Below are 56,209 nucleotides of genomic sequence, written 5' to 3'. Positions count from 1 at the left end.
TGAAGTGCCTTTCATCCTCGAGGACGGCCAGATCGTCGGCCGCCTGATCTATGAACACATGCTGGAGCAGCCAAGCAGCCTCTACGGCTCCGGCCTCGGCTCGAACTATCAGGCACAGGGCCTGAAGCTGTCCAAGCACTTCCGGCTCTGAGGACCTATCGTCCGGCCTTGACAGAGGCCGCCAACTGTTGGACATCTCGGGATGTCAGGCGGGTGTAGCTCAATGGTAGAGCAGCAGCTTCCCAAGCTGAATACGAGGGTTCGATTCCCTTCACCCGCTCCAGCTTCCTTCCATCATCAGTGATCTCAGGATGTGCTCGACATGATTGATCACATAACCATCGAAGTGAGTGATCTGGAGAAGAGCAAGGCGTTCTATGAGCGCGCTTTCGAGCCGCTGGGTTACGGCTTGTCCTTTGGCAAGGAAGGTGTTTTCTGGGCGTTCGACGTTGGCGACGGCAGCCTGTTCGAGATCCAGCACACGGGCAGCAGACCGCCCTTGACGCATTTGCACGTTGCCTTTCGCGTCGACAGCAGGGCCGAGGTCGATGCGTTTTATCGCGCCGCTCTGGAAGCGGGAGCCGAGGACAATGGCGGTCCGGGTCCACGACCGGAATATACGGCGGATTATTATGCTTGCTTCATTCTGGACCCGGATGGCTACAACATTGAAGCGATGATCAACAAGCCGGGTGCTAGAGATAAAATCCAGCTCAGAAGCTGGCTCTGTCTTTCAAGGCCTCCGTCAGCGCTTCGCCGAAAATCGCGATCGGCCGGGCGAGGCGTCCGGCTGGTGGGCGATGTACCAGCCAGTTGACGACCCTCGGGCTGAAATCCGGCGCCTCGATGACCTCGATGGAATTGCGCCAGCGGCTACCCGATAGCGCCGCCGGCGTGAGGACGCCGATCCCGAGGCCGCGCGACACCAGCGACATGCGCAAATCGGCGCTCATGGCCTCGACGGCGACGTCGAACGGCAGCCGTTCTGCCTCGAAGCGATGATGAATGAAGGCGCGGAAGCCACAGCCGCTCTGGTTCATGATCCAGGGGAAGCGGGAGAGATCGTCAAGTTTCGGCGCCTTGGGAACTCCGAGCGAAGGCGATGCGACGAGAATGACGTTATGGATCCCCAGCATGTCGCCGACGACATTGTCCGGCGGCTCCGTGCCCTCCGCCAGACAGACGGTTGCCGCATCCAGCTGGCTATGCGCGACCTGTTCGATGAGCTGCGGCGACCAGCCGGAGACGATGCGCAGCGTCAGCTGTGGAAACTGGCTGCGGAGTTGATCGAGCGGGGCCGAGAGCGCCGCCTCCGAGAGATAGGGCATGACGCCAAGGCGGAATTCGCCGCTGATCGCGCCACCCGGGGAGACGCCGGCCTTGAGATCATCGAGCGAGCGCAGGACACGACGTCCATGCTCGTAAGCCTCTCGCCCTGCCGCGGTCGGCTTGAGCGGCTTGGACTGGCGGTCGAGCAGGGCGATGCCGAGGCTATCCTCGAGGCTCTGTATCCGCCGGGTGATGCCCGGCTGGGTCAGGTTGATGCGTGCGGAAGCGGCAACGATCGATCCGGTTTCCACCACGGCGACAAAGGCTTCGAGATCATGAATGTTCATGAGGAGCTCGCATAATCATTATTAGCTCATTTCAATTGCCGCATTATGCAACAAAGCGATAAAGATGGCTAACAATATTATTTAAGCTCATTGGAGAATCCATGTCTCAGGTCCCAGAATGCATTGCCAGCGAGCCGGAGGATGAGGCGTCCGAGGCGGTTTTGGCCCCTCCGACATTGTTGTTCGCCATTGCCACCGGCGTCATCATCACCAATCTTTTCGCGCCGCAGACGCTTGTCGGCATTATCGGCCCGTCGCTCGGCTTTTCCGAAAGCGGCGCGGGTCTCGTGGCGATGGCCTCCCTGCTTGGCTATGCCGCCGGCCTGTTTTTCCTGGTGCCTCTCGCCGACCTGATGGAAAATCGCCAGCTGGTGTTGCGCATGCTCGTCTCGGCCATGGTGATGGCTATCGCTGCTGCCTTTGCGCCGACAGGATGGAGCCTCCTCATCTTCCTGTTCCTCCTGGGCGCGGCCTGTTCCGCCATCCAGATTCTCGTGCCGATCGCCGCCGCTATGACGCCGCCGGAGCACCGCGGTCGGGTCATCGGCAACGTCATGAGCGGCGTCATGGTCGGCATATTGGTGTCGCGGCCACTGGCGAGCCTGGTTGCCGATTTCTGGGGCTGGAGGAGTTTCTATGCCATCAGTGCGGCAGCCCTTGCGCTTCTCGCCGCCGTGCTTGCCCTTCGCCTGCCCGAACGGCGTCCCCTGGCGAGCACCAGCTACGGCGCTCTGATTGGCTCGCTATTCCAGCTGCTGCGCGATGAGCCGGTGCTGCGGCTTCGCGCCTTTACCGCCGCCTTGATGATGGCGAGCTTCAGCCTGTTCTGGACCTCCGTCGCCCTGCGTCTGGCACAGCCGCCATTCTCGCTCGGCCAGTCCGGCATTGCGCTGTTTGCGCTGGTTGGAGCCGGCGGTGCCGCCGCGACATCTCCCTTCGGCCGCATGGGTGACAGGGGCTGGACACGGATGGCGACGTTGATCTCGCACCTGATCATGCTTGCGGCCATGGCGCTGGCCGCCTGGGTCGGCGGAGTGCGGTCAGGCGATCCGCTGGCTCTGTTGATCCTCCTCGGTGTCAGTGCTGTCATGCTCGATGTCGGCGTCACCGGCGACCAGACCTTGGGGCGCCGTGCCGTCAATCTCCTTAATCCGGAGGCCCGAGGGCGCATCAACGGGCTCTTCGTCGGCATATTCTTTCTCGGCGGTGCAGTGGGATCGGCTCTGGCCGGCACGGCGTGGGATTTTGGCGGCTGGACAGCCGTCTGTGCTGGAACTGCGGGCTTTGGGGTAATCGCGTTGATCACAGGCCTTGCTGCGCGGAGCTGACAATGCAATGAGGCCGCAACACTTGCGGCCTCGTTCGAGCATCGCCATCTAATAGCTCATTCAGGTGGGCGCCAGACAGGCATGACAAAACGAACGCCCCGTATCAGGAGCGTTTGAATGCGTGGCAATGCACTGCTTTACAGGTTGAGGGCGATTTTCAAGAGCGGCGCGCTCAAGATCGGCCGGAGTACGAAAGTTCCGTTCGGCACGAAGATCATCTGGAAGCGCGGTGACGTTCGCATCGGCGAAAGAGTGCATTTCCGCAAGGGCGTCGTCATCGATGCGCAGGAAGGCACTATCGAAGTCGGCAACCACGTCTCCTTCAACGAATACAGTATTCTGCTCGGCCGTGGCGGCATTTCCATAGGCAATGACGTTCGGATTGCCGCTCATGCCATGGTGGTGTCCTTCGATCACAATTTTGATGATCTCACGCAGCCCATTCGCCTGCAGGGCGTGACGAAGAAACCGATCGTCATTGAAGATGATGTGTGGATCGGGGCGGGCGCGAAGATCCTCGGCGGCGCGCACATCGCACGAGGATGCGTCATCGGCGCGAATGCCGTCGTCAAGGGAAAGACGGAGCCCTATGGCATCTACGTCGGCGCACCGGCAAGATTGCTGAAGCGGCGTGGAGAAAAGGGCGGTCTTGCAGACGAAAATATCGAGTTGCTGCCCGCTGCGAAAATATTGGCGAACCGATAGGCTACCTGCCTCATTGGCGCAGCCACGGCTTGCCGTGGCTCTTCGGCAGTGGCGCGATATTCCCCACTTGTCATGACTCTGCTAAACCGGGTCAGTGAATCAGGAATGTGCAGCCACGACCGGAGGCCCGATCAAGACCATGCGTGTTTGCCTTTCGTCGATGATCTCCGCAGTCCGGCTTTTGACGCACGCGGCATTGATTGCGGTGGCTAGCGCCCTGCCGCTCTCCGCCCAGGAGGCCAAGCCGCCCAATCTGCCGATCCTGTTCGACGCCCGGGAGCGACTGCCGAAACCCGATCTATCGTCGCTGGTCAGGCTGCGGTTCCTGACATCGGTCGATTTTCCGCCCTTCAACTTCCTGGATCAGAACGGCAAGCTTACCGGCTTTCACGTCGAACTTGCCCGCAAGATCTGCGACGAGCTTGCCATCGCGGACAAGTGCCAGATCCAGGCTTTGCCCTTCAACGAATTGCAGGGCGCGCTTTCGGCCTCGCAGGGCGATGCGGTGATATCAGGCATCGCGGTGACGCCCGAGCTACGCAAGGGCTTCGCCTTTTCCCGTCCCTTCCTGATGCTGCCGGCGCGCTTCGTGCGCAATCTCAAGGCGCCAGTCAATGGAACGACAGTTGCCTCGCTTGCCGGGCACCCGGTCGGCGTGGTCAAGGGCACCGTGCATGAGGCGATGATGGCCGCCTTCTTCCCGGCGATCAAGCCGGTGCCGTTCGACGACAAGGATGCGCTTCTGGCTGCCGTGAGGGATGGCAAGGTCGATGCCGCCTTTGCCGATGGGCTGCAGCTGTCGTTCTGGGTGTCGTCACCGGCGGCGGAAAAGTGCTGCGCCCTTTTCGACGGGCCGTACCTGTCTCAGCAGTTCCTCGGCGAAGGCATGACCATCATGCTGCGCCAGCAGGACGCCGATCTGACGGCCGCCATCAACCATGCGCTGGCGACCCTGTCACGCGATGGCAGGCTGCAGGAAATCTATCTGCGCTACTTCCCCTACGGGCTCTACTGACGGGAGCACTTTTCCGTCAGGAATACCCATCACAAGAAAACGCCTATGCCTTGCGGTAGCGGGCAATCGCGCTGCGCTCGATGGCGGCACAGGTCAGCTTGTCCAGGCCGAGACGGTCGCGCAGCAGGCTGAGGAGACGCAGTTCCTCGGCCTTGACGGAGAGATCGGCGGAGGCGACTTCCACCGCAAGCGCGTAGGCGGTGTCGTAGAGCCGGGCCGGCAGCGTATCGCGCACTGTTTCGAGCACGATATCGAGGCCTTCGCTGCCCGACAGCAGCTTGGCACAGTCGCGGGAGACGGCGATCAGCTTCTCGTCGTCAAAACCCTTGAAAACCGGCAGCGCGTGGATGAGCTCCCCAATGCGGCTGAGCTCGCGGTCGTTCATCGTGCGGTCGACGGCCGAAGCCAGCACCATGACGTAGATCAGGGCCTCGTGAGCAGAAAGCGGCTTGTTCATGACAGGCGAAGTCCTTTGAATTTGGCAGACTGAAAAGTCGCGCGTCTCATGGCAAAAGTTACTGCATAATTCCTTAAATCGGAATCGATTTAAGGGTAAAGTTAGGCAGCAGATTTAAAGTGCTGCAGCGACCTTTGCGCGTCATATATGACCTGCGGCGCTGTAGTGGCGGAAGCAAGGCATCAGATCGGATTGAGCGGATCTTCCTTGGGCAGGGCCGGCCCAAGTGTCGATTTTCCATTCTTGCGCGGATCGTCGCCATACATGCCGCGCTTTTTCTGCTTGGCCTCATCGACAAGCGCGACAAGCGGTGAGCCAGGTTCCGGATCGGCCCAGCCGAAGCGGACCAGCCAGGAGCTGAGATCGATGCGGACGTAGCGGCACGCACCGGTCACCGTGCCGGTCCAGGTCGCGCTCGGCAGATCGCAGTCTATGGATCGCCCGCGCAGATACATGCGGAATGCCGTGCGGGCGGCCTGACCGCAAGGCCAGTCCTTGCCGCTCGAGCTGGTGCACATGCGGTCGACATCGGTCGGGATGATGCCGACGAGCCGCACGCTCTTGCCCGCGATGGTAACTATGCCGGCCTGATCGGAAAAGGGGCGGTTGAGTTCGATGGAAGTCGTCTGCTCTTGTGGCTTTTGCGCCGGACCCAGCGAGGCCTGTTCCGATTGAGGTTGGGATTCCGGCTGGGACTGGGGCTGGGCTTGGGGCGGGAGGGTTCGATGAGCGGATGCCGCGAGCTCCCTGTCGATCTGATCGGCCGGGATACGGTTGTCCGGCGCTGCATCTGCCTTGGCTTGATCTGCGCCGGCAGTTTGCGGAGATGCCAGTGCCGGGCCGGAAGCCTCGGGCACGACGTCGGCGGGCTTCGGAATTTCGGCGGCAGCAGTTTCAGTGTTTTTTGCGGCATCCGGGGCTGCGGGTACCGGCTGAGCCTCGCTTGGCTTTGCCGATGCATCGTTCGACGGCGCAGGGTCGGCGGCGGCTTTGGTCTCGGGAGGTGCCGGCTGTGCGGCCGCTACCTTGTTGTCCTCGGTCTTGCCCGCATCGCTGCCAGTTGTTTTTGCGGCGTCATCGCTTGCCGGTGCCGGTGTTGCAGCCTCGGAGAGCTTGGTGCTTCCGTCGGGCGCGGCGGTCGAAGCAGGCGTCGGGGCGGGCGGCGTCACCCTGTCCGGCGCCGTCTCAGTTGCCGATGTTGCAGGCTGCGTCTTTGCCTGGTCTTCCGGTTGCGGTTTGCCGGCGGCCGCATCGTCCTGCTTGGCCGTTTCGGCGGGCTTCGGCGTCTCGATATTCTTGGGCGGCGTGAGATCGGCCTTGGCGGTCTGCGCAGGGGCGGGTGCAGGAGCCGGACCATTGTCCGCTACCGTGTTGCTACTGCGGCCAGGCAAGGAAAACCCATGTTCTCCGAGCTGCACGGCAATCAGGGTCAACCATGAACCGACCACCGCGCCTGCCACACCTGCAAGCAAAATATCACGACGCATACCGAGAAAACTTTCCTATTGGCTGGCCCATATGATCCGGGCAATCCATTCCACATCCGCCAGCTCGAAGCCGCGATTGGGATGTTCGGGGTTGAGCGACAGTAGCTCGATAGACCGTGCGCTCTGCCGCAGCAAGACCTTGGCCATGACTTCGCCTTCACGGGTCTTGACCACGACCCGATCGTTCTTCCTGATTTGAGCCCCCGGCTCGACGATCAGAATATCGCCATCGCGATAGAGTGGCAGCATACTTTCGCCCTGCACCTCCAGCGCATAGGCGCCGGCCCTGTGCCCGGCCGCAGCGGGAAATTCCACCATGTCCCAGCCCTGACCGGCCGGAAAGCCGCCATCGTCGAAGAAGCCGCCGGCACCCGCTTGGGCAAAGCCGATGAGCGGAATGGAGCTGCCGGGCGACGAATTTCCCTGCGCAGACACAGCGCCCGCCGTCTCACCGGGGCGGATGAAGCTCAGAAACTGCTCGAGGCTTGCCCCCGTAGCCTCCAGCACCTTGGCGATCGATTCCGTCGACGGCCAACGCAGGCGCCCATCCTGGCTCAATCGCTTCGACTTGTTGAAAGAGGTGGCATCGAGCCCGGCGCGGCGTGCCAGACCGGAGGGCGTCAAGGCGTGCCGCTCGGCAAGCCCGTCGATCGCACCCCATATCTGCTCATGTGACAGCATCGCCGCTCAGCATCTGTGCGCCGGCTTGGCCGGCTCAACTCGTTTAAAAAATGTTAACCGAGGCGTCTGGGCGAGTAAAGAGCGGCATAGGAATAGGATCCTTTATCCCCGTGCTTTGCCAGTGAGGTTTGCCGGTTTCAGGTCTTCTGCGGCAACGGCTTGACCTCCGGCTGCTCGCTCTGGAATTCCTTTGCCATGCCCATGAAGCCGCGGACGAATTTCTGCATGATGCCGAGCGTGCGGTCGACATCTGCGTCGCTTGGCAGGCTCGATCCCTTGTTCGAGGCAACGGTCTTTTCCAGCTTGGTCACGCGGTCGGAAAGACGGTCCAGCTCGTCGTCATAGGCGGCGCGCTCGTCAGCGGCCATGCGGCAGACGAGGTTGCCTGTCTGATCCTGGCAGATGGACATCGCACCGGTCTGCCGGTCGAGGCGGATGAAATGATCGCCGCTGCGCTCCAGCTGGAAGCGTGCCGTATCCTGTTCGGCTGATAGAGCCGGCGTTGAGAGAAGAAGAGCGGCTGGCATAAGCATGGCCGCAAGGCCGATTCCCAATTGCTTCATCATGTCATCCCCCGGATTTTCTGCGTTAAAATATCAAATCCACCACGGAAACCGTGGACATTGGCCGATGTTTTCGTGCAAAGCCCTATCACGACAGGTTTACATAGGGATGATGACCGCCATGCCAGTGGTTTACAAGATCGTGCCGGATGCCCTCTGGCAACAAGCCAGACAAACCGGTGTTTTTCATGGCGCGGCAATCGACCTGACCGACGGTTTCATTCATCTCTCCACGGCTAGGCAGGCGGTGAAAACCGCGGAGCTTTATTTCGCCAGCCAGACGGGCCTGCTGCTGGTGGCGGTCGATGGCGATGCGCTTGATGATAAGCTGGTGTTCGAACCCTCGCGCGGCGGCGATCTCTTTCCGCATCTTTATGCGCCTCTGCCGCTTTCTGCCGTGCTTTGGGAAAAGCCGCTGCCCATCGGCGCGGATGGCGCGCATGTCTTTCCGGAGATGGCGGAATGATCGACGCCTTTCGCGACCTTGGCCGACGCGGCCTCTTTCTTTTTGACCCGGAAACGGCGCACGGCATGTCGATTGCGGCGCTGAAGTCCGGCCTCATGCCGACCTGCCGCCTCAATGCTGATCCGCGGCTGCGCCAGACCGTGGCCGGGCTCGACTTTGCCAACCCCATCGGTATGGCCGCCGGCTTTGACAAGAATGCCGAGGTGCCGGAAGCGCTTTTGAGGCTCGGCTTCGGCTTTACCGAAATCGGTACAGTGACGCCGAAGGCGCAGGCCGGCAACCCGCGCCCGCGCATCTTCCGTCTGGTCGAGGACGAGGGCGTCATCAACCGTCTCGGCTTCAACAATGAAGGCCATGAGGCGGCGCTTCGCCGGCTGCAGGTGATCCGGGGCAGTGGTATCATCGGCGTCAATATCGGTGCCAACAAGGACAGCACCGACCGCATCGCCGACTATGTCGCCGGTATCCGCCGCTTCTATTCGGTGGCCCGCTATTTCACCGCAAACATCTCGTCGCCCAATACGCCGGGCCTGCGCGATCTGCAGGGACGCGAGAGCCTGTCGGCGCTGCTGTCGGCCTTGCTCGCCGCGCGAGACGAAGAGGCAGCGAAGGTCGGGAAACGCATTCCCGTCTTCCTCAAGATCGCGCCTGACCTGACAGAAGAGGGCATGGACGATATTGCGGCGGAAGCCCTGTCTCATGCGCTTGACGGCCTGATCGTTTCCAACACCACGCTTTCGCGCGACGGGTTGAAGGATCAGCGGCAGGCAAAAGAGGCGGGCGGCCTTTCCGGCAAACCGGTCTTCGAGAAGTCGACCATCGTCTTGGCGAAGATGCGCCGCCGGGTCGGCAGTGCGCTCCCGATCATTGGGGTTGGCGGCGTTTCTTCGGCCGAAACGGCGCTCGAGAAGATCAAGGCGGGCGCCGATCTGGTGCAGCTCTACTCCTGCATGGTCTATGAGGGGCCGGGTCTGGCAGGTCAGGTCGTCTCCGGCCTGTCGAAGCTCATCGACCGTGAGCGCGTCGGCTCCATCCGAGATCTCCGCGATACCAGGCTCGACTACTGGGCGAACCGGAACGTTTGATCGGCCCGCGTCTTCAGCCCCATGGCCAGGAAGATGCCGCGGAACAGCAGAAAGGCGTTCATGGCCATCCACAGGCCGTGATTGCCGAGCGTCGGCACCAGAACCGCCAGTGCCACGAGGTAGCCGCCGAACGACATCAGCATCTTGTTGCGCATCTCGCGCGACCATGTGGCGCCGATGAAGACACCGTCCATCAGGAAGGCAAGCGCGCCGGTGAGGCCGGTGACGGCCGCCCACGGCAGATAGGTTTCGGCAGCAAGGCGAACATCCTCCGAGGTCGTCAGCAGGCGGATCAATGCCGGGCCGAGGGTGAAGAAGAAGATGGCGGCGGCCAGCGCCAGTCCGAAGGACCAAAATCCCGTCAGCTTCAATCCGCGCTCGAAGGCTGGCCGATAATTGGCGCCGATCGAGCGGCCGGTGATTTGCTCAGCGGCGTTTGCCAGCCCATCGAGATAATAGCCTGATAGCAGGAAGAAGTTCATCAGCACCGCATTGGCCGCCAGGATGACTGCGCCAAAGCTGTTGCCGATGCGCGTCATCAGCGTGAAGGCGCCGATCAGCACGAAGGTCCGGATGAGAATATCGCGATTGAGCGCGAAGAGCTGCGTGAGCTTGGCGCGCGACAGCAGTTCGGCGCGTGCCGGCCGCTTCTCTCCGGCAAAGCTGCGCAGCACGATGGCAAGCCCCAGCAGTGTGCCGCTGGCCTCGCCGATCAGCGTGCCCCAGGCGACGCCGGCCACGCCCCAGCCAAGCCAAAGACCAAGCCAGATCGCCAGCACGATGTTCACGCCGTTGATGACTGTCTGCAACAGCAGCCCGATGCCGCCCTGGCCACGGCCGAGCACGAAGCCGAGCAGCGCGTAATTGGCAAGTGCTGCCGGACCCGAGAGCATGCGGATGGAAAAATAGGTGCGCGTCGCTTCGGCGATGGCGCCTTGCGGCCCCATCAAGGCGATGCCGAGCCAGAGCAGGATGGGTGACAGCAGCACGATCAGGGTGCCGGAGCCAAGTGCCGAGATCATGGCACGCCAGAAGACGGCTTGCTGCTCATGTCGGTCACGACGGCCATAGGCCTGGGCGGTGAGACCCGTGGTCGAGGCGCGCAGGAAGTTGAAGCTTGCGAAGATGAGATCGAACAGCACCGCGCCGATCGCAAGCCCCGCCAGCGCATCCGGCTGGCCGAGATGGCCGACCACGGCGGTGTCGACTAGGCCGAGCAGCGGCGTCGTCATGAATCCGAGGGTCATCGGGAGCGCGATCGACAGCACGAGCCGATGCGTTACGTCGAAGGGCAGGATCCTTCTTTCTCCCTCTTGAATATCCATGTCTGCTTTGTGCCTCCTCAATCCGAGGACAGCACCATGGACCAATAGGGCTTGCCACCGGAAGAGGGGGAAGAGGAGAGAGCGACACCAAGCCCGTCATATTTGCCGAGCATGTTGTGCAAATGCTTTGGCGAATTGATCCAGGCCGTTACCGCCGCGTTCACGTCGCGCTGGCCCTCGGCGATGTTCTCGGCGGCCGGCAGCTTGACGCCGCTTGCCTTGACCCGCTTGCCGAAATCGTCGCCGATGCCGATCAGATGCTCCATCTTGCCGGCATCCGCCATGCGCCGCGCCTGGTAGGCGGCGGCGTTGCTGGCGGCTGCATCGATCTTCAGCGGCGGCAGCCCGTTCTTGGCGCGCAGCGCATTGACGAGCGGCAGGGCTGACGCGGTCTGGTCACTGGCCGGCGTATTGGAAACGCGGGCAGGCGGCGTGGCGCAGCTGGCGATGGAGGCGGCGAGCGCAAGCGCGGCGAGGCGCAGCGCATAGCGGCGCGGGTAATTTAGTGTCTGGGAATTCATGTCAGCGGCGATGATTGAACAATCGGAGGATGATGAAGAGCGGGATGACGATGGTGGCCCCGAGCATCAGATAATCGCCGAATTCGCCCAGCGCCGCAAAGCCGCTGTGCCAGAGATCGACGACGAAGCGGCGGAAGCCATACAGGAAATCGAGCGGCCGCCAGCCGAAGAACTTCATGAGGAAGCCGACGACGAGCGACACGACGATGAGCTTCACCACCGTGCGTCCCGGCGAATCGCCGAGGAATCTGTTCACCTGATCGGACATGCTGACGTCTCCATAATGGCAGTCGGTTTTGAGATAGGGCTGCGGCCCGCAACGCGCAAGCGCTTTTGCCCGGCACTCATCTCAAACACGCGTCTGCCTGAAATAGGACTTGAGTTTTTTTGTGGCCGCGCGCAAAGCCGGACGTCAAACAGGATGAAAACCATGCTGCCGAGCCAGCTTTCCTCCGGCGATGTCATTGCCGACCGCCGTGCCGACTACGCCAGGATGCTTGCGGAAAGCGGTGAGCCCGCCAGCGCCGCCGAGTTGATGGAGCAGGCGCTGGAGCTGGTGCCGGGCTGGGCCGCCGGCTGGTTCACCCTTGCCACCTATCGCGAAAAGGCCGGCGACGCGCCGGGCGCGATCACGGCGCTGAATGAGGTGCTCGCACTCGATGCGGGCGATGTCTTCGGCGCCCGCCTCAAGCTTGCGGTTCTCGGTGGCGCCGATATGCCCGACCGGCCGCCGAGCCTCTATGTCGAGCGGCTGTTCGATGACTACGCCGATCGCTTCGAGACTTCATTGGTCGGGAAGCTTGGCTACAGCGTGCCCGGCAAGCTTGCGGCCCTGATTGCCGCGACGGCCGAAATCCCCAAGCATTTCCGCCTTGCTGTGGATCTCGGTTGCGGCACGGGGCTGCTTGGACCAGAGATACGCGGCCGCGTGGATCAGCTCGAAGGCTACGATCTGTCGAAGGGCATGCTCGTAAAGGCGGCCGAGAAGCACGTCTATGATCATCTCGGTCAGGCGGATCTGTCGCTGGAGCCTTCGCTGTCCGGCATCTTCGATGCTGGCCTGGCGCCGGCGCGTGCGGACCTCATCACCGCCGCCGATGTCCTGATGTATCTGGGCAATCTGCAAGGGGTGATGGCGATCGTGCGTGAGCTGGCGGCTGACGGGGCCGTCTTCGCCTTTTCGGTCGAGGATGCAGAGCAGCCGGCGGGCTATGTGTTGCGCGATTCCCTGCGTTTTGCCCATTCGGAAGCCTATGTCAGGGAGATATTGGCCGAGCACGGCTTCGCGGTGCAAGATTTGGCACGTAGCGTCATTCGCATGGATGGCGGAAAACCGATCCATGGCATTCTGTTCATTACGCGCAAATCCACCTGATTATTCGAATCTTGCGAATATCAAATAGGTCAGTATTGCTTACATATTTTCTCTTGATTGTAACCGAGGCTTTCAGCAGAAAGCCCGGGAACAAAGGGGAAAGCACATGGCGAACGCAAGGAGCGCTTTTGGCGTCTGGAATACATCCGCGACCCGGCATTCGCTGGTTGAGGATATCCAGGGCATATTTTCCGGAAGCCTGGTTTCGGCGCTCGGGCTTTTCTGCCTCTCGAGCGCGGGCCTTTTGACCGGCAGCACTGCCGGCGTCGCCTTCCTGCTGCATTATGCCATCGGCGTGAATTTCGGCCTGGCCTTCTTCGTGGTCAACCTGCCATTCTTCTATCTGTCGCTGAAGCAGCTCGGTCCTACCTTCACCATCAAGACCTTCATCGCCATTGCTTTGACCTCGCTGCTTTCCAACCTGCAGCCGCTCCTGTTCAACGTTGCCCATATCAATGCGCTATGGTCGGCGCTTCTCGGCGGCATCCTGCTCGGCTTCGGCTTGCTCGCTCTTTATCGCCACCGCGCGAGCCTCGGCGGTGTCGGCATATTGGGGATTTATCTGCAGGAGCGTTTCGGCATCAGGGCAGGGCTGGTGCAGCTCGCGGTCGACCTGTGCGTACTCGCAGTCGCCTTCGCTGTGACCACGCCTTTCGTGGTCATCTGCTCGGTCTTGGGCGCAATCGCCCTCAATCTCTTCCTCGCGATCAATCACCGCTCGGATCGTTACATCGCCTTGTAAGGGGCCAGCGATTTACTGTTTGCGGGTCTCGTCGGATTCAACGATCGCGGCTTCGTGATACCAGCTGTCAAATGCAGCCGTCGCGATGCTTGCGCCGATATCGGGTGTGAGGTTGACCTTCGGGCGCTGGTTCACCGCCGTCGGGCGGGCCGCAACGGGAAACTGATAGATCTTTGCCGTTTCATGGCGAGCAATGAATGCCATTCCTTGTCTCTCCCTTTTGGTTTTCAAGCGGGCGCGCTTGAAGAGACAACTCATATATAGCAAACCCCAAGGCAAATATCAGCATTTTGCTCAAAAAAAATGCTAAACGTTGAAATTATAGGCAATTCCCTTTTGGCGAGACCCGCCGCCGCTGTTTCCACCTGCCAATTTTCCAGGCTGAACCCCACCGATAGGGGTGCGACAAGTTGGCAGCCCTCTGGTGTCGGGCAGCTCGCGATTCGAAAAGAATCCGGCATTTAGCGCCCGGAAATTCCCGCAAAAGCTCCAGAATTGTAAAAACTTCGCGGATCGAATGGGATGTCTGCGCGATCTGGCATGTCAAATGCATGTCATATGGCAGCCGCTTGTAGTGAAGGTTTTTTCGGCGGGCGCGCCGGCAATTTTTTCTACTTCGCCTGATTAACTGTTATGAGGTGCGTTAATGACGAAATATAAGCTCGAGTACATCTGGCTCGACGGGTACACCCCGGTGCCGAATCTGCGCGGTAAAACGCAGGTCAAGGAATTTGCCGATTTCCCGACGCTCGAACAGCTCCCGCTCTGGGGCTTCGATGGTTCGTCGACGCTGCAGGCCGAAGGCCGTAGCTCGGATTGCGTGCTGAAGCCCGTCGCCATCTACCCGGACCCGGCTCGCACCAACGGCGTACTCGTCATGTGCGAAGTCATGATGCCGGATGGCGTTACGCCGCATGCATCCAACAGCCGCGCAACCATCCTCGACGACGAAGATGCATGGTTCGGCTTCGAGCAGGAATACTTCTTCTACAAGGACGGCCGCCCGCTCGGCTTCCCGGAATCCGGCTACCCGGCTCCGCAGGGTCCGTATTACACCGGCGTCGGCTACAGCAATGTCGGCGACATCGCTCGCGAAATCGTCGAAGAGCATCTCGACCTTTGCCTGGAAGCCGGCATCAACCACGAAGGCATCAATGCCGAAGTGGCCAAGGGCCAGTGGGAATTCCAGATTTTCGGCAAGGGCTCCAAGCGCGCTGCCGACCAGATCTGGATGGCTCGCTACCTGCTGCAGCGCCTGACGGAAAAGTACGGCATCGACATCGAGTTCCATTGCAAGCCGCTCGGCGACACCGACTGGAACGGCTCGGGCATGCACTGCAACTTCTCGACCAAGTTCATGCGCGAAGTCGGCGGCAAGGCCTATTTCGAAGCGCTGATGGCTCAGTTCGACAAGAACCTCGAAGCTCACATCGCCGTCTACGGCCCGGACAATGACAAGCGTCTGACCGGCAAGCATGAAACGGCTCCGTGGAACAAGTTCAGCTACGGCGTTGCCGACCGCGGCGCTTCGATCCGCGTTCCGCACTCCTTCGTCAAGAACGACTACAAGGGCTACCTCGAAGATCGTCGCCCGAACTCGCAAGGCGACCCCTACCAGATCGCTTCGCAGGTTCTGAAGACCATCTCGGAAGTTTCGACTGAAGGCTTCGCTTCGGCTGCTGCCTGATAACGTCTTTGCTTGGCTTGCTGAGCATGGGAAAATCAACAAAAGACGCGGGGCTTCGGTCCCGCGTCTTTTGTTTTGGTGTTATCAAATGGCGGTAATGCTCAGTCTCTCTTAAGTTCTCGCTGCCAACACCATATTCCGTCATCCTCGGGCTTGACCCGAGGATCCACGCCCAAGCTGCCGCTATACAAGAGGGGTTTGGTGCGCGTCGCCTCAAGGGATGCGCTTTTCGCCGCGCCGATCTGCCCGTGCCTGGATCCTCGGGTCAAGCCCGAGGATGACGGAGTTCAAGGGAGAGCTCCGGGCCACATTAAGCTCAGAGAAACCAGGCTCAAGCTGCCTTGTGCGGCGGATCGATCGGATGCTGCGAGCGGAAGCCGACGGCAAGGCGGTTCCAGACGTTGATCGTGGCGATCGCGACGGTGATCTTGACGATGTCCTCTTCGCTGAAATGCTGCTTCAGCGGCTCGTAGTCCGAATCCGGAATGCCGGTCTGGGCAATCCTGGTCACGGAATCGACCCAGCGGAGCAGGGCACGCTCGCGATCATCATAGACGGGCGATTCCCACCAGACGCACATCAGGTTGATCCACTGCTCGCTGAGGCCGTCGTGGCGGGCTTCCTTCACATGCATGTCGACGCAATAGGCACAACCATTGATCTGCGAGGCGCGAAGCTTGATCAGGTGGATGAAGCGGCGCTCAAGGCCCGAGTTCTGGACGAAGTTTTCCAGCGCAGCGACGGCCTTGTAGGAGTCGGGCGAGGCTTTGGCAAAATTGAAACGGGGATGCATGGTCTTCTCCTTGGGTTCTGATTCTTGTGTGTTCAGGTTCTGGTCTTGCGTTCATGGATCTCGAGAAAGGCGCAGCCTCTCGCATTGATGCCGCCGTCCGTATCCGTCTCGCGGAGATCGGTCAGCACGTCGGCGATGCTCGTCTTGGCCAGTTCGGCCCGATAGACGCGCTCAGCCGCCAGCATCGCGATGTTGATGCCGCATGGCTTGACGAAATAGCGCCCCTCCAGCGGGTTCGGGCCGCGTTGGCGGATTTCCGAACAGCGAAAGGCAGGCGCCGGACCTTCGGCAGCCAGCACGATGTCAAGCAGGGTGATGGCCTCCGGCTTGCGCGCGAGCCGATAGCCGCCCTTCGGTCCCGGCACGGTATCGAGAATGCCGGCGCCAGAAAGCGCCTGCAGATGCTTCAAGAGATAACTGACCGAGACGCCGTGAAATTCGGCAAGGGCCGCCGCCGAGAGCACGCTGCCATCCGACAGACCCGCCAGCATGCTGACGCAGTGGATGGATTGTTCGACACCGTCTCCGAGCTTCATGTCTTGGCCTCTCTAATCATGGATATTTTTTATCTATGATTATTTTGGGAGTCAATTCTTTTTTTGAACGAGGCCGTGGTTGGCGTGAAGTCTGCGTGTGTCGGAGCCTCTGATACCCCCCTCTGTCACTGTCGCGACATCTCCCCCACATGGGGGGAGATTGTTTGGAGCATGCCGATCCTTCAGCAGAAACAATGACTGTTGTTGCAGCAGATGCGATGCTCTCTTGAGATAGGAGTGACCCGCGGGTTGCCGATCTCCCCCCTTGTGGGGGAGATGTCACGATAGTGACAGAGGGGGGTGCACACTCTCGGTGGGCTCCAGGCCAAAGATGCGAACTCAAACATCCGCAGCTTCTCTTCCCAAGCATATCCATTACATTTAGCCCCATGGATCAGATCGACACTGCGCAGCCTCTCGCCTTGCCTGCACCCTTTCTTCGCTGGTTTGCGGAAAAGGGCTGGCAGCCGCGCGCGCATCAGCTCGAACTGCTGGCCCGTGCCGAGGCCGGTGAAAGCACGCTGTTGATCGCACCCACCGGCGCGGGCAAGACGCTTGCCGGCTTCCTGCCGTCGCTCACCGATCTGACCCGGCGCGGCAAGATCCCGCCAGGCTCGGCCTTCACCGGCATCCATACGCTCTACATCTCGCCGCTAAAGGCGCTTGCCGTCGATATCGAGCGCAATCTCATGAAGCCGGTCACGGAGATGGGGCTGTCTGTGTCGGTCGAGAACCGCACCGGCGATACGCCTGCCGGCAAGCGCCAGCGCCAGAAGCTCAATCCGCCCGATATCCTGCTGACCACACCGGAACAGGTGGCGCTGCTGCTTGCCAATCGCGAGGCCGAGCGCTTCTTCAAGGATCTGAAATACATCGTCTTCGACGAATTGCATTCGCTGGTCACCTCCAAGCGCGGGCATATGCTGTCCCTTGGTCTCGCTCGCATCCGCAGGCTTGCGCCGCATGTGCAGACGATCGGCCTTTCAGCCACGGTCGCCGATCCGATGGATCTGCAGAAATGGCTTGTGGCGCAGCAGCCGGGAGAGGACCGCCATGCCGGCCTCGTCATCGTCGATGGTGGCGCCAAGCCGGATATATCGATCCTGTTGACGGAGCAGCGCATCCCCTGGTCGGGTCACTCAGCCAAATACGCGATCCCCGATATTTACCGCGAGCTGAAGGCGCATCGCACCACGCTGCTCTTCGTCAACACGCGCTCCCAAGCCGAAATGCTGTTTCAGGAGCTGTGGTCGGCGAATGACGACAATCTGCCGATTGCGCTTCATCACGGCTCGCTCGATGTCGGCCAGCGCCGCAAGGTGGAGGCGGCCATGGCCGACAACCGGCTGCGCGCCGTCGTCGCCACCTCGACGCTCGATCTCGGCATAGACTGGGGCGATGTCGATCTCGTCATCCATGTCGGGGCGCCAAAGGGGGCGAGCCGTCTCGCCCAGCGCATCGGCCGCGCCAATCACCGCATGGACGAGCCGTCGAAGGCGATCCTGGTGCCGGCCAATCGCTTCGAGGTGATGGAATGCCAGGCGGCGCTGGATGCCAATTATATCGGCGCGCAGGATACGCCGCCGATCGGCGCCGGCGCGCTCGATGTGCTCGCCCAGCATGTGCTCGGCATGGCCTGCGCTGAGCCTTTCGACATGCTGGAGCTCTATGATGAGGTGCAGAGCGCCGCCCCCTATGCCGATCTCTCCTGGGAGACCTTCGAGCGCATCGTCGATTTTGTCGCCACCGGCGGCTATGCGCTCAGAACCTATGAGCGCTATGCCCGCATCCGCAGGACGCCGGAAGGGCGCTGGCGCGTTTCCAATCCGCAGGTGGCCCAGCAATATCGCCTGAATCTCGGCACGATCGTCGAGGAAGCAATGCTGAATATTCGCATGGTCAAGCGCAATGCGCTGGGTTCACTCGGGCGAGGCGGTGCGCCGCTCGGCAAGGTCGAGGAATATTTCGTCGAGCAACTTGCACCCGGTGATACCTTCCTCTTTTCTGGCAAGGTGCTGCGCTTCGAGGGCATCCGCGAAAGCGAGTGTTTGGCCTCGCAGGCCTTTTCGATGGACCCGAAAATCCCCTCTTATGCCGGCGGCAAGTTTCCGCTCTCGACCTATCTGGCCGATCAGGTGCGGGCGATGATCGCCGATCCCGACCGCCGACACCGCCTGCCGGATCAGGTGCGCGACTGGCTGGAAATCCAGAAGGAAAAATCGCTGCTGCCGAAGCGTGACGAGTTCCTGATCGAAACTTTTCCACGCGGCAGCCGCGCCTACATGGTCGCCTATCCCTTCGAGGGACGCCTGGCCCACCAGACGCTCGGCATGTTGCTCACCCGAAGGCTGGAGCGCGCCGGCGCCAAGCCGATGGGTTTCGTCGCCACCGATTATTCTCTCGGCATCTGGGGACTGGAGGATATGGGGCTTATGATCGCCAACCGCAGGCTCAGCCTTGCCGATCTCTTCGACGAGGATATGCTGGGCGACGATCTCGAAGCCTGGCTCGACGAATCCTTCCTGCTGAAGCGCACCTTCCGCAATTGCGCCGTCATTGCCGGCTTGATCGAGCGACGGCATCCCGGCAAGGAAAAGACCGGCCGTCAGGTGACGGTCTCCGCCGACCTGATCTATGACGTGCTGCGCAGCCACGAGCCGGATCACATCCTGCTGCAGGCCACGCGGCAGGACGCGGCGACTGGGCTTTTGGATATTGGCCGGCTTGCGGATATGCTGAAGCGAATCAAGGGCCACATCATCCATCGCGCGCTGGATCATATTTCTCCGCTCGCCGTGCCGGTGATGCTGGAAATCGGCAAGGTGCCGGTGCCCGGCGAGGCTCACGATGTCCTCCTGGCCGAAGCGGCTGACGATCTGATCCGCGAGGCGATGGAATAGGCAGGCAGCGAAATAGACGATGAAGGTAGATTGTTAAGGTGATGAACCGCCTGGCCCTAGCGCGAGACATGAACGGTCAAGGGAACGGCGCGACATCAGCGTCGGGCGTCGATACCGTCGTTCAAGGTGTCGCCGCCGTTTGTGATCCGCTCGGCGCGCTCTATCTGCCTGAGGCCGGTATCCTCGTCGTTTCCGATCTGCATCTGGAAAAGGGTGCCGCCTTTGCCCGCCGCGGCATGCTGTTGCCGCCTTACGATACACTCGCGACACTGACCGTTCTCTCCGCCGTCATCTCTCGATACGATCCGAAACTCGTGGTCTCGCTCGGCGACAATTTTCATGATCGGGTTGGCTCACGGCATCTGCCCGAGGAGTTTCGCGACCTGATCGTCACCATGGCGCGTGGCCGCGAATGGATCTGGATCAATGGCAACCACGATCCGGATGGTACGGTCGATCTGCCCGGCCATTCCGTCGACGAGATGCATTATGGCGGGCTGACATTCCGTCATGAGCCGAAGTCTGGTTTGCAGGCTGGCGAGATTGCCGGCCACCTGCATCCTTCCGCCACCGTCCGTCGTCGTGAAAAGTCGGTGCGCCGCCCGTGCTTTGCAACGGATGGCGCCCGCCTGCTTATGCCCGCTTTCGGCGTCATGACCGGCGGCCTCGACCTTCGGCACAAGGCCATGGCCGGTCTGTTTGAGCGGGAGAGCCTGATTGCCCATCTGCTTGGCCGTGACCGCATCTATTCCGTGCGGTTCGGCAATCTGTCGGCCTGAAGCAACTCCAGAAAAAATGCGCAGCGGTTTTTCGTCCGGAATTGCGCAGCTATCTCAGGCAGCTTTCATCGGCTCGTAGCGCAGGATCACCCCGCCGGTCTTGAGCACTTTGGATTCGAGCAGCTTCAGCGGCACCTGTTCCGTTGCCGGCTTGAAATGCGGGTTGCCGCCACCCAGAATGACCGGAACGAGGCAAAGGCGGATCTCGTCCACCAGTCCGGCCTTGAGCAACACATCCGCCACCTCGGCACTGCCGAAGACGAACATGGTCTTGCCGGGCTCATTCTTCAGTTTCTTCACTTCAGCGGCGATGTCACCGACGACGCGGCTATTGTTCCAGTCCGCCTTGTCGAGCGTCCGCGAGGCGGCAATTTTGGCGATGCTGTTCATATAGGCGCCGATCTCGGGCGCTTCCGTCGCGGTCGGCCAATAGGCGGCCATGCCTTCATAAGTCTTGCGGCCGAAGATGAGGAGATCGCCTTCGTTGCCGAACTCGGTCGCCAAATGCTCCAGCTCGTCACCCCAGACGAGCATGTGAAAATCGATGTCCCAGGGCTTGGTTCCCTCGAAATAGCCATCGAGCGTCATGAGATTCCAGACAACAAGCTTCCTCATCATTTTCCTCCATCGTGATAACCGTATCATAATTAAAACTGGTTGCTAAAAGCAAGCAGTTGAAAATTAGTCAGACTGATGGCAAAATGCAAGCAGTTTTTTGGAGACCCTTATGGACGCATTGCATCGCTCCGGCTGCCCGATCAATCTGACCCTGGAAATCCTCGGCGATCGCTGGAGCCTGATCGTCATCAGGGACATCATGTTCGGCAATCGCCGGCATTTTCGTGAGCTGTTGCAAGGGTCGCAGGAGGGCATTGCGTCGAATATCCTTGCCGACCGGCTGAAGAGGCTGGTCGAGCGCGGGCTTCTCACCCGCGAAGATGATCCCAGCCACAAGCAGAAAGCTATTTACAGCCTCACGGAAATGGCGATCGACCTTGTGCCGCTCTTTGCCCATATGGGCGCCTGGGGCCGCAAGCATCTTCCGGTGTCTGAAGAACTGTCGATCCGTGCCGAGCTGCTCGAAAACGGTGGCCCGAAGCTATGGGAAGAATTCATGGACGAGCTTCGTGCCAAACATCTCGGCAAGGTGCTGCCGCCGGGCACGCCTTCTGTGCTCGGCCGATTGACGGAGGCCTATCTTGAAGTCGTAGATCGGAAGAAAAGCGGTTGATCAGTTTTTCCGGAACATGAAGCTGGCGCCCCATCCCGTCACCAGAGCCAGCAGCACAGAGAAGACGCCATAGGCGATCGGCCGTTGATGCGCCGCGTCGGTTATCATCTGCTCGATGCCCGTCTTGATGACCCGCAACGGCAGGGATTTTTCGTTCAGGAACTTGCCGCTCTTGAAGAGATAGGCACGCACCGTATGCACGCCGTTCGGCACGTCGGCCGGAAGCCTCAGGGTCGCCTTGAACAATGTGGAGCTGACGAAGCGAACGCCGGCCGGATCGCTCTCGTAGAGGCCGCCTGCCGTTTGCAGCCGCCGAAAGGCCTGCCGGAATTCCGGCACATCGGCGACATTGCCGACAAAGCCTACAGGGGTGAGGGGAATATGGTCGACGCCGATGCCGCGGTCGCTGAGTTCGAGCGGAGCGGTGATATTGTCGACCGCACGCGTGCTCGACAGCGAATAGGCCTGCGGCACATGCTCGAAGGTCATCGAGCGAGTGTTGACCCAGATACCGAAGACGCGCTCTTTCCTGCGCACGGTGGCATTCTCGCGTGGCCCCTCCAGCACGACGACGATGTCGTATTGGCCGATTGCCAGAAGCAGCTGATCGGTGTTGGAGAGCGCGCCGAAGATCGTCAGATCGGCGCCGGCAAAGTCCGAGGTGATGGCGATTTCGCTGGTGGAGGTACCGATCTCCATCGTTTCCCGCGATGTGTTCGAGGTCGTGGGCTGGTCGAGCAGCACCTGTGCCTGGGCGGCAAGTGGCGCGAGCAGCAAGGTCGTGGCGAGGAGCAGCGCGAAACCTCTCATCGGCTCACGCCTTCCAGCACGACCGAATAGACGTCTGCCGGCGTGACCACCAGGGCTATCGCCAGACGCAGCCCGACGGCGAGAACAAGGAGACCGAGCAGGGCGCGAAGCTGCTCGCCGCGGAGCCTTTGGCCGACGCGCACGCCGTATTGGGCGCCGATGACGCCCGCAACCATCAGCAGGAAGGCCAGCACGATATCGACGGAATAGTTGGTTGCAGCCTGAACGATGGTGGTGAAGGCCGTCACGAAGATAACCTGGAACAGCGAGGTTCCGACAACCACGTTCGTCGGCACGCGCAGCAGATAGATCATCGCGGGCACGAGGATGAAGCCGCCGCCGATACCCATGGGGGTCAGCATGCCGACGAAGAAGCCGAGGCCGATGATGGGAATGGCGCTGAGATAGAGCTTGGATTTCTTGAAGCGGAGCTTCAGCGGCAGGCGCTGCACCCAGCTGTGATGACGCGGCTTGCCCGTTGCCGGCGGCAGTTTTCCAGCGGCACGGCGCATGGCCCGCACGCTCTCCCACAGCATCAGGGTTCCCACGGTACCAAGCAGGAGCACGTAGATCAGCGAAATGATCAGGTCGATCTGGCCCAGGCGTCGCAGCAGCACGAACAGCCAAAGGCCGAACGTCGCGCCTGCCAGGCCGCCGGCAAGCAGGATCGAGCCCAGTTTCAGATCAAGCGAGCCGCGACGGAAATGGGTGAGCGCGCCGGAGACCGAGGAGGCAACGACCTGATTGGAACCAGTTGCGACCGCAACGACAGGCGGGATGTTGTAAAAGATGAGGAGGGGCGTGATGAGAAAACCGCCGCCGACGCCGAACATGCCGGAGAGGAACCCTACGGCTGCGCCCATGCCGAGAATAATAAAGATATTCACCGACAGTTCTGCGATCGGCAGATAGATCGTCACGCGTTGTTCCCATTTGCAGGCATCTCGGCGCGGTGGCCGGAGCCCATTTCCCCTTTAAACGGCGAAACCTAATCTGAAATCATTGCCAGAGCCTTAGGAAAAGCCATGCGGCTTCAGCTTTCGAATTGCCGGCCTCACTCTAGGTCATGAACTCATAAACCTGGCGTAATCAGACGTTGAAGAAGCCCCAGCCATCTGCTCGACCTTGATATGATCGCGCCAACGCGTCCAAGCGCTCTTCGGTGTCAGTGATGGCACTGCAGGTTGGAGTCATTTCCTTCGATACCGTTACGTCCCAGGGGTTCGTTTCTCGCTCGACTTCTTCCACTGCGATGGCAAACCCTTCCGTTTCAGCCACTTGGGCGAAAGCGTCAGCCGATATTTTGTCAGGGAAGATGTGGCAGAAATCAATGGACCGAGGCGAGCCGAGGTCGTTCCCATCAGATTCGATTTTCCGTAGGATTGTGGCGTTGTCTTCAAACAATGACATCGGCACCTCGTAACGCAGGTTGACACTTTGGAGACGTAACACGATTCCGGATTACCTCGAAGTACACTTCAAAATCGGCATGAGTCGATGTGACAGACTTCGAGTGGCTGATAGCCTACATTCGTCTCATCTTACGCCATTACGAGTCCACGACGTAGCACGACCATTTTCGCATTTCTGTGACGCCGGTGGCGCAATCGGTGAAGATAGTGGTGATGCCGTCGAAACTCCCCAGAAACGACAAATGCCGGCGTGGTGGCGCCGGCATGCCGATGTCTTGAATTCCACAGGAGCCGCAAGGGCCTATTTGTTGCGGGCGAGAAGCTCCTTGACGACCTGATCGGTCACCCGACCGTCGGATGGCAGGCCGACTGATTTCTGGAAGCTCTTCAGTGCCGCCACGGTCTTGTCACCCATGGCGCCATCGGGCGCACCGGCATCGAAACCATTCTTGTTCAGAATTGCCTGGATGTTGCGGATGGCCTTTTTCATGTCGATGGAGGCGGTGTTCACACCCTTGCCGGTGGTCCATTCGTCGGGGATGTCGGTGCCGTTGGCCTTGGGGTCGGCCGGCTGCACCTTCCAGAGATCGACCTTGGCACGTGCGCTCTCAAGATCGGCCGGCTTCATCGCATTGGCGACTTCGTCACGCTTCTGCGCCGCGTCCTTGTCACCACTCTTTGCGGCAATCGCGAACCACTTGTAGGATTCCTGCAGATCCGTCTTCACGCCATTGCCGCGTGCGTAAAGGATCGCCAGATTGAACTGGCTGTCGGAGACGCCGAGATTGGCGGCGCGGATGAACCAGTTTGCCGCCGAATCATAGTCCTGCTGGCCGACCGTGCCGGAAGCGTAGAGCACGGCAAGGTTATGCATGGCGCTGGCATTGCCCTGATTGGCTGCCTGATCGTAATATTCCTTGGCCTTGGCAAGATCGCGGTCGATGCCGTTGCCCTTCTCATACATGCTGGCAAGCCGGTACTGCGCCGGTGCATAACCCTTGTCGGCCGAAAGCTGATACCAGTTTGCCGCCTGCTTGAGATCTGCCGCGACACCGCGGCCATCCGTGTAGCGCGCGCCGATCTCGAAGAGGGCCACTGGGTCGCTGGATTTGGCGGCGGTCACGAGCGATGGCGGCTGAATGCCATCCGGCACCTGGATATCCGCGGCTGCCGGAGCAGCGGCTGGCGCCGTCTTGTCGGTGGGGACGAAGGCTGCCGTTTGCTGTGCAGAGGGCGCGCTGCCGGCCGGCGCCAGGGTTTCGCCTGCCGTCTGGTTGCCATCGAGAGGAGCCGCTGCTGTCAGATGGTCGCTTGTCGGGGCAACTGCCGCCGTGGCCGGAGCCGCCGCGGGTTGGGCCTCGGGCGCTTCCGTTGCGGAAGCCGTTGGTGCTGCGGCCTGATTGGCGGCCGGCGCCGGATTGTTGCTCGTCGGAGCCGTATTGATGGCGACGCTGTTGGTTGCCGCGTTGTCTGCGGGCGCAACCATCGTCGAAACTTCAGCGGGCGGAGGCGCCTTCTGGCCGCGCGTCAGCGTGTTGACCAGCGGGAAAGCCATGATCGCCAGCAGGGCCGCGCCGATGGCAAGCAGGATCGGACGGCGGAAGCGCGAGAACGCACCACCCTTCTTCGCATCCTTCTTGGAAGAAGGTGCCGAGCGCTGTGTCTGGTCGACCTCGACCGCTGCCGCCTGGGCGGCACGGCGGGCGGCCGCGATATAGTCGGCGCGCTCGTTTTCGGTTGGTTGGCGGCCGCCACGCGTGGAATTCTGGCTGGCGCGCACGCGCTCCAGGATCTTCTTGATGTCCGGTGCGCCCGAGCCTGGCTCAAGCAGCTCGTTAGCCTCTTCGCCGGGCATCATGTCGGCAGCGTCGATCGACGGGGCCTGATCGATGACCGTACGGTCCGGCGGGAAAATCGGTTCTGCCTTTTCGGGCGTGAAGAAACGCTTGCCGAGACCGGCAAGGAGACCGGCCTTCGAGCCGCTCTTCTTTGCGGCAGCCTTGATCTCGGCCTTCGTATTGGCATCGATCGCTTCGGCAACGGCGGCTTCGGAAGAGGCGACGGTTTCCGCCGGCGCAACCGTGCGGATGATCGGGCCGGCCTTCTGCGGCGCAGCCATCGGCGGCTTGATGGCAGGCGCGTCTTCTTCGGCGAAGACATCGCTTTCGAAGGCTGCTGCGGGCATGGCGGGTGCCGGCCTGCGGTGTTCCATATGGTCGAGCCGATCGGCGATCTGCAGCAGCGTGCCGTGCAGCGCCTCGAAGGTGCGGTGGGTACGCTCGTCGCTGGCGCGGCTGAGATCTTCGAGATGGCGGAGGTCTTCGGCAAGTGCCGTCAGCGCCGCCATGTCGCCGGCCTGCGCGCCGCCGCCGATCCCGCCTTCGCGCGAATAGGCCTCGACGACAGCTTCGGCCGCATGGCGTGCGGCCTCGATGATGTATTCGTCATTCGTCGCCATATAGTCTTCGATGGCGCCCATCCGGCGGTCGAGATCGACAGGGATATGATCGACGGCGGCTCGTGGCTCGTTGACGAGCAGCGCGGACAGGTGGGCAATCTGATCTTCGAGATTGCGCAACGCCTGTGTGTCCGTCGCCGGTGCCGCGGTGCTGGCTTCCAGCCGCGCCGCGATATCGGAGAGGCGGCCTTCCAGCCGGCGGGCCATTGTGTCGTCCAAGCCTGCTGCCGCGACCGGCGGGTGATAGTCAATCTCGTCGATACGGCGGGCAAGGTAATCCAGCCGGTCCGCCAGCACATTGCCGACGGATCCATGTTCCAGCGCATCGATCTTGTGGGAGATGTCGGCGAGATAGCTGACGAGTTCTGGCTGCGGTGTGACCTTCTGCGAGCGCTCCATCAGGTGCGAGAGCTCATCGATGCGTTCCTCAAGGCGGGCAACGGCCTTGGCGCCGCCCAGCTCATCGATGCGCATGGCAAGCGCTTCGAGACGGCCGGAAAGATCATCGGCCGGCTGGCGCTGCGCGGCATCACGGCTCATGAGATCGATCTGGTTGGCAAGGCCGCCGATGCGCCCTTCCAGGCGCTGCATCGCCTGGTCCTGCGGCTGCATCATGCTGCCAAGGCTTTCCATCGCGGTTGCGATCGTCAGCAGCTTGTTTTCGAGCGCATGCACGGCGGGGCTGTCGTTCATGCCGCCGAGGTGCTGCTTGATATCGTCGAGGCGGTAGGCGAGCGAGACGAGTTCATCCTGCAGGCCTGATGTATCGATCGCCTTTACCTGGCGCTCGACATGGTGGAGCGATTCCTCGCGGGCAAGGCCGTCCATCAGCGAACGCAGCTCGTCGAACTCGGCCTTCAGGCCCGCCGTTTCCGGTTGCCCGGTGAGCTGGTTGATGCTGTCGGCAAGCCGCGCCATGTCTTCGCGCACGTCTGCTGCAAAATGCTTGTCGCCGGCATGTTCGCGGATATCGCGGATTTCGGCGCGCAGCGCGCCGACTTCGCGGGTCACGCTCTCGGCGATGTCGCGCTTGAGATCCTGGCGAAGATTGACAAGCGCCTGGGCGATGTCGATGGAGCTTTCGGCGGCCGGCCGCTGGGGCTGGCGCGGGTTATAGGGATCGAGCGGACGGCGGGCCGGCTGGGGTTCGGCCTGCGTGATTTCCTCGCGGCGGGCATGCAGCCGCTCGCGGTTTGCTTCAAGTGCGCGCTGGCGCTGGCGGATTTCCGCGAGCGGATCGGGGCGGACATCGCTCTCCTGACGCTCGGCGCGCAGCGGACGCTCATAGGGTCGGCTGACGGGAATCTCGCGTTCGGTGCGTGGCGGCATGCGTTCGGGCGGGGCGGCACGCACCGGCACGGCGCCATAGCCGGCCGCGACGCGCTGGTGCGTCTCCCGCGAGGCGGCGGTGCCCATCAAACCCTCGATGCGGGCCTCCAGCCCTTCGATGGTGCGGCTCAAAGCATCCAGCGACGCCCAGTCGCCCGTGCCGGTAGGATTTGATCGCGATCCGCTCATGTCTTTGCTCGCTTCGAACTATGGACCACTCGGGCCACCGGACCGACAGGGTGAAGACATCGCGGCATCTCCGCGCTGTCCGCATCCCGCCATCGGGAAAGGGATAAATGTATTGGCTTTCCTCAAACCGAGCCGCAAAACGGCGTCCCCCAAAGGATAAGATGAAGAAACGCGAAGCATTGCTGCTCAACACATACAATTTACGAAACGTGGTAAACAACTCGTTAAGTTTCGTCGAAGTCTTAACCTTTTATTCTGGTTCTGCTCTCGAATGGCCTGCTATTCTTATGTTCCGGCTGCATCGGCGATCTCAGGAGCGGTATTTTGCCTTGCCTCCATCTTGGGAGCCGGCTCATCGCTTCACCAAAAATTCAGCGCTCGATACAGATTTGACGTTTACGCAAACGTCAATATTTTGTAAGAGTAATGCAATGGCCGGAATTTGAGGTCCGGCGGCGAATTGGAGGAATTCGAGAAATGCCAGTCTACAAGGCCCCGGTGAACGATACGCTGTTCGTCCTGAACGATGTGCTCGGGCTGGAGCGCTACAACAATCTTCCGGGCTATGCCGACGCCACGCCCGACATGATCGAGGCGATCGTCGGCGAGGCGGCCAAGATTTCGGAAGAGGTGCTCTTCCCGCTCAACTATTCCGGTGATCAGGAAGGCTGCGTGCGCCACGACGACGGCACCGTGTCGACGCCGAAGGGCTTCAAGGAAGCCTATGACGCCTATCGCGAAGGCGGCTGGCTGGGTCTCGCCGTGCCGGAGGAATTCGGCGGGCAAGGGCTTCCCTATGTCCTGCACTGTGCCGTCGGCGAATATACCTCCGCCGCCAACATGTCACTGATGATGTATCCGGGCCTGACGCAGGGCGCGATCGCCGCCATCCTCGTGCATGGTACCGACGCACAGAAGCAGACCTATCTGCGGAAGATGGTCGAGGGCAGCTGGTCGGGCACGATGAACCTCACCGAGCCGCATTGCGGCACCGATCTCGGCCTCTTGCGCACCAAGGCGGTGCCCCAGGCCGATGGCAGCTACAAGATCTCAGGCCAGAAGATTTTCATTTCCGCCGGCGAGCACGACATGACGGACAATATCGTCCATCTCGTCCTTGCCCGCATCGAAGGTGCGCCCGAGGGCACCAAGGGCATCTCGCTCTTCATAGTGCCGAAGTTCATCGTCAAGGAAGATGGCTCGCTCGGTGCGCGCAACCCGGTCTCCTGCGGCGCGATCGAGCACAAGATGGGCATCCACGGCAATGCGACCTGCGTGATGAACTATGACGAGGCAACGGGCTTCCTGATCGGCGCCGAGAACAAGGGCCTCAACGCCATGTTCGTCATGATGAACGAGGCACGCCTCGGCGTTGGCCTGCAGGGTCTGTCGATTGCCGAGATCGCCTATCAGAATGCCGCCAACTATGCCCGCGAGCGCATTCAGGGCCGGTCGCTCTCCGGCCCGAAGGCGCCGGACAAGAAGGCCGATCCGATCATCGTCCATCCCGATATCCGCCGCTCGCTGATGACCATCCGCGCCTTCAATGAAGCCGGCCGCGCCTTCCTGCTGTGGACGGCGCTGAAATCCGATATCGCCCATCGCTCCCCGGACGAGAAGGACCGTCAGGCAGCCGACGATATCCTCGGCCTCGCGACGCCGATCCTCAAGGGCGTCATGACCGACAAGGGCTTCGAGCACGCCGTCATGGCGCAGCAGGTCTTTGGCGGCCACGGCTATATCGAAGAGCATGGCATGAGCCAGTATGTCCGCGATGCCCGCATCGCCATGATCTATGAGGGCGCCAACGGCATCCAGGCGCTCGACCTCGTCGGCCGCAAGCTGGCGCTGAACGGCGGCCGCGCCGTCATGGCTCTCTTCAAGGAAATCGGCGATTTCTGCGAAGAAAACCGCAACGACGAACAGATGGCTTTCTATACCAAGCATCTGAAGAAGGGCTTGAATGACGTGCAGGCCTCAACCATGTGGTTCATGCAGAACGCCATGGCCAAGCCCGACAATGCCGGCGCCGGATCGACCGACTACATGCACCTCTTCGGCCTCGTCGTCCTCGGCTATATGTGGGCGAAGATGGCAAAGGCGGCGCAGGATGGCCTTGCGGCTGGCAACAGTGCGCGAGAGGATTATCTGAAGAACAAGCTTGTCACGGCGCGGTTCTATATGGAGCGCATCATGCCGGAAACGGCACTGCGCAAGGCCCGCATCGAAACCGGCGCCGACACCATGATGGAACTGGCTGCGGAAGCCTTTTGATCAAGGCGGCCTATGCCGCCGCAGGGAGATGAGACATGACCGAGGTTTTCATTTACGACCATGTGCGCACGCCGCGCGGGCGGGGCAAGAAGGATGGGTCGCTGCATGAAGTGCCCTCCGTTCGCCTCGCCGCCAGGACGCTGGAGGCGCTCCGCGACCGCAACGGCCTCAACACCGAAACCGTTGACGACATCATCATGGGCTGCGTCGATCCGGTCATGGAAGCCGGCGCCGTCATCCCGAGGGGTGCCGCCTTCGAGGCCGGCTATTCCACCAAGGCGCCCGGCATGCAGATTTCCCGTTTCTGCGCCTCCGGTCTCGATGCCGTGAATTTCGGCGCGGCCAAGATCGCGCAGGGAGCGGACGATATCGTCATCGCCGGCGGCGTCGAAAGCATGTCGCGCGTCGGCTTGGGCATGTCGGGCGGTGCCTGGTTCATGGACCCATCGGTCAACTTCCCGGCCTATTTCATGCCTCAGGGTGTCTCGGCCGATCTCATCGCCACCAAATACGGCTTCTCGCGCGATGACGTCGATGCCTATGCCGTCGAGAGCCAGAAGCGCGCCGCCAATGCCTGGGAAAAGGGTTACTTCAAGAATTCCGTCATCCCGGTGAAGGACATCAACGGCCTGACAATTCTCGATCGCGACGAGCACATGCGCCCCGGCACCGACATGCAGGCGCTGGCTTCGCTCAATCCGTCCTTCCAGCTTCCGGGCGAAATGGGCGGCTTCGAAGCGGTCGGCATCCAGGCGCATCCGGAAGTCGAACGCATCAACTACGTCCATCACGCCGGCAATTCCTCCGGCATCGTCGATGGCGCTGCCGCCGTGCTGCTCGGCTCCAAGGCGGGTGGGGAAAGCATGGGGCTGAAGCCGCGTGGCCGCATCAAGGCGTTCGCCAATATCGGCTCCGACCCGGCGCTGATGCTGACCGGCCCGGTCGACGTTACCGAGAAGCTGTTGAAGCGCAGCGGCCTGACGCTTGCCGACATCGATCTGTTCGAGCTCAACGAAGCCTTCGCCGCCGTCGTGCTGCGCTACATGCAGGCCTTCGACATCGAGCATGACAAGATCAACGTCAATGGCGGCGCCATCGCCATGGGCCATCCGCTCGGCGCCACCGGCGCGATGATCCTCGGCACCGTGCTGGACGAGCTGGAGCGCCGCGACCTCAATACCGCGCTGGTCACGCTTTGCATCGGCGCCGGCATGGGCACGGCCACGATCATCGAACGCGTCTGAGGAGGGAAAGCAATGGCTTACACAAATTTCACCATCGAGACCGACGCAGACGGCATCGCACTCGTCACCTGGGACATGCCCGGCAAATCCATGAACGTCTTCACCGCCGAGGTGATGGACGAGCTGAACGCTATCATCGACGCCACGGTTGCCGATGCAGCCGTCAAGGGCGTGGTCTTCACCTCCGGCAAATCCTCCTTCTCCGGCGGCGCCGATCTGTCGATGATCAAGTCGATGTTCTCGCTCTACCAGGATGAGAAGGCGAAGGACCCGGCTGCTGCCGCGCAGAAGCTCTTCAATCTCGTCGGGCGCATGACGGGCCTCTTCCGCAAGCTCGAAACCTGCGGCAAGCCGTGGGTCTCGGCAATCAATGGCACCTGCATGGGCGGCGCCTTCGAGCTGTCGCTCGCCTGCCACGGCCGCGTCGCTTCCAGCGCCAAGAGCGTCAAGATCGCGCTGCCAGAAGTCAAGGTCGGCATCTTCCCCGGCGCCGGCGGCACGCAGCGCGTCTCGCGCCTGACGGATGCGCAGTCGGCGCTGCAGATGATGACCACGGGCCAGTCGCTGACGGCGGCGCGTGCCAAGGCGATGAACCTCGTGCATCAGGTGGTCGAGCCGGATCAGCTGATTCTGGCCGCCAAGCAGATGATCAAGGACGGCCTGAAGCCGATCGCCCCCTGGGACGAAAAGGGCTTCAAGGCGCCGGGCGGAGGCATCTGGACGCCTGCCGCAGCCCAGCTCTGGCCGGCCGCACCGGCCATCCTGCGCCGCGAGACATCGGGCAATTATCCGGCAGCGCTCGCTATCCTCAAATGCGTCTATGAAGGCCTGCAGGTTCCCTTCGACACCGGCCTGAAGATCGAGCAGCGTTATTTCACGCATGTGCTGCAGACCACCGAAGCCTATTCGATGATCCGCTCGCTGTTCATCTCCATGCAGGAGCTCGGCAAGGGCGCTCGCCGCCCGGCAGGCCAGCCGAAGACCGAGCTGAAGAAGGTTGGCGTCGTCGGCGCCGGTTTCATGGGTGCTTCTATCGCCTATGTCACCGCAGCCGCCGGCATTCCGGTCACGCTGATCGACCGCGATATCGAAGCCGCGACCAAGGGCAAGGGCGTCGGCGAAGGCCTGGTCAAGGATTCGATTGGTAAGGGACGGATGACGCAAGACGAGGGCACCGCCTTGCTCTCGCGCATCACGCCGTCGGCTGATTATTCCGACCTGAAGGATGCCGATCTCGTCATTGAAGCCGTGTTCGAGGATCGCGAAGTCAAGAAGGCAGTGATCGAGGCTGTCGAAGCCGTATTGCCGCCAACGGCCATCTTCGCTTCCAACACCTCGACGCTGCCGATCACCGGCCTTGCGAAGAATTCCAAGCGCCCGGCGGACTTCATCGGCGTCCATTTCTTCTCGCCAGTCGAGAAGATGATGCTGACCGAAGTCATCCTCGGCAAGGAAACGGGCGACCGTGCCATTGCCGTCGCGCTGGATTACGTCGCCGCCATCAAGAAGACGCCGATCGTTGTCAACGACACCCGCGGCTTCTTCGTCAATCGCTGCGTATTCCGCTACATCCACGAAGCCTATGACATGCTGATCGAAGGCGTGCCCGCGGCGATGATCGAGAATGCCGCCAAGATGGCCGGCATGCCTGTCGGCCCGCTGGCGCTCAATGACGAAGTCGCCATCGACCTCTCCTACAAAATCCTGAAGGCGACCGTCGCCGATCTCGGCGACAAGGCTGTCGACCCGCGTCATACGCAGCTGGTCAGCGGTCTCGTTGAGGGCGAAGGGCGCTTGGGCCGGAAGAATTCCAAGGGCTTCTACGATTATCCGCCGAAGCCGGCCAAGAAGTCGCTCTGGCCGGGCTTGAAGGATCTCTACCCGCAGAAGAAGGCTGATGATGTCGATGTCGGCGTGCTGAAGCAGCGCTTCCTCGTCACCATCGCGCTCGAGGCGGCCCGCACTATCGAAGAGGGGATCGTCACCGATCCGCGCGAGGCCGATGTCGGCTCCATCCTCGGCTTCGGCTTTGCCCCCTATACCGGCGGCGCGCTATCCTACATCGATGGCATGGGCGCCAAGACCTTCGTCGATCTCTGCGACAAGCTGGCGGCTGCCTATGGCCCGCATTTCAAGCCGACGGCGCTGTTGAAGGACATGGCCGCAAAGGGCGAAACCTTCTACGGCCGCTTCGATCCCTATCGCGTCGAAAAGGCGGCTTGAGGCTGTACTCCATCGCTGACAGCAAATATTGGGCCGCTCCTGTCGGGAGCGGCCCTTTCCGTTCGTCCTCCGGTCAGTCCATCAAACCGAGGGGAATGACATGACGGAGATCATCGGCAATCACAACGAGGCCGAGGCCATCGGCATAGTGCTGGCAAGCTGGGCGGCCGCCCTCGGCGGCAAGGATGCGGCAGGTGTTGTCGAACATCTGAGCGACGATATCGTCAGCTTCACCCTGGCGGCACCCCTGGTGCGCAAGGGCAAGGGTGCCGGTGGTTTAGAAAGTTGGTTTTCGACCTGGGACGGGCCGATCGGCGGCGATGCCGTTGATGTCAGGCTGACGGTCGGTGACACCGTCGCCTTCTGGACCGGCCTTGTGCATATGACTGGCAGGAAAACGGAAGGTCTCCAAGTCGACCTCTGGTTCCGCCAGACGCTTGGCCTCAGAAAAGAGGCCGGCACGTGGAAGATCGTTCACGAGCATACGTCGGTGCCGTTTGCGATGGATGGCAGCGGCCTCGCCGAATTGGGATTGAAACCGTAAGCATATTTTTACGCAACACTTAAAGGCTTCTCCCGGCTGGCGCGTAATGCCAGTACACCCCAGCCGACAAGTAGAAGAATGGCCGCCGCATAGATATCGGCAGCCTCCGCATATCCGAGTGCCTTCGACAGAAAGCCTGCGAGGATGGCGGGCACGCTGAAGGCGAGATAGCTCTGGATGTAGAAGGCCGAAAGCAGCCCGGCGCGTTCGTCGGGCTTCGCCAGCGGCATGATGCTTCTGACCGTGCCGAGGAAGGCCGCCCCGAAGCCCGCCCCGGCAATCAGGGTTCCGAGGGCGAGAATCGATACCTCAGCCGCATGCATGCCGGCGATGACTGTCAGTATGCCGAGCGTCATGCTCGGTATGCCGAACCTCATGATCGTGGTGGCGGATTTCTTGCGCAGCAGGAAAACGGCTGCCGCACCGCTGATCGTCAGGGCCGCGACCACGGAGCCGCCGACCAGTGGCGCCGTACTGCCGGTCGTTGCACGGACCACTGAGGGCACCAGCGACAGATAGAAGCCGGCCAGCGCCCAGACGGCGACATTGATCGGCGTCAGCGCCAGCAGTGTCCGGCGCACCTGCTGCGGAACGGCAACTTGCGGCTTCAGCGACGCGAGCAAACCGGCCCGCCGGACCGTGGTCTCCGGCATCAGCCAGAGCAGAACGGCTTGCAACGCGAGCAGAACAAGTGTGACGATGTAGACGAGCACGGTCGGCGCCGGCGCAAATTGGATCAGCAGGCTCGTGCCGAGCGCGCCGATCGCCATGCCGGCAAGCGGTGCAAGACTGTTGGTGATCGATCCTCTGATCGGATCGAGATCGACAAGGGCGGCGCCGACAGAGCTTACCGCCGTACCCGTTGCAAAGCCCTGTACGATGCGGGCGGCAATCAGCCAATCCGGACCCTTAGCCATTAAAAACAGCGCCGTCGCCACCATATTGAGGAGGATTGACGCGAAGATCGCCGGGCGACGGCCGAGATGATCGGACAGCGAACCGACGATAAGCAGCGCGGCGAGAAGGGAGAAGGCATAAACGGCGAAGATGATCGTGAGCAGCACCGGCGAGAAGTCAAAGGCCCGCTGATAGAGGGGATAGAGCGGCGTCGGCGCGGATGAGGCGGCCAGAAACAGTGCGCTGGTCGCAGCATAGTAGGACGGCGCCAGGCGTCTGGCCGATGAAATCGGCGTTTCGGCGGTGGAATCGAACTCGCTCATCGATTATATCCTGCCTAAAGCTAAAAGATTGCGTTAGGTGGATATAGGTCGCTTGATGCATAAAAGCAAATAATTTGCGTTAGTGAATAACCGACGGTCATTCGCTATCAGCAAAAGGGAAAGATTGGCAAAGACGTATGGGCTACAGAGAAAATCCCCGCCCCGGCGGGCGCAGTGCCAGAGTGCAGGCCGCCGTGCATCAATCCGTCCGCAACATGCTTGCAACGATGGATCGCGCCGATGTGACGATCCCATTGATCGCGCAGCGCGCCAATGTCACGCCGTCGACGATCTATCGCCGCTGGGGCGATCTTCAGGAGCTCCTGGCCGACGTCGCCGCCGCGCGCCTGCAGCAGGAAGGCGAGCCCGCCACGATCGGCAGCGCTCGCCAAGATCTGGAGGCCTGGGTCGAGCAATATGCCGATGAGATGGCCTCTGGCGTCGGGCGGCAGATGCTGCGCGACATTCTTGCGGCAGCCGACAGTGCAAACGCGGAGAAATGCGGCACCTATACGCGCTATCAGCTTGGCGTTTTCATCGCGCGGGCGGAGAAATGCGGCGAGCCCTTTCCGACCTTGGAGGAGCTGATGGATCACGTTATCTCGCCGATCATCTATCGTATTCTTTTCGACTGCCTGCCTGAAACGGGCTACGTTCCGGGACTGATCGCAAAGGTGATGCCGAAGGGCCTGCCGGGGGCTTGAAGCATGGTCGCTGACACCGGGCGACTCACCTGAGAACCGTCCAGCCCTATGCCGAGCGCCCTTGGTAGCGTTGCCCGCGACTGACGAAGGAGCAGCTCCGTCTCTGCACTTTTAAGGTGCCAAAAAGGCAATTGCCGTGGGATATGCGTGCCGGAACGGGGCATTGAGCCAATTTACTATTGAAAAATAAGGAAAAAGATGGTGCAAATCACCAATAGTGAATTCAACGGCAACGCGAAGGGGACTGCTCCATGCTTAATGAATTCAAGGCATTTATCGCTAAAGGCAACGTCATGGATCTCGCGGTCGGCGTGATCATCGGCGGCGCTTTCGGTGGCATCGTGAAATCGTTGGTTGATGATATCATCATGCCGATCGTCGGTGCTATTTTCGGCGGCTTCGATTTCTCGAACTACTTCATCGGTCTCGCCTCGGGGGTCAACGCGCCAACGCTTGCTGCGGCCCGCGCCCAGGGTGCGGTTCTCGCCTACGGTAGCTTCATCACAGTCCTGATTAATTTCCTCATTCTCGCCTGGATCATCTTCCTGATGGTCAAGGGTGTGAATGCGCTCCGCGCCCAAGTCGAACGCAAGGACGACAAGATCGCCGAAGCAGCACCGCCGCCGGCCGACGTCCAGCTGCTGACGGAAATCCGCGATCTTCTCGCGAAACGCTGACACGCTTCATTCAATCTATCAGAAGCCTCGATCCGCCAAGGATCGGGGCTTTATGCATCACGAAAATCGATCATTCGCTAAGGCAAAGTCATGGGATTTGTCCGCCGCTCTGCTTTATGAAAGCAGAAACCGGAGACTTTTTGCATGCCAATACTGAACAGCCTCAGCCCGCGTGCGCTTGCAGCACCCGAAAGCGGGATCGTCGAAGTGGTGAATTACGCCCGCGGCCGCGAAGGCCTTTTGCCGCTCTGGGTCGGCGAAGGCGATCTGCCGACGCCGGATTTCATCAATCGCGCCGCCATGGCCTCGCTCAATGCCGGCGAAACCTTCTACACCTGGCAGCGCGGCATTCCGGAGCTGCGCCAGGCGCTTGCCGATTACTATGGCCGGCATTTCGGCACGTCCTTGCCGATGGAGCATTTCTATGTCGTCGGCTCCGGCATGCAGGCGATCCAGCTTTCGGTGCAGGCGATTACCTCGCCCGGTGACGAGATGGTCTATCTGACGCCGGCCTGGCCGAATATCGCAGCGGCTCTGGAGATTGCCGGTGCCCGCTCTGTCGGCGTGCCGCTGCAATTCGACAATGGCAAGTGGTCGCTTGATTTCGAGCGGCTGGAAGCGGCGATTACGCCGAAGACCAAGGGTCTCTTCATCAACACGCCATCCAACCCGACCGGCTGGACGGCCACCCGACAGGACCTGGCTGATATTCTGGCGCTGGCACGCAAGCATGATCTCTGGATCATGGCCGACGAGATCTATGCTCTGTACTATTATGCCGGCGGCCGGGCGCCGAGCTTCCTCGATGTCAAGGAAGCCGGCGACAAGATCCTGTTCGTCAATTCCTTCTCGAAGAATTGGTCGATGACCGGTTGGCGCGTCGGCTGGATTGTTGCCCCTGCCGAACTTGGGCAGGTGATCGAAAATCTCGTGCAATATTCCACCTCAGGCGTGGCGCAATTCATGCAGCGGGGCGCGGTCGCGGCGTTGAACGAGGGCGATGATTTCGTCCGCTCCAATATCGCCAAGGCCACCCGCTCGCGTGACATTCTCTGCGAGGCTTTGATCGCCACCAACCGCGTGCAGACGCTGAAGCCGGATGGCGCGCTCTATTCCTTCCTAAAGATCGATGGCGTCACCGACAGCCGCAGGGCCGCGATCGACATCGTCGACAAGACGGGCGTTGGCCTCGCGCCCGGAACCGCGTTTGGGGAAGGCGGCGAGCTGTTCATGCGCGCCTGCTTCCTGCGCGATCCAGCCAAGGTTGCCGATGCGGCCGAGCGATTGAGCCGGTATATCTTGAGTTTGTAGAAGCGGCCTGTGGGCTGCGGCTGGCGACTTTCGATTTGGTCAGTCTGGATACCCCCCTCTGTCACTTTCGTGACATCTCCCCCACAAGGGGGGAGATCGTTGGGAGTTTGCTGCACCTCCTGCAAGAGCAATGGGCCTTGGCTTCAGCAGATGCGATATTAATTTGGTGGGAGAGGCCGCCGCGAGTTTCCAATCTCCCCCCCTTGTGGGGAGATGTCACGAAAGTGACAGAGGGGGGTATGCGCTCCCCGCGAATAGAGATGCTAACAGTCGCACAGCCAACCTATAAAATACAATCGATCCGCGAAAGACTATCCTAACCATTCCACCAATCTTCGCCCAGCAACCTCGCCGTTTTAATCAAATTGGCAAGGAGGGAGGCCTCATATATCGCCGATAGGACTTGGCGGGGACGCGAAGAATGACGGTGTTGGTGACGGGTGGAGCCGGTTATATCGGCAGTCACATGGTCTGGAAATTGCTGGATTCCGGCGAGGACGTGGTGGTCATCGACCGTCTGTCCACCGGTTTCCGCTGGGCGGTTCCGCCGGCTGCCCGCTTCTATCTCGGCGATGTCGCGGATGAAGCGCTGCTGCAGGCGATCTTCGCCGAAAATGACATCGACGCCATCATCCATTTCGCCGGTTCAGCCGTCGTCCCGACCTCGCTCGAGGATCCGCTTGCCTATTACGAAAACAATACCGGCAAGACCCGCATTCTGATGAGCGCCGCCGTCAAGGCGGGCATTCGTCACTTCGTCTTTTCCTCGACCGCTGCCGTCTATGGCCGGCAACCGGCTGACAGACCGGTCAGTGAGGACGCGCCTCTATGCCCGGAATCTCCCTATGGCCAATCCAAGCTGATGTCTGAGCTGATGCTGCGCGATGCGGCGGCGGCCTATGATTTCGGTTATGTGGCGCTGCGCTATTTCAACGTCGCCGGTGCCGATCCTGAAGGGCGGGCGGGCCAGTCGAGCGAGGGCGCCACCCATCTCGTCAAGGTTGCCTGCGAGGCAGCACTTGGTCGCCGCCGGCAGGTGGATATCTACGGGACCGATTACCCGACTCATGATGGCACGGGCGTTCGCGACTATATTCACGTCAGCGATCTCGCCGAGGCGCATCTCCTGGCGCTGCGGCATCTGCGCAGCGGCGGCAGATCGCTGGTTGCCAATTGCGGCTATGGTCTGGGCTATTCCGTGCTCGATGTGCTGAACATGGTGATGCGTGTGCATGGCCGCGCCTTCCGCATCCATATCGCCCCGCGCAGACCCGGCGATACGGCAAGCGTCATCGCCGACGCAACGCTTGCCCATCGCGAACTTGGCTGGGTACCGAAACACAACAATCTCGAAACGATCGTCCGTTCGTCGCTGGATTGGGAGCTTCGTCTTGCCCAGCGCTCAGGCTTCGATGCCGGCGGGTTGAAAAAGGTCTTCGCCGCCCCGAGCATCTGACCGGCAAGTCTGCAAGGTCAGCTATCCGTCGCCCTCCAGGGGCCGAGAAAGGCCGGCGCGTTTTTGCGCACGGCTTCCGACACGAAATCGATGACGGTGCGCACGCGCGGCGACTGACGCAGGTCGCGGTGGCATGTAATCCAGTAATGGCGCCTCAGATCCACCTCCTGCGGCAGCACCACTTGCAGATCCGGATGCTTGCCGGCGATGAAAAATGGCAGCACGCATAGTCCCAGCCCGTTCTTCGTTGCCGTCAACTGCGCAAATATGCTCGAGCTCTGAAAGTGCGGCTTGATGCGCGGATGAACGTCGCGGAGATAATCCAGTCCCGGCGCGAAGATCATATCCTCGATATAGCTGATGAAGGCAAAATCGGGCAGTTCATCGCGGCTTTCGATGGCCGGATGACGGGCGAGGTAGTCTCGCGACCCATAGACCTGCAGATGATAGTCGGTCAGCTTCTCGGTGAAATAGGGGCCGGCCTTCGGCGGGTCCAGCACGACGACGATGTCGGCCTCCTTGCGCGAAAGCGACATGATCTGCTGGATGGTGATCAGTTCCAGCGAAATATTGGGATGTCTGGCGGTAAATTCCGGCAATACGCCGGTGAAGAAGAAGTTGGAAAAGCCCTCTGGCGCGCTGATGCGCACGACACCGCGCTGCGCCGCCGATCCGGTTGAAAGATCCGCCCTGAGACGTTCGGTTTCAAGCTCCATGCGCTCGGCCGTCTCGATGAAGCGTTGCCCCATGCCCGTCAGCATGTAGCCGCGGGGATTGCGCTCGAAGAGCTTGACCTTCAAGGCGAATTCCAGCCGGTCGATGCGGCGCGAAACGGTGGCATGGCTGGTGCGCAACTGCCGGGCCGCGGTCGAAAGCTGCCCCGTGCGCGCCACCGCGAGGAAGAACTGCAGATCGTCCCAGGTAAAATGCGGCGTGACCTTCATATCTCCCCCTCTGTTCAAAAATGAACAGACCTTGTTTGCAATTAGTTGCAATCGCGACTTGCGTCAACGCGTGATTTCCTTGATCCTACGGGCACGGGAAAGTCGTTTTGAGGAAGGCGGCTGGCCAATTTTGAACAGATCTGTTTTGCCAAATCTCTGGGAGGAGAGGATATGCGAAAGAGTCTTATTGCATCCCTGGCGCTTCTGCTTGCAACCAGCACCGCGGCCTTAGCCGCCGGCGCGTCCGATGGTGTCGTGAAGATCGGCATCCTGAACGACCAGTCCGGCGTCTATGCCGACTTTGGCGGCAAGTCGTCGGTGGAAGCTGCCAAGATGGCCGCCGAAGATTTTGGCGGCAAGGTTCTGGGCGTGCCGATCGAGATCGTCGACGCCGACCATCAGAACAAGCCGGATATTGCCTCCAACATCGCCCGCCAATGGTACGATCAGGACAAGGTCGATGCGATCATGGAGCTGACGACCTCTTCCGTGGCGCTGGCCGTGCAGGCCGTCGCCAAGGAGAAGAAGAAGATCGATATCGTCACCGGTGCGGCGACATCCGATCTGACCGGCAAGCAGTGCTCGCCCTATGGCTTCCATTGGGCCTATGACACGCATGCCCTGGCCGTCGGCACCGGCGGTGCATTGGTCAAGCAGGGGGGCGATACCTGGTTCTTCCTCACGGCAGACTATGCCTTCGGCTATTCGCTGGAGCAGCAGACTGGAGATTATGTCAAGGCAAGCGGCGGCAAGATCCTCGGCTCCGTGCGCCATCCGCTGTCGACGAACGATTTCTCGTCCTTCCTGCTGCAGGCGCAGTCTTCGGGCGCCAAGGTTATCGGCCTTGCCAATGCCGGCCTCGATACATCAAACGCCATCAAGCAGGCTTCCGAATTCGGCATCACCCAGGGCGGCCAGCATCTGGCGGCGCTGCTCTTCACGCTGGCGGAAGTCCACGGCCTCGGCCTGCAGGCGGCTCAAGGCCTGACGCTGACCGAAGGCTATTACTGGAACCTCGACGACAAGAGCCGCGAATTCGGCAAGCGCTTCTTCGCCCGCACCGGCAAGATGCCGAATATGGTCCATGCCGGCACCTATTCCGCCGTCATGCAATATCTGAAGGCCGTGCAGAAGGCCGGCACCGACGATACCGAGGCTGTCGCCAAGGAACTGCATGAAATGCCCGTCGACGATTTCTTCGGTCGCGGCGGCACGGTCGGCGCCAATGGCCGCATGATCCACGACATGTATCTGCTCCAGGTCAAGAAGCCGGAAGAGAGCAAGGAGCCGTGGGATTACTTCAACGTGCTGGCGACCATTCCTGGCAAGGAAGCCTATATCGATCCGGCCAAGAGCGGTTGCGATCTCGTCAAGCAATAAGGTTGCAGCCGGCTTATGGCGATCCCAGCGACACAACAAACTGAAGAACCTCGGGTGGTGTTATCCGCCCGAGGCCTCCGCCGCGATTTTGGCGGCTTCACCGCCGTCAAGAACGTCGATCTCGATGTGCATCATGCCCAGGTCCACGCCTTGATTGGCCCCAATGGTGCCGGCAAGACGACGGTATTCAACCTGCTCACCAAGTTCCTGCAGCCGACGCACGGCACGATCACGCTGCTCGGCACCGATATTACCCGCACGAGACCGGACAAGGTCGCCCGCATGGGCCTCGTGCGTTCCTTCCAGATATCGGCTGTCTTCCCGCACCTCACCGTGCTGGACAATGTGCGTGTCGCCCTGCAGCGCGCCAGCGATCTCGCGCATCAATTCTGGCGTCCGATTTCGGCGCTCGACAGCCTCAATGCCCGCGCCGAGCAACTCCTCGCCTCGGTCGGTCTTTCCAAGGAGCGCGATGCCGTCGCCGCCGATCTCTCCTATGGCCGCAAGCGCGTGCTTGAGATCGCGACGACCCTCGCGCTCGACCCGAAGGTGCTGCTGCTCGACGAACCGATGGCCGGCATGGGGCTGGAAGATGTCAACACCGTCTCCGCCATCATCCGCGATGTGGCGCGTGACAGGGCCGTGCTCATGGTAGAGCACAATCTCTCCGTCGTCGCCGATATCTGCCATCATGTCACCGTGCTCCAGCGCGGCGAGATTCTGGCCCAGGGCGATTACGCCACCGTCAGCAGCGACCCGCGCGTCCGGGAAGCCTATATGGGCACGGAGGAATCTTGACGATGGCGGCATTGCTTGAGGTTCAGGGTCTCAATGCCTGGTATGGCGAAAGCCACATCCTGCATGGCGTCGACATGCGGGTGGGCGAGGGCGAAACCATCACCATCCTCGGCCGCAACGGCGTCGGCAAGACGACGACCTTGCGCACCATCGTCGGCATCGTCCGTGCCCGCAAGGGCAGGGTCGCCTTTGCCGGCACCGATATGATGCAGGTGCCCTTGCACAAGACGGCCCACAAGGGCATCGGCTTCGTGCCGGAAGAGCGCGGCATCTTCTCGACGCTCAGCGTCTATGAAAACCTCATGCTGCCGCCGGTGGTGGCATCGGGAGGCATGACGGTCGACGAGATTTTCGAACTGTTTCCCAACCTGCATGAGCGCCGCAACAGTCCCGGCACCAAGCTCTCCGGCGGCGAGCAACAGATGCTCGCCATGGCCCGCATCTTGCGCACCGGCGTGCGCATGATGCTGCTCGACGAGCCGACGGAAGGTCTCGCACCCGTCATCGTCCAGCGCATCGGTGACGTCCTGCAGAAGCTGAAGGCGCGCGGCATGACCATCCTGCTGGTCGAGCAGAATTTTCGCTTCGCAAGCCGCATTGCAGACCGCTTCTATGTGATGGATCATGGCCAGATGGTTTCGGAATTTCCGGTCGGCGAATTGTCTGAGCGCATGGACATGCTGCACAAAGTGCTGGGGGTCTGAGCCATGACGACGATATTCGGTATCCCCGCCCAGGCCCTTCTCGGACAATTGCTGATCGGCCTCATCAACGGCTCTTTCTATGCGCTGTTAAGCCTGGGGCTGGCGATCATCTTCGGCATGCTGCGGGTGATCAATTTTGCCCATGGCGCGCTCTACATGCTCGGCGCCTTCACCGCCTATCTGCTGCTTGCCTATGGCGGCATCGGCTACTGGCCGGCCTTGATCCTGGCGCCGCTGATCGTCGGGCTGTTCGGAGCGGTGGTCGAGAGGCTATGCCTGCGCCAGCTCTACAAGATCGATCCGCTCTACGGCCTGCTCTTTACCTTCGGCATGGCGCTGACCATCGAAGGCACGTTCCGTTATTTCTATGGCTCCTCCGGCCAGCCCTATGCCGTTCCTGCCGAGCTGGCGGGCGCCCGGAACATCGGTTTCATGTTCCTGCCTGTTTATCGTGGCTGGGTGGTCATCGCCTCGCTGATCGTCTGCATCGGCACCTGGCTTCTGATCGAAAAAACCAAGCTCGGCGCCTATCTCCGCGCGGCGACGGAAAACTCCACCCTTGTCCAGGTCTTCGGCGTCAACGTCCCCGTGCTGCTGACGCTGACCTACGGTTTCGGCGTTGCACTCGCGGCCTTTGCCGGCGTGCTGGCTGCGCCGATCTACCAGGTCTCGCCGCTGATGGGATCGAATATGATCATTATCGTCTTCGCCGTGGTCGTCGTTGGCGGCATGGGGTCGATCATGGGCGCGATCGTCACTGGCTATATGCTCGGGATTGCCGAGGGCCTGACCAAGGTCTTCTATCCGGAAGCGTCGAATATCGTCATCTTCGTGATCATGGCGATCGTGCTGCTCATCAGGCCCGCGGGCCTCTTCGGTCGGGATGCGTGAGATGGTCGATCTAACCACATTGGGATCCAGGCGCCGCCAGAGGTTCTCGGCGCAGAAACTATTGCTTGTTCTCGGCGTCATCGGGCTGATCTGGGCGCCGTTCTTCATCTACCCGATCTTCGTGATGAAGGTGCTTTGCTTCGCGCTCTTCGCCTGCGCCTTCAATCTGCTGCTCGGTTATGCCGGGCTGCTGTCCTTCGGTCATGCCACCTTCTTCGGTGGAGCCGCCTATTTCACAGCCTATACAGTGAAGCAATGGGGCGTGCCGCCGGAACTGGGCATCCTCATCGGTGTTGCCGGTGCGGCATTGCTAGGCCTCGTCATGGGCTTTGTCGCGATCCGCCGGCAGGGCATCTATTTCGCCATGATCACGCTGGCGCTGTCCTACATGTTCTATTTCTTCTGCCTGCAGGCGGAATTCACACAGGGTGAAGATGGCATCCAGTCGGTGCCGCGCGGCTATCTCTTCGGCATCCTCGATCTCAGCAACTCCTTCAACATGTACTACTTCGTCCTCGCCGTTTTCCTGATCGGCGTGCTGATCACCTGGCGTTTCATCAATTCGCCCTTCGGCATGATCCTGAAATCGATCCGTGAAAACGAGCAGCGGGCGATTTCGCTCGGCTATTCCGTGGCGCACTACAAGCTCGGCGCTTTCGTCATGTCGGCGGCGCTGGCGGGTCTTGCGGGTGCGGTGAAGGCGCTGGTCTTCCAGTTCGCGACACTGACCGACGTCGCATGGCAGATGTCGGGCGAGGTGATCCTGATGACGCTTCTCGGCGGCATCGGCACGCTGATCGGCCCGCTTTTTGGCGCGGGTTTCATAGCAACGCTGGAAAACTATCTCGCGCTGTCGGAATTCCCGGTCACCATCATCACCGGCATCGTCTTCATGGTTTGCGTCCTTCTCTTCCGCCGCGGCGTGGTCGGCGAATTCTACGCGTCGCGGTTGGGACGAAAACTGGGATTTGAATATCGCCGTTGATTGCTTTGCCTTTGCTTCTCCCCATCCAGCGCTTGCCTGAGGGCGGGGAGAAGATGCCGAAGGGCGGATGACGGCTGTTTCGACATTGATCGAAAAGCCTAGACTTGCCGAACCTTCATACCCTCTCACCCTAACTCTCTCCCGCAAGCGGGAGCGGGAACTGACGAGTTTTGACTATGGATCGCTTCGACTACATTATCATAGGTGCCGGCAGCGCCGGTTGCGTGCTTGCCAACCGGCTCTCGGCCGATCGCAACAACAGGGTCTTGCTGTTGGAGGCGGGCGGCAATGACAATTACCATTGGATCCATATCCCGGTCGGCTATCTCTATTGCATCAACAATCCCCGCACCGACTGGTGCTTCACCACGACGCCCGAGGCGGGGCTGAACGGCCGGTCGCTCAGCTACCCGCGTGGCAAGGTGCTCGGCGGCTCCTCCTCCATCAACGGCATGATCTACATGCGCGGCCAGGCGCGCGACTATGATCTCTGGCGCCAGCTCGGTTGCGCCGGCTGGGGCTGGGAAGACGTGCTGCCCTATTTCACCAAGTCCGAGGATCACTATCGGGGCAAGGACGAGATGCATGGTGCCGGCGGCGAATGGCGGGTCGAAAAGGCGCGTGTGCGCTGGGCAGTGCTCGATGCCTTCCAGGCGGCGGCCCGTGAGGCGGGCATTCCCGAAACGGCCGATTTCAATCGCGGTGACAATGAGGGATCGAGCTATTTTGATGTCAACCAGCGTTCCGGCATCCGCTGGAATACCGCCAAGGCCTTCCTGCGACCGGCACTAAAGAAGGGCAATCTGATCGTCTGGACGAAGGCGCAGGTCCGCCGCCTGATCATCGAGGGCGATGCCGTGACCGGCGTCGAGTTTCAGCATGACGGCGTGACGAAGCGCGCCTATGCGAACAAGGAGACCGTGCTGTCAGCCGGTGCCATCGGCTCCCCGCAGATCCTCGAACTGTCGGGCATTGGCCAGGGCGACGTGTTGCGCAAGGCAGGTATAGAGGTTACGCGCGAGGTCGCGGCGGTCGGCGAGAACCTGCAGGATCATCTGCAGCTGCGCTTGGCCTACAAGGTAACGGGCGTTCCCACCCTGAACGAGAAGGCGACGAAACTCCTGGGCAAGGCAGCAATCGGCCTCGAATATCTGGTCCGCCGCTCGGGTCCGATGGCGATGGCGCCGAGCCAGCTCGGCATCTTCACCCGCTCCGGCCCGGACAAGGAAACGCCGGATCTGCAATATCACGTACAACCGGTGTCGCTCGACAAGTTCGGCGATCCCGTCCATCCTTTTCCGGCCATCACCGCCAGCGTCTGCAACCTGAGACCCGAAAGCCGGGGCTCGGTGCATATCGGCAGCCCGGACTTTGCCATGCAGCCAGCGATCAGCCCGAACTATCTCTCCGCTCCGCGCGATAAGGAGATTGCCATGCGGTCCATCCGCCTCACACGGCGGATCGTGGCGCAACCTTCTTTTGTCAAGTTCAGGCCGGTGGAGTTCAAGCCCGGCCCATCCTATCAGACGGACGCCGATCTGGAGCGCGCGGCGGGTGAAATCGGTACAACGATTTTCCATCCTGTCGGCACATGCCGGATGGGCGGCGATCCGCAAAGCGTGGTTGATCCGCGCCTGCGTCTGCGTGCCCTGTCAGGACTGCGGATTGCCGACGCCTCGGTCATGCCGTCGATCACATCAGGCAACACAAATTCGCCAACGATCATGATTGCCGAAAAAGCCGCAGAGATGATCCTTGCCGACAACCGCTGAGCGCCTATTGATAGAGGAGAGTAAGAAGAGGAGATTTGCATGAGCGGCACGGACGAGGTGATCATCGAGCGGCGAGGTTCCGCGGGCATCATCAGCCTTAACAGGCCGAAGGCGCTGAACAGCCTGACGCTGCCGATGGTGCGGGCCATAGCCTTGGCCCTTGAGGATTTTGCCGCCGATCCCTCAATTGCCAGCGTCATCGTCAAAGGCGAGGGAGAGCGCGGCCTCTGCGCGGGCGGCGATATCCGCCTGCTGCACCAGAGCGGCAAGGATGGTTCGGACGAGGCCGAGACCTTCTGGCGCGAAGAGTTTCGGCTCAACCACGCCATTTCATGCTATCCCAAACCCTATGTCGTGCTTATGGACGGTATCACCATGGGCGGCGGCGTCGGCCTCTCGGCGCATGGCAGCCATCGCGTCGTGACCGAGCGCACGCGCCTCGCCATGCCGGAAACCGGTATTGGCTATTTCCCTGATGTCGGCGCCACCTGGCTCCTGTCACGCGCACCGGGCGAGGCCGGTACCTGGATGGGGCTGGCGGGCCTTCCCATCGATGCCGCTGATGCCTTACACGCGGGTTTCGCCGATTATTGCGTTGCATCCTCTGCACTGCCCACGTTGGTGGATGCCATAGCGGCGCTGCCGGCCTCGGCTTCAACTCTGGACGTGCATGCCCTGATCGAAACCATGGCAACGCATGCCGGTGAGAGCCGTCTCGCGGTCAACCGCGACCTGATCGATCGCGCCTTCGCCGGGGATACGGTTGAGGGCATTCTACGGGCGCTGGGCCGGGAGCCGGGAGAATTCGCCGCCGAAACCGCCGGCGTGATTGCCAGCCGCTCGCCGACCAGCCTCAAGCTGACGCTGCGGCTGCTGCGCGCCGGCCGTGCGAGCGCAAATCTTGCGGAATGCCTCGATCGTGAACTCGGCGCCTGCATGGGCATATTGTATAATCCTGATTTCTACGAAGGCGTGCGCGCCGCTGTCATCGACAAGGACCGCAACCCGAAGTGGTCGCCGGCCAGCCTTGCGGAGGTGACGGTGGAGAGTATCGATCGCTTCTTCGTGCCGGCGCAGCCGCCGCTTTTCGCAGCATAATGGATCATGGGAGGAGAAAATCATGACACGGATCGCATTCATCGGCCTCGGCAATATGGGTGGGCCGATGGCCGCCAATCTGGTCAAGGCCGGCCACGCCGTCACCGGTTACGATCTCTCGCATGACATGCTCAAGGCCGCCGAGGCGGCGGGCATCAAAGCGGCGAACGTGCTGACGGAAGCCTTGGCGGAGGCCGAAGTGGTCGTCACCATGCTGCCCAAGGGCCAGCATGTCCTCACCGTCTGGACGGATATCCTGCGCTCCGTGCCGAAGGGGACGCTGCTGATCGACAGCTCTACCATCGATGTCGATAGTGCCCGCAAGGCTCACGTCATGGCGGCCGAGGCTGGTTGCCTCTCCCTCGACGCGCCCGTCTCGGGTGGCACGGGCGGCGCGGCGGCGGGCACGCTGACCTTCATGGCGGGCGGCTCCCCGGAAAGTTTTGCGGCGGCCCAGCCGTTGCTCGAAGTGATGGGTCGCAAGATCGTCCATTGCGGCGATGCCGGAGCAGGGCAGGCCGCCAAGATCTGCAACAACATGATCCTCGGCATTTCGATGATCGGTGTCTGCGAGGCCTTCGTGCTCGGCGAAAAGCTCGGCCTCTCGCATCAGGCCTTGTTCGATGTCGCCTCGACCTCGTCCGGCCAGTGCTGGTCGATCAACACCTATTGCCCGGTGCCGGGACCCGTGCCGACCTCGCCGGCCAACAACGACTACAAGCCCGGTTTCTCGGCGGCATTGATGCTGAAGGATCTCCGCCTGTCGCAGGAGGCGGCGCTGTCGAGCGGCGCATCGACGCCTTTGGGTGCGGAGGCAGCGCAGCTTTTCGGGCTGTTTGAAAAGCTCGGCAATGGCGGTCGTGATTTCTCCGCCATCATCGAGATGTTTCGGGAGGCGAACTAGGATCGCTGCGTAGTTGGGTGGCGCAAGGCTGCCCCTCTCCCCGCTCGCGGGGAGAGGGGGATTTGTGCCCCATGCTGCTTCAATCGGGCCGAGAGCAGGCTGTTTTTCGCTGCAGTCCGCTCTCCCCCGCGAGCGGTAGGGCAATCGCATATGAGGTGACATCGTTGCCACGCAACCCCTTCTCCCCAAGGGGAGAAGGAGCTACCAGTGCTGGCATGTTCCATACGCAATTGCCCTGCCGCGAGCGGGGAGAGGGCTAGGGTGAGGGGCCTTTGTCGAGCAACAACCCTAACGAGAGCTCACCGCCACATGCCGCGCATGCGCGCGCCGACGTCGACGCGGACCTGCCGGGCCCGAATGGCGGCTGGGCTTTCCGCCTTCGCTTGCGGCCAGCCGCAGACTTCGAAGAATTGCAGCAAGGTCGCCGGAATGAAGCGCGTGCGCGAGGCGAAGACATGCCTGTCGCCTTGCGCATGCTGGCCATGAACGAAAAACCGCTGCGGGATGACGAGGTCGAGATTGTCCTTCGCGCGCGTCATGGCGACATAGAGCAGCCGTCGTTCCTCTTCGATCTCAGCGGATGATCCGACGGCGAGATCGGCGGGAATGCAGCCGTCGACGGCATTGAGGATGAAGACCTTGGTCCATTCCTGACCTTTGGCCGAATGGATGGTCGACAGGATCAGATAGTCCTCGTCAAGCAAAGGCACGCCGGCCTGGTCGCTGGTGGCGTCAGGTGGATCGAGTGTGAGTTCGGTGAGGAAGCGTTCCCGCGAGCCGTAGCCGGCGGCGATCTGCTCGAGCTGGACAAGGTCCGCCTGGCGTGTCGCCGCATCCTCATGTGCACGCTCCAGATGCGGCTCGTACCATTGCCGAACCAGCCCGATTTCCGCCGGCCATCCCGCCTTGCCGCTTTTGACCTCGCGCATCGTCTCCACGAATGCAGTCCAGTCGTCTCCGGTGCGGGGTGGGGCAGGCAGCTCGGTGAGCGCCGTGATCGGGCTTGCCGCGTCGCCGATCTGGTCGAGCACGCGTTGCGCTGTGGAGGGGCCGACGCCGGGCAGAAGCTGCATCAGCCGGAAGCCAGCCACCCGGTCGCGCGGGTTCTGGGCGAAGCGCAGCGCCGCCAGCATGTCCTTGACATGGGCGCTGTCGAGAAACTTCAGCCCGCCGAATTTGACGAAGGGAATGTTGCGACGGGTGAGCTCCACTTCCAGCGGCCCGCTGTGACTTGAGGTGCGAAACAGCACCGCCTGCTGCTTCAGCCTGGCGCCGCCCTCGCGATTTTCCAGCACCTGATCGGCGACAAAACGAGCCTGATCGCTTTCGTCGCGCACCGTCACCAGCCGCGGGCGCTCGACGCTTTGGCGTTCGGTGCGCAGGTTCTTGGTGAAGCGCTCCGAGGCAAGGTCGATCACGGCATTGGCGGCGGCGAGGATCGGCTGCGTCGAGCGATAGTTGCGGTCGAGCGTCACGATGTCGGCGGCAGGCGTGAAGGCTTGCGGGAAATCGAGAATATTGCGCACCGTCGCCGCCCGGAAGGAATAGATCGACTGCGCATCGTCACCGACGACGGTCAGCCCATGGCCGTCTGGCTTCAACGCCAGCAGGATCGACGATTGCAGCCGGTTGGTGTCCTGATATTCGTCGACGAGCACATGGTCGAAACGGCTGCCAATGTCCTCGGCGATCAGCGGCTCCTGCAGCATATGCGCCCAGTAGAGCAGCAAGTCGTCGTAATCGAGCACATTCTGCGCCTGCTTGGCTTCGACATAGGCGGTGAAGAGATCGCGTAGCTGCGGTTCCCAGGTGGCGCACCAGGGAAAGAAGTCGCGCAACATCTCCGCAAGCGGGGCTTCCGAATTGACCGATCGCGAATAGATGGAAAGGCATGTCGCCTTGGTCGGAAAGCGGCTTTCCAGCTTGGAAAATCCGAGATCGTGGCGCGCGAGGTTCAGCAGGTCGGCGCTGTCTTCCCGGTCATGGATGGTGAAGGCCGGGTCGAGCCCGATCTGCTCGGCATAATCCCGCAAAAGCCGCGCGCCGATGCCATGGAATGTGCCGCTCCAGGCAAGCGCATCGGCGGTGACGCCCGCATTGGTGCCGAGTACTTCGCGACAGATCCGTTCGACACGGCGGCCCATTTCGGCAGCGGCCCGGCGCGAGAAGGTCATCAGCAGGATGCGGCGCGGATCGGCGCCTTTGACGATGAGATGCGCGACGCGATGGGCAAGCGTATTTGTCTTGCCCGAACCGGCCCCGGCAATGACAAGCAATGGACCGGCGACATGGCCGTTGCCGGTCGTCGTGCCGTGCTCGACTGCCAGTCGCTGCTCCGGGTTCAGCTTTTCCAGATAGGCCGCGGTCATGAACTCTCCCGAATGCGTCGGATAAAGGGCGCCAGGCGCAATCCGCGACGAATCGCATGGGCGAAATGATCCGGACGTTCTATGGATGTTCCGAATCGCTTGAGCGTGTCAAGCTTGGCCGATCTGCACGCAGATGTGACTTTTCGCGCAATAATCTTATCCGGATTCATGAGAGGCCGGCTCGAAAATGACTTTCTTCGTGCTTATGTATCATTTTGGCGCGGCAATTTGAGTTTTTGGGGATTCGCGTAGTGCGTAGAATGAAGGCTTCACGACATGAACGAAACGATTGCCACTGGGCTGCGTCTGCCTAGCGGATTGGTGGCTTTGCCGGACGGGCGCTTCGCGCTCGTGGAGATGGATGCGAGCCGTCGCTGTCTGAAACTTTTCGACACGAGCGGTGCTTATCAGGAAATCTGCCGGATCGGTGGGAGCCCGACCGGGATCGCGATCGATGGAGACGGATGCTTCTGGGTCGCGGACGGTCCGGAGAATTCCCTTGTCCGGGTGTCGCCGCAGGGGCGTGTGTTGCAGGTGATCGAAGGCAGCGCTGATGGCCCGTTCCTTCATCCCAATGCTCTCGCCTTCGGGCCTGACGGCCTTCTTTACATGACCGATTCCGGCATTCGCCTCGATGACTTGCTCGAAGGCGGCCATATCCATCCCGATTTCTTCAAGGCGGCCTATAATGGCTGCGTCTATCAGATCGATCCTGCCGAGGGCAGGGTCATCAGGGTCCTGGCCGCAGGCCTGCTTCTTGCAAGTGGCCTGGCTTTCGATGCCGATGGACTGCTTTACTACAGCGAGACACTGACCGGAAAAATCCACCGCCAGATCATCGGCGGCCGGCAGGAGCTTTTTGCCCAGTCGATGACATCGCCTGCCATCAACGTGCTGCGCGGGCCGTCCGGCCTTGCCTTCGACCGCAGCGGCACGCTCTATTGCGCCATGTATGGGCTGGGAGAGATTTCGCTGGTCGATGCAGACGGTAAAATGGCGGGCCATATCCGCACGAACGGCACACGGCCAGGCAATATCGCCTTCACCGTCGATGGCAAGCATTTGCTCGTCAGCGAGCAGGAAAACGGTGTCGTTGAGAAGATAACGGCGCCGCGTCCGGGGCTGCCACTGCATATGCCGTCCGTTTCGTAGAACGGCCCAATTTCTCAGGGTAGCTGGCGGACATGCCCGGCGACCGGGCATGTCCCTTTTCAATCCATTCGCCGATTATTCGGCAGCCGGGATCTGCTTGTTACCCTTGCCCGACTTGCCGTCTGTCGGCGCCGCATCATTGGCGGCGGGCTTGGCATGGCGACGGCGCCAGTCGCCGAGGAACAGCAGGATCGGCGCTGCGATGAAGATCGATGAGGCGCCGGCGACAAGAATGCCGAACACCATCGGGATCGCGAAGCTGGAGACGGCGCTGCCGCCCCAGATCGCCATCGGCACCAGCGCCAGGAAGGCGGTGGCATTGGTATAGAGGCTTCGCGCCAGGGTCTCGTTGATCGACCTGTCGATGATCTCGCGCAGCGGCATCGACTTGAAGAGCCGCATGTTTTCTCGCATGCGGTCATAGACCACGACCTTGTCGTTCACCGAATATCCCACGAGCGTCAGGATCGCGGCGATGGCCGTCAGGTTGAAATCGAGGCCGGTGATCGCGAAGAAGCCGATCGCCTTGGTGACGTCGAGTATCAGCGTGATGATGGCGCCGACCGCGAACGGCCATTCGAAGCGATACCAGATGTAGAACAGCATCGCGAGGCTGGCGATCACGACCGACAGGATGCCGGCCTGGGCAAGCTCGCCCGAAACCTTCGGGCCGATGACATCGGTGCCTTCAACGGTCGCGGTCGGGTCGATCTTGGCGATTTCGGCCTTGAGCTTGGTCACCGCGGCGGTCTGCGCTTCTTCACCGCCGTCCTGGCGCTGGGCGCGGACGAGGAGGCTGTTGTTATCGCCGAAGGTCTGCAGCGCGATTTCGCCGAGGCCGAGCGTGTTCAGACCCTCGCGGAAGGTCGCCAGATCGGCCGCGTCCTTGGTCTTGACCGACATCTGGATGCCGCCACGGAAGTCGACGCCGTAGTTGAGGCCCGGATGGAAGAACAGCACGACCGAGGCGAGCGAGAGGATCGCCGAAACGGTGATGCCAAAGAAGCGGGCCTTCATGAACTGGATGTGCTTGTCATAGGGGCTGAAGGGGATCAGCGGCCTGATGTTGATCACCTTGAACTTGCGGCGACGGGTGATGGCGATCATCACGACACGTACGAAGGCAACGGAGGTGAACATCGAGATGATGAGGCCGAGACCCATGGTGACGGCAAAGCCGCGAACCGGGCCGGAGCCGAAGTAGAACAGGATGGCGGCCGCGATCAGGGCCGTCATGTTGCCGTCGATAATCGTCGAATAGGCCTTCTTGAAGCCGTTATCGATGGCGGCGAAGGCGCCGCGGCCCTTGCGGGTTTCTTCGCGGATACGCTCGTTGATGAGAACGTTGGCATCGACCGCAAGGCCGATACCAAGCACGATGCCGGCGATACCGGGCAGCGTCAACGTGGCGCCGACCAGCGTCAAGGCCGAGAAGGTCAGGACCGTGTGAATGAGCAGTGCCACATTCGCGAGGATGCCCCAGGTGCCGTAGAGCACGAAGATGAAGGCGGCAACCAGGACGAAGCCGACCAGGCCGCTATAGATGCCCTTCTGGATCGCATCAGCGCCAAGGTCGGCACCCACGGTGCGTTCTTCGATGACGGTCAGCTTGGCCGGAAGCGCACCGGCGCGCAGCAGGGCTGCAAGCGTGGTGGCACTGTCGGCGGTGAAGTTGCCGGAAATCTGGCCCGAACCACCGGTGATCGGCTCGCGGATATTCGGCGCGCTCAGCACCTTGTTGTCGAGCACGATGGCGAAGGGCTTGCCGACATTTTCGCGGGTGATTTCCGCAAAGCGATTGGCGCCGGCGCTGTCGAAGCGGAAGGTGACGAGCGGCTCATGCGTGTTCGGATCGAAGCTGACGCGGGCGTCGGTCAGGCGGTCGCCGGACAGTTCGATACGGTCGAGAACCGGATAGCTGTTGCCCTGCTCGTCCTTGAGGATGGTGACGCCGGGGCCGGGATTGTTCGGATCTGCATTGTCGGCAAGCAGGTGGAAGGACATCTTCGCGGTCGAACCGAGCAGTTCGCGCAGGCGCGAGGGGTCCTGTGCGCCCGGAAGCTGCACGAGAACGCGGTTCGGGCCAACACGCTGGATGGTCGGTTCGGCAACGCCCACCTGGTCGACGCGCTTGCGGATGACTTCAAGGCTCTGCTGGACGGCGGAATCGACATTGCTGGCGATGCCGGCCTGCGAGAAGGACATGGTGATCGTGCCGCCGTTCGGGGCGATCGTCAGGTCGGACTGCCCGGCGGAGAGGCCTGAGGTGACCGTATTGGCAAGCGTCTGCAGCTGCGTCACCGCATCGCCGCTCTGCGTGGGATCGGTCAGCGTAACGACGACCTGGTTGCCGTTGCGGACGATCGAGCGGGTCTGGATGTTCTTGTCGCGCAGAACGCGGCGCGAATCCTGCTGCAGCGATTGCAGCCGGCCGTTGGTCAGATCCTTCTCGTCGACTTCGAGGACGAGGTATGAGCCGCCGCGAAGGTCGAGGCCGAGGGGTACCTGGCTATGCGGTAGCCAGTTTGGGACTTTGCTGAGAGCGGACTGCGGAAGGACGTTCGGCAAGGCGATGAGAAAGCCAAGCACGATGATCACCGAGTAGAGTGCCACCAGCCATGGTGAAGTGCGCATGGGTATTATCCTTGGAAATACACTTATGCCGGCGGTCGGGCCGCTGGCGGACGTAGGTCATGTCGGGGAATGCGCCAAAGGGCGCGTTAACCGGTCAGATGAGGCCGACCGGCGGGGCGCGGGCGAGATAGGCGCGAAACGCCAGTGTTTCAGGCTGCGTTACGTCGCTGCGATCGCGCGGCTGCCAGAGATCGATGAGAAGCGGGAACGATGGAGCGGCCGCGAGCGTCGCGGGGCCGATATCATGCCAGGTGGCTTTCGGCAGCGCCGTGCGATCGGCGACCACCGTGCCGCGGACCGGATCGCGCAGCGAAAGGTAAAGCGGCTGATTGTCCTTGCCGGAAGAAAGCGCATCCGCATCCGAGCGAGCGGCAAGATTGATGCCGCCGCCTAACGCCAGCCCGAGATAGGCGAAGAAGGCGAGGAACAGGGAGGCAATCACGCGCGCTCCGGCGCGGTGCGTCCTGTCGTCCTTATCTTCGCTGTCGGCGGCGCCGAATTCGAGCGGGCTCAACGGTAAAAGATGCCTTTATTCCTCTGCCGGTTCGAATTCCGGCGGTTCGGTCATGATATCAGGACGCCTAGCGTCTTCATAGTACGGCCTGTCATGCTGCACTTGTGCGAGCCGGTCAACCGTCCCGGTGCGATTTCTTCGCGCGTTACCCCGCTCAAGGATCAGGGTTTCGGCGCCAGACAGCTTGCCGGCACGCGATAGGCATAGAGGGTTTTGCCCTTCATGTCGCCGAAGGGGGGCGACCAGCTCTTGATGAGCTCGGCCTGACCCTCGGGGCAGGTGATCGGATCGTTGTCGACGAACAGCACCGGGCCGGTCACATCGGCCGGCAGAGAGAAATTCTGCTCGTAATAGCTCTTGGGAAAGCCGCCGAAATTGCGGGCATAGATCCGGAACGGCGCGCCCTTCAGCGTATAGAACAGATCGGCAATGATATCGCGGTCCGGGGATACGATGTCCGCTGTGTTTGCCGTCGTGGCGATGTCGGCGATTTCCTGGCTTATGATGCTGCGGCCGACATAGCGCTTCATCACAAGATCGCCGTTCGGCAATTTGATATCGAGAGCGAAGACCGTCAGCACCGGAATGACGAAGGCGACGACTGCCCCGATGATCAGGGAGGTCATCAGCCCTTTCTTCGTCAGGCGGTAGAGCAGCAAGACGGCGAGGATTGTGCCTGCGGCATAGGCGGAAACCGCCCAGTTGGCATAGGCCTTGGCGAAGAGGGCCTGCAGCGTGATCAGGATCACCACCGGCATGGATAGCCAGAACAGCAGCTTTTCCCTGTCATCGCCCTGTCCACGGATCAGCCGCCATGTCGCCCACAAGAGAGCGTAGAACACCACCGGTCCGACGACGCCGAACTGTGCCCCGGCGAACTCGAGCCCATTGAGCACATGCTTCAGCAGGCTCGTCCCGCCA

At 61.4% G+C, this 56,209-nt stretch carries 51 protein-coding genes, 1 tRNA gene and 1 pseudogene (2 of these 53 only partly in view); 31 read left to right on the top strand and 22 right to left on the bottom strand.

Translation table 11 applies throughout. From position 1 onward, the window contains the following. The 3 genes and pseudogenes from A6U86_RS26455 to A6U86_RS34950 form a co-directional block, all read left to right on the top strand. A protein-coding gene (locus A6U86_RS26455; RefSeq protein ID WP_068397388.1) for a 2'-deoxycytidine 5'-triphosphate deaminase crosses the window boundary here: on the top strand, positions 1-151 show its final stretch. Its footprint begins 944 nt before the window's first position; the window shows 151 of its 1,095 coding nt (coding positions 945-1,095); its start codon lies beyond the left edge, outside the window; it ends in the stop codon at positions 149-151. Between the two features lie 58 nt (positions 152-209). Continuing rightward, positions 210-283 (top strand) — tRNA-Gly (locus A6U86_RS26450). Positions 284-322: 39 nt separating this feature from the next. Then, positions 323-691: pseudogene (locus A6U86_RS34950) on the top strand (VOC family protein); the annotation flags it as partial. Between the two features lie 22 nt (positions 692-713). Here the strand turns inward: A6U86_RS34950 and A6U86_RS26440 are convergent. Beyond that, positions 714-1,616 (bottom strand): LysR family transcriptional regulator, encoded by a 903-nt coding sequence (locus A6U86_RS26440; RefSeq protein WP_068397380.1) that lies wholly within the window; start codon positions 1,614-1,616, stop codon positions 714-716. A 101-nt stretch (positions 1,617-1,717) separates the two neighbouring features. Between A6U86_RS26440 and A6U86_RS26435 the strand changes: the two genes are divergently transcribed. The 3 genes from A6U86_RS26435 (at position 1,718) to A6U86_RS26425 (ending at position 4,664) form a co-directional block, all read left to right on the top strand. Continuing rightward, positions 1,718-2,944, top strand: a complete 1,227-nt coding sequence (locus A6U86_RS26435; protein WP_068397377.1) for an MFS transporter — start codon at positions 1,718-1,720, stop codon at positions 2,942-2,944. A gap of 117 nt (positions 2,945-3,061) precedes the next feature. Further along, complete coding sequence (locus A6U86_RS26430) at positions 3,062-3,649, top strand: DapH/DapD/GlmU-related protein (RefSeq protein WP_068397374.1); 588 nt, start codon at positions 3,062-3,064, stop codon at positions 3,647-3,649. Between the two features lie 139 nt (positions 3,650-3,788). Then, positions 3,789-4,664, top strand: a complete 876-nt coding sequence (locus tag A6U86_RS26425; protein WP_068397912.1) for a transporter substrate-binding domain-containing protein — start codon at positions 3,789-3,791, stop codon at positions 4,662-4,664. A 43-nt stretch (positions 4,665-4,707) separates the two neighbouring features. Here the strand turns inward: A6U86_RS26425 and A6U86_RS26420 are convergent, their stop codons facing one another. The 4 genes from A6U86_RS26420 to A6U86_RS26405 form a co-directional block, all read right to left on the bottom strand. Further along, positions 4,708-5,121, bottom strand: a complete 414-nt coding sequence (locus tag A6U86_RS26420) for a tellurite resistance TerB family protein (RefSeq protein WP_068397371.1) — start codon at positions 5,119-5,121, stop codon at positions 4,708-4,710. A 182-nt stretch (positions 5,122-5,303) separates the two neighbouring features. Further along, complete coding sequence (locus A6U86_RS26415) at positions 5,304-6,608, bottom strand: hypothetical protein (RefSeq protein ID WP_068397368.1); 1,305 nt, start codon at positions 6,606-6,608, stop codon at positions 5,304-5,306. A gap of 15 nt (positions 6,609-6,623) precedes the next feature. Beyond that, a complete protein-coding gene (locus tag A6U86_RS26410) occupies positions 6,624-7,289 on the bottom strand; it encodes a helix-turn-helix transcriptional regulator (RefSeq protein WP_068397366.1) in 666 nt (221 codons plus the stop codon). A gap of 137 nt (positions 7,290-7,426) precedes the next feature. Continuing rightward, entirely contained in the window at positions 7,427-7,852 is a 426-nt protein-coding gene (locus A6U86_RS26405; protein WP_198929094.1) for a hypothetical protein, read from the bottom strand. Positions 7,853-7,961: 109 nt separating this feature from the next. Here A6U86_RS26405 and A6U86_RS26400 point away from each other — a divergent pair, with 109 nt between their 5' ends. Together A6U86_RS26400 and A6U86_RS26395 are read left to right on the top strand one after the other, a co-directional pair. Then, a complete protein-coding gene (locus A6U86_RS26400; RefSeq protein WP_068397361.1) occupies positions 7,962-8,318 on the top strand; it encodes a DUF952 domain-containing protein in 357 nt (118 codons plus the stop codon). After that, on the top strand, positions 8,315-9,403 hold the full coding sequence (locus A6U86_RS26395) for a quinone-dependent dihydroorotate dehydrogenase (protein WP_068397358.1): 1,089 nt from the start codon (positions 8,315-8,317) through the stop codon (positions 9,401-9,403). The genes A6U86_RS26400 and A6U86_RS26395 overlap by 4 nt, the downstream gene beginning before the upstream one ends. On the opposite strand, the gene A6U86_RS26390 is transcribed toward A6U86_RS26395, so the two are convergent. From A6U86_RS26390 to A6U86_RS26380, 3 genes are read right to left on the bottom strand one after another with little or no spacing between them, the layout of a single operon-like run. Next, complete coding sequence (locus tag A6U86_RS26390) at positions 9,379-10,728, bottom strand: MATE family efflux transporter (RefSeq protein WP_068397356.1); 1,350 nt, start codon at positions 10,726-10,728, stop codon at positions 9,379-9,381. The genes A6U86_RS26395 and A6U86_RS26390 overlap by 25 nt on opposite strands. A 17-nt stretch (positions 10,729-10,745) precedes the next feature. Then, the gene (locus A6U86_RS26385; protein WP_068397354.1) at positions 10,746-11,249 is read right to left on the bottom strand and encodes a CAP domain-containing protein; all 504 of its coding nucleotides are present in this window, start codon (positions 11,247-11,249) and stop codon (positions 10,746-10,748) included. Position 11,250: 1 nt separating this feature from the next. Continuing rightward, the gene (locus A6U86_RS26380; RefSeq protein ID WP_068397352.1) at positions 11,251-11,517 is read right to left on the bottom strand and encodes a DUF6460 domain-containing protein; all 267 of its coding nucleotides are present in this window, start codon (positions 11,515-11,517) and stop codon (positions 11,251-11,253) included. Between the two features lie 162 nt (positions 11,518-11,679). On the opposite strand from A6U86_RS26380, the gene A6U86_RS26375 reads away from it, so the two are divergent. Both A6U86_RS26375 and A6U86_RS26370 read left to right on the top strand, forming a co-directional pair. Then, positions 11,680-12,624: a methyltransferase gene (locus A6U86_RS26375; protein WP_068397909.1), complete on the top strand. Its 945-nt coding sequence runs from the start codon at positions 11,680-11,682 to the stop codon at positions 12,622-12,624. 106 nt (positions 12,625-12,730) lie between these two features. Next, the gene (locus tag A6U86_RS26370) at positions 12,731-13,366 is read left to right on the top strand and encodes a YitT family protein (RefSeq protein WP_068397349.1); all 636 of its coding nucleotides are present in this window, start codon (positions 12,731-12,733) and stop codon (positions 13,364-13,366) included. 12 nt (positions 13,367-13,378) lie between these two features. Here the strand turns inward: A6U86_RS26370 and A6U86_RS26365 are convergent, their stop codons facing one another. Further along, positions 13,379-13,570: a DUF2735 domain-containing protein gene (locus A6U86_RS26365; protein ID WP_068397346.1), complete on the bottom strand. Its 192-nt coding sequence runs from the start codon at positions 13,568-13,570 to the stop codon at positions 13,379-13,381. Positions 13,571-14,012: 442 nt separating this feature from the next. Between A6U86_RS26365 and A6U86_RS26360 the strand changes: the two genes are divergently transcribed. Beyond that, on the top strand, positions 14,013-15,053 hold the full coding sequence (locus A6U86_RS26360) for a glutamine synthetase beta-grasp domain-containing protein (RefSeq protein WP_068397343.1): 1,041 nt from the start codon (positions 14,013-14,015) through the stop codon (positions 15,051-15,053). 331 nt (positions 15,054-15,384) lie between these two features. On the opposite strand, the gene A6U86_RS26355 is transcribed toward A6U86_RS26360, so the two are convergent. Together A6U86_RS26355 and A6U86_RS26350 are read right to left on the bottom strand one after the other, a co-directional pair. Next, positions 15,385-15,846: a carboxymuconolactone decarboxylase family protein gene (locus A6U86_RS26355; protein ID WP_068397340.1), complete on the bottom strand. Its 462-nt coding sequence runs from the start codon at positions 15,844-15,846 to the stop codon at positions 15,385-15,387. Positions 15,847-15,878: 32 nt separating this feature from the next. Continuing rightward, complete coding sequence (locus A6U86_RS26350; protein ID WP_068397337.1) at positions 15,879-16,382, bottom strand: Rrf2 family transcriptional regulator; 504 nt, start codon at positions 16,380-16,382, stop codon at positions 15,879-15,881. Between the two features lie 389 nt (positions 16,383-16,771). Here A6U86_RS26350 and A6U86_RS26345 point away from each other — a divergent pair, with 389 nt between their 5' ends. Beyond that, positions 16,772-19,282 (top strand): ligase-associated DNA damage response DEXH box helicase, encoded by a 2,511-nt coding sequence (locus A6U86_RS26345; protein ID WP_068397334.1) that lies wholly within the window; start codon positions 16,772-16,774, stop codon positions 19,280-19,282. A gap of 41 nt (positions 19,283-19,323) precedes the next feature. Continuing rightward, complete coding sequence (gene pdeM / locus A6U86_RS26340) at positions 19,324-20,061, top strand: ligase-associated DNA damage response endonuclease PdeM (protein ID WP_068397331.1); 738 nt, start codon at positions 19,324-19,326, stop codon at positions 20,059-20,061. 54 nt (positions 20,062-20,115) lie between these two features. On the opposite strand, the gene A6U86_RS26335 is transcribed toward pdeM, so the two are convergent. After that, entirely contained in the window at positions 20,116-20,676 is a 561-nt protein-coding gene (locus A6U86_RS26335; RefSeq protein ID WP_068397906.1) for a dihydrofolate reductase family protein, read from the bottom strand. Between the two features lie 112 nt (positions 20,677-20,788). Between A6U86_RS26335 and A6U86_RS26330 the strand changes: the two genes are divergently transcribed. Beyond that, the gene (locus A6U86_RS26330; protein WP_068397328.1) at positions 20,789-21,292 is read left to right on the top strand and encodes a helix-turn-helix domain-containing protein; all 504 of its coding nucleotides are present in this window, start codon (positions 20,789-20,791) and stop codon (positions 21,290-21,292) included. Here the strand turns inward: A6U86_RS26330 and A6U86_RS26325 are convergent, their stop codons facing one another. The 4 genes from A6U86_RS26325 to A6U86_RS26310 all read right to left on the bottom strand — a co-directional run bounded on the left by A6U86_RS26325 (position 21,293) and on the right by A6U86_RS26310 (position 27,490). Beyond that, positions 21,293-22,102, bottom strand: coding sequence for a TIGR02186 family protein (locus A6U86_RS26325; RefSeq protein WP_068397325.1), 810 nt, complete (start codon positions 22,100-22,102; stop codon positions 21,293-21,295). It abuts the gene before it with no gap. Further along, positions 22,099-23,022, bottom strand: a complete 924-nt coding sequence (locus tag A6U86_RS26320) for a sulfite exporter TauE/SafE family protein (RefSeq protein ID WP_068397323.1) — start codon at positions 23,020-23,022, stop codon at positions 22,099-22,101. Before A6U86_RS26320 ends, A6U86_RS26325 begins: the two co-directional genes overlap by 4 nt. A gap of 169 nt (positions 23,023-23,191) precedes the next feature. After that, positions 23,192-23,512 carry a ribonuclease E inhibitor RraB gene (locus tag A6U86_RS26315; protein ID WP_068397903.1) on the bottom strand — a complete coding sequence of 107 codons (321 nt, stop codon included), beginning with the start codon at positions 23,510-23,512 and terminating at the stop codon, positions 23,192-23,194. A gap of 303 nt (positions 23,513-23,815) precedes the next feature. Further along, a complete protein-coding gene (locus A6U86_RS26310) occupies positions 23,816-27,490 on the bottom strand; it encodes a peptidoglycan-binding protein (RefSeq protein WP_068397320.1) in 3,675 nt (1,224 codons plus the stop codon). Between the two features lie 477 nt (positions 27,491-27,967). On the opposite strand from A6U86_RS26310, the gene A6U86_RS26305 reads away from it, so the two are divergent. The 4 genes from A6U86_RS26305 (at position 27,968) to A6U86_RS26290 (ending at position 33,775) form a co-directional block, all read left to right on the top strand. Then, entirely contained in the window at positions 27,968-29,764 is a 1,797-nt protein-coding gene (locus A6U86_RS26305; RefSeq protein ID WP_068397319.1) for an acyl-CoA dehydrogenase C-terminal domain-containing protein, read from the top strand. 35 nt (positions 29,765-29,799) lie between these two features. Next, on the top strand, positions 29,800-31,008 hold the full coding sequence (locus A6U86_RS26300) for an acetyl-CoA C-acetyltransferase (RefSeq protein ID WP_068397316.1): 1,209 nt from the start codon (positions 29,800-29,802) through the stop codon (positions 31,006-31,008). A 12-nt stretch (positions 31,009-31,020) separates the two neighbouring features. After that, the gene (locus tag A6U86_RS26295) at positions 31,021-33,231 is read left to right on the top strand and encodes a 3-hydroxyacyl-CoA dehydrogenase NAD-binding domain-containing protein (RefSeq protein WP_068397314.1); all 2,211 of its coding nucleotides are present in this window, start codon (positions 31,021-31,023) and stop codon (positions 33,229-33,231) included. 100 nt (positions 33,232-33,331) lie between these two features. Continuing rightward, on the top strand, positions 33,332-33,775 hold the full coding sequence (locus tag A6U86_RS26290) for a nuclear transport factor 2 family protein (RefSeq protein ID WP_068397312.1): 444 nt from the start codon (positions 33,332-33,334) through the stop codon (positions 33,773-33,775). A gap of 8 nt (positions 33,776-33,783) precedes the next feature. Here the strand turns inward: A6U86_RS26290 and A6U86_RS26285 are convergent, their stop codons facing one another. After that, positions 33,784-34,995: an MFS transporter gene (locus A6U86_RS26285; protein WP_068397310.1), complete on the bottom strand. Its 1,212-nt coding sequence runs from the start codon at positions 34,993-34,995 to the stop codon at positions 33,784-33,786. A 137-nt stretch (positions 34,996-35,132) separates the two neighbouring features. Here A6U86_RS26285 and A6U86_RS26280 point away from each other — a divergent pair, with 137 nt between their 5' ends. From A6U86_RS26280 to galE, 4 genes are all read left to right on the top strand, one after another. After that, on the top strand, positions 35,133-35,699 hold the full coding sequence (locus A6U86_RS26280) for a TetR/AcrR family transcriptional regulator (RefSeq protein WP_068397308.1): 567 nt from the start codon (positions 35,133-35,135) through the stop codon (positions 35,697-35,699). A 251-nt stretch (positions 35,700-35,950) separates the two neighbouring features. Continuing rightward, positions 35,951-36,376 (top strand): large conductance mechanosensitive channel protein MscL, encoded by a 426-nt coding sequence (gene mscL, locus A6U86_RS26275; RefSeq protein WP_068397306.1) that lies wholly within the window; start codon positions 35,951-35,953, stop codon positions 36,374-36,376. 144 nt (positions 36,377-36,520) lie between these two features. Continuing rightward, positions 36,521-37,687 carry a pyridoxal phosphate-dependent aminotransferase gene (locus A6U86_RS26270; RefSeq protein ID WP_068397303.1) on the top strand — a complete coding sequence of 389 codons (1,167 nt, stop codon included), beginning with the start codon at positions 36,521-36,523 and terminating at the stop codon, positions 37,685-37,687. A gap of 421 nt (positions 37,688-38,108) precedes the next feature. Beyond that, positions 38,109-39,143 (top strand): UDP-glucose 4-epimerase GalE, encoded by a 1,035-nt coding sequence (gene galE, locus A6U86_RS26265; RefSeq protein WP_068397300.1) that lies wholly within the window; start codon positions 38,109-38,111, stop codon positions 39,141-39,143. A 17-nt stretch (positions 39,144-39,160) separates the two neighbouring features. Here galE and A6U86_RS26260 read toward each other — a convergent pair whose 3' ends face one another. Next, positions 39,161-40,087 carry a LysR family transcriptional regulator gene (locus A6U86_RS26260; RefSeq protein WP_068397297.1) on the bottom strand — a complete coding sequence of 309 codons (927 nt, stop codon included), beginning with the start codon at positions 40,085-40,087 and terminating at the stop codon, positions 39,161-39,163. A gap of 171 nt (positions 40,088-40,258) precedes the next feature. On the opposite strand from A6U86_RS26260, the gene A6U86_RS26255 reads away from it, so the two are divergent. The 8 genes from A6U86_RS26255 (at position 40,259) to mmsB (ending at position 48,619) form a co-directional block, all read left to right on the top strand. Beyond that, positions 40,259-41,467, top strand: coding sequence for an ABC transporter substrate-binding protein (locus A6U86_RS26255; RefSeq protein ID WP_068397294.1), 1,209 nt, complete (start codon positions 40,259-40,261; stop codon positions 41,465-41,467). 15 nt (positions 41,468-41,482) lie between these two features. Then, positions 41,483-42,265 carry an ABC transporter ATP-binding protein gene (locus A6U86_RS26250; protein WP_068397291.1) on the top strand — a complete coding sequence of 261 codons (783 nt, stop codon included), beginning with the start codon at positions 41,483-41,485 and terminating at the stop codon, positions 42,263-42,265. 2 nt (positions 42,266-42,267) lie between these two features. Then, entirely contained in the window at positions 42,268-42,969 is a 702-nt protein-coding gene (locus A6U86_RS26245; protein ID WP_068397284.1) for an ABC transporter ATP-binding protein, read from the top strand. Between the two features lie 3 nt (positions 42,970-42,972). Next, positions 42,973-43,860 (top strand): branched-chain amino acid ABC transporter permease, encoded by an 888-nt coding sequence (locus A6U86_RS26240; protein WP_068397277.1) that lies wholly within the window; start codon positions 42,973-42,975, stop codon positions 43,858-43,860. A 1-nt stretch (position 43,861) separates the two neighbouring features. Beyond that, complete coding sequence (locus tag A6U86_RS26235; protein WP_068397275.1) at positions 43,862-44,845, top strand: branched-chain amino acid ABC transporter permease; 984 nt, start codon at positions 43,862-43,864, stop codon at positions 44,843-44,845. Between the two features lie 176 nt (positions 44,846-45,021). Continuing rightward, positions 45,022-46,617, top strand: a complete 1,596-nt coding sequence (locus A6U86_RS26230; protein ID WP_068397272.1) for a GMC family oxidoreductase — start codon at positions 45,022-45,024, stop codon at positions 46,615-46,617. A gap of 39 nt (positions 46,618-46,656) precedes the next feature. Then, entirely contained in the window at positions 46,657-47,715 is a 1,059-nt protein-coding gene (locus tag A6U86_RS26225; protein WP_068397270.1) for an enoyl-CoA hydratase/isomerase family protein, read from the top strand. A gap of 22 nt (positions 47,716-47,737) precedes the next feature. Beyond that, the gene (mmsB, locus tag A6U86_RS26220; RefSeq protein WP_068397262.1) at positions 47,738-48,619 is read left to right on the top strand and encodes a 3-hydroxyisobutyrate dehydrogenase; all 882 of its coding nucleotides are present in this window, start codon (positions 47,738-47,740) and stop codon (positions 48,617-48,619) included. Between the two features lie 299 nt (positions 48,620-48,918). Here mmsB and A6U86_RS26215 read toward each other — a convergent pair whose 3' ends face one another. Next, positions 48,919-50,988 carry an ATP-dependent helicase gene (locus A6U86_RS26215; RefSeq protein WP_068397260.1) on the bottom strand — a complete coding sequence of 690 codons (2,070 nt, stop codon included), beginning with the start codon at positions 50,986-50,988 and terminating at the stop codon, positions 48,919-48,921. 276 nt (positions 50,989-51,264) lie between these two features. On the opposite strand from A6U86_RS26215, the gene A6U86_RS26210 reads away from it, so the two are divergent. Continuing rightward, positions 51,265-52,140, top strand: coding sequence for an SMP-30/gluconolactonase/LRE family protein (locus A6U86_RS26210; protein WP_068397259.1), 876 nt, complete (start codon positions 51,265-51,267; stop codon positions 52,138-52,140). 75 nt (positions 52,141-52,215) lie between these two features. On the opposite strand, the gene secD is transcribed toward A6U86_RS26210, so the two are convergent. The 3 genes from secD to A6U86_RS26195 form a co-directional block, all read right to left on the bottom strand. Continuing rightward, positions 52,216-54,774, bottom strand: coding sequence for a protein translocase subunit SecD (secD, locus tag A6U86_RS26205; RefSeq protein ID WP_068397258.1), 2,559 nt, complete (start codon positions 54,772-54,774; stop codon positions 52,216-52,218). A gap of 94 nt (positions 54,775-54,868) precedes the next feature. Continuing rightward, complete coding sequence (locus A6U86_RS26200) at positions 54,869-55,288, bottom strand: hypothetical protein (RefSeq protein ID WP_068397253.1); 420 nt, start codon at positions 55,286-55,288, stop codon at positions 54,869-54,871. 161 nt (positions 55,289-55,449) lie between these two features. Continuing rightward, on the bottom strand, positions 55,450-56,209 hold the 3' portion of the coding sequence (locus A6U86_RS26195; protein WP_068397252.1) for a glycosyltransferase family 39 protein. Its footprint extends 737 nt past the window's final position; the window shows 760 of its 1,497 coding nt (coding positions 738-1,497); its start codon lies off the right edge, out of view; the stop codon is at positions 55,450-55,452.

This window comes from Rhizobium sp. AC27/96, from assembly GCF_001692325.1.
GTDB lineage: Bacteria > Pseudomonadota > Alphaproteobacteria > Rhizobiales > Rhizobiaceae > Rhizobium.
Note: the sequence above shows the minus strand (reverse complement) of the source record. Positions and strands in the feature narration are given on the sequence as shown.

Bases quoted from the DNA above. Each gene is read 5' to 3' on its own strand.
- mmsB (WP_068397262.1), top strand. From the start codon at position 47,738: ATGACACGGATCGCATTCATCGGCCTCGGCAATATGGGTGGGCCGATG.
- A6U86_RS26430 (WP_068397374.1), top strand. From the start codon at position 3,062: ATGCGTGGCAATGCACTGCTTTACAGGTTGAGGGCGATTTTCAAGAGC.
- A6U86_RS26260 (WP_068397297.1), bottom strand. From the start codon at position 40,087: ATGAAGGTCACGCCGCATTTTACCTGGGACGATCTGCAGTTCTTCCTC.
- A6U86_RS26400 (WP_068397361.1), top strand. From the start codon at position 7,962: ATGATGACCGCCATGCCAGTGGTTTACAAGATCGTGCCGGATGCCCTC.
- A6U86_RS26420 (WP_068397371.1), bottom strand. From the start codon at position 5,121: ATGAACAAGCCGCTTTCTGCTCACGAGGCCCTGATCTACGTCATGGTG.
- A6U86_RS26215 (WP_068397260.1), bottom strand. From the start codon at position 50,988: ATGACCGCGGCCTATCTGGAAAAGCTGAACCCGGAGCAGCGACTGGCA.
- A6U86_RS26360 (WP_068397343.1), top strand. From the start codon at position 14,013: ATGACGAAATATAAGCTCGAGTACATCTGGCTCGACGGGTACACCCCG.
- A6U86_RS26390 (WP_068397356.1), bottom strand. From the start codon at position 10,728: ATGGATATTCAAGAGGGAGAAAGAAGGATCCTGCCCTTCGACGTAACG.
- A6U86_RS26225 (WP_068397270.1), top strand. From the start codon at position 46,657: ATGAGCGGCACGGACGAGGTGATCATCGAGCGGCGAGGTTCCGCGGGC.
- A6U86_RS26415 (WP_068397368.1), bottom strand. From the start codon at position 6,608: ATGCGTCGTGATATTTTGCTTGCAGGTGTGGCAGGCGCGGTGGTCGGT.
- A6U86_RS26365 (WP_068397346.1), bottom strand. From the start codon at position 13,570: ATGGCATTCATTGCTCGCCATGAAACGGCAAAGATCTATCAGTTTCCC.
- A6U86_RS26285 (WP_068397310.1), bottom strand. From the start codon at position 34,995: ATGAGCGAGTTCGATTCCACCGCCGAAACGCCGATTTCATCGGCCAGA.
- A6U86_RS26325 (WP_068397325.1), bottom strand. From the start codon at position 22,102: ATGAGAGGTTTCGCGCTGCTCCTCGCCACGACCTTGCTGCTCGCGCCA.
- A6U86_RS26375 (WP_068397909.1), top strand. From the start codon at position 11,680: ATGCTGCCGAGCCAGCTTTCCTCCGGCGATGTCATTGCCGACCGCCGT.
- A6U86_RS26370 (WP_068397349.1), top strand. From the start codon at position 12,731: ATGGCGAACGCAAGGAGCGCTTTTGGCGTCTGGAATACATCCGCGACC.
- A6U86_RS26350 (WP_068397337.1), bottom strand. From the start codon at position 16,382: ATGAAGCTCGGAGACGGTGTCGAACAATCCATCCACTGCGTCAGCATG.
- A6U86_RS26410 (WP_068397366.1), bottom strand. From the start codon at position 7,289: ATGCTGTCACATGAGCAGATATGGGGTGCGATCGACGGGCTTGCCGAG.
- A6U86_RS26240 (WP_068397277.1), top strand. From the start codon at position 42,973: ATGACGACGATATTCGGTATCCCCGCCCAGGCCCTTCTCGGACAATTG.
- A6U86_RS26330 (WP_068397328.1), top strand. From the start codon at position 20,789: ATGGACGCATTGCATCGCTCCGGCTGCCCGATCAATCTGACCCTGGAA.
- A6U86_RS26355 (WP_068397340.1), bottom strand. From the start codon at position 15,846: ATGCATCCCCGTTTCAATTTTGCCAAAGCCTCGCCCGACTCCTACAAG.
- A6U86_RS26235 (WP_068397275.1), top strand. From the start codon at position 43,862: ATGGTCGATCTAACCACATTGGGATCCAGGCGCCGCCAGAGGTTCTCG.
- secD (WP_068397258.1), bottom strand. From the start codon at position 54,774: ATGCGCACTTCACCATGGCTGGTGGCACTCTACTCGGTGATCATCGTG.
- mscL (WP_068397306.1), top strand. From the start codon at position 35,951: ATGCTTAATGAATTCAAGGCATTTATCGCTAAAGGCAACGTCATGGAT.
- pdeM (WP_068397331.1), top strand. From the start codon at position 19,324: ATGAACCGCCTGGCCCTAGCGCGAGACATGAACGGTCAAGGGAACGGC.
- A6U86_RS26405 (WP_198929094.1), bottom strand. From the start codon at position 7,852: ATGAAGCAATTGGGAATCGGCCTTGCGGCCATGCTTATGCCAGCCGCT.
- A6U86_RS26210 (WP_068397259.1), top strand. From the start codon at position 51,265: ATGAACGAAACGATTGCCACTGGGCTGCGTCTGCCTAGCGGATTGGTG.
- A6U86_RS26335 (WP_068397906.1), bottom strand. From the start codon at position 20,676: ATGAGGAAGCTTGTTGTCTGGAATCTCATGACGCTCGATGGCTATTTC.
- A6U86_RS26395 (WP_068397358.1), top strand. From the start codon at position 8,315: ATGATCGACGCCTTTCGCGACCTTGGCCGACGCGGCCTCTTTCTTTTT.
- A6U86_RS26270 (WP_068397303.1), top strand. From the start codon at position 36,521: ATGCCAATACTGAACAGCCTCAGCCCGCGTGCGCTTGCAGCACCCGAA.
- A6U86_RS26380 (WP_068397352.1), bottom strand. From the start codon at position 11,517: ATGTCCGATCAGGTGAACAGATTCCTCGGCGATTCGCCGGGACGCACG.
- A6U86_RS26245 (WP_068397284.1), top strand. From the start codon at position 42,268: ATGGCGGCATTGCTTGAGGTTCAGGGTCTCAATGCCTGGTATGGCGAA.
- A6U86_RS26295 (WP_068397314.1), top strand. From the start codon at position 31,021: ATGGCTTACACAAATTTCACCATCGAGACCGACGCAGACGGCATCGCA.
- A6U86_RS26315 (WP_068397903.1), bottom strand. From the start codon at position 23,512: ATGTCATTGTTTGAAGACAACGCCACAATCCTACGGAAAATCGAATCT.
- galE (WP_068397300.1), top strand. From the start codon at position 38,109: ATGACGGTGTTGGTGACGGGTGGAGCCGGTTATATCGGCAGTCACATG.
- A6U86_RS26310 (WP_068397320.1), bottom strand. From the start codon at position 27,490: ATGAGCGGATCGCGATCAAATCCTACCGGCACGGGCGACTGGGCGTCG.
- A6U86_RS26230 (WP_068397272.1), top strand. From the start codon at position 45,022: ATGGATCGCTTCGACTACATTATCATAGGTGCCGGCAGCGCCGGTTGC.
- A6U86_RS26290 (WP_068397312.1), top strand. From the start codon at position 33,332: ATGACGGAGATCATCGGCAATCACAACGAGGCCGAGGCCATCGGCATA.
- A6U86_RS26425 (WP_068397912.1), top strand. From the start codon at position 3,789: ATGCGTGTTTGCCTTTCGTCGATGATCTCCGCAGTCCGGCTTTTGACG.
- A6U86_RS26255 (WP_068397294.1), top strand. From the start codon at position 40,259: ATGCGAAAGAGTCTTATTGCATCCCTGGCGCTTCTGCTTGCAACCAGC.
- A6U86_RS26435 (WP_068397377.1), top strand. From the start codon at position 1,718: ATGTCTCAGGTCCCAGAATGCATTGCCAGCGAGCCGGAGGATGAGGCG.
- A6U86_RS26300 (WP_068397316.1), top strand. From the start codon at position 29,800: ATGACCGAGGTTTTCATTTACGACCATGTGCGCACGCCGCGCGGGCGG.
- A6U86_RS26440 (WP_068397380.1), bottom strand. From the start codon at position 1,616: ATGAACATTCATGATCTCGAAGCCTTTGTCGCCGTGGTGGAAACCGGA.
- A6U86_RS26305 (WP_068397319.1), top strand. From the start codon at position 27,968: ATGCCAGTCTACAAGGCCCCGGTGAACGATACGCTGTTCGTCCTGAAC.
- A6U86_RS26385 (WP_068397354.1), bottom strand. From the start codon at position 11,249: ATGAATTCCCAGACACTAAATTACCCGCGCCGCTATGCGCTGCGCCTC.
- A6U86_RS26345 (WP_068397334.1), top strand. From the start codon at position 16,772: ATGGATCAGATCGACACTGCGCAGCCTCTCGCCTTGCCTGCACCCTTT.
- A6U86_RS26250 (WP_068397291.1), top strand. From the start codon at position 41,483: ATGGCGATCCCAGCGACACAACAAACTGAAGAACCTCGGGTGGTGTTA.
- A6U86_RS26280 (WP_068397308.1), top strand. From the start codon at position 35,133: ATGGGCTACAGAGAAAATCCCCGCCCCGGCGGGCGCAGTGCCAGAGTG.